Source organism: Polynucleobacter sp. HIN9 (genome assembly GCF_030297635.1).
Lineage (GTDB): Bacteria > Pseudomonadota > Gammaproteobacteria > Burkholderiales > Burkholderiaceae > Polynucleobacter.
In genome coordinates this window covers 400,737-456,389 of record NZ_AP028140.1, presented here as the reverse complement: position 1 = coordinate 456,389, position 55,653 = coordinate 400,737, and the positions used below count along the sequence as shown (strand labels likewise).

Genomic DNA, 55,653 nt, shown 5'->3' with positions numbered 1-55,653 from the left:
TAGCCATTAGGGGATACGTGGTGGCGCAAGTGGGCCTCACCGGTAGTGGACTCTACTGCGATTGCGGGTGCAGTCAAAAAGTCGTGTGCGCGATGCATGCCACGCTTTGAGGGGGATTTTTTATTTTGTTGGACGGCCATAATGAACTCCTAAGCAAGGCGCAATTCTAGCATAGAAAGTGGTAAAAACCCGCATTCGCCAGCAAAATGATGGCTATTTCTTGAGGTTTTTCAGTACCTTAAAGGGATTGGGCTTTTCCAAGTCAGCCCCGATTTGCCGCAATTGACACTGGCCGACCGGGTGTTTGGGGGCGTGAGGCAGTGCTAGCAAAATCTCATCTTCGATCGCTTCAAGCAAATTAAAGTGGGTTGAGGCGACCATTGCCTCCTCATCATCGCGATCCATGGGGAATTGATCTGCCTCTACTTCCGTTCTTAAAAAAACGTAGGTCTTTTGTATTTCCAACTCTAATGCCATGGGGTCTAAGCACCGTTGACAGGCAATCGCCATCCGCCCTCGAATCTTTACCTCCATGAACGGCCGGCCATCACGATGCAAACTAACAATTTGGCAATCAAATCCATCGCCTGGGCTCACAGAGGCTGATTCGGCTAAAAGTCTTGGAAAATCGGCAAACTGGATAAATCCCTCGCCTTGGTAAGAGACAGGCGCTAACATATCAACTCTTAGCAAAGAACTGGGGTTGATTTCTAAAGATTGAATTGGGTAAGGCGAGTTTTGTGTCATCCGATCGACGTTTTGCAATTCATTCAAACTATTGACATTATCAAACATCATTCAGTTACTCATTCATGCCGTCCGCCCCCACCCTGATTCTTGCCTCAAGCTCACCCTATCGACAGCAGCTGCTTGAACGACTTGGGATGCCATTTGTAGCGATTGCACCCAACCTAGATGAATCCCCCCTGCTCGGCGAGACTCCAAAAAATCTCACGCTTCGGTTAGCGCAAGCAAAAGCACAGGCGATCGCATCCTTGCACCGGAACGCGTGGGTGATTGGCTCCGATCAAAGCGCTGATTTAAATGGTCACATGATTGGCAAGCCAGGTTCGCACGCCGCCGCCTTAGCTCAACTCAAACAAATGCAAGGTCAGGCTGTTGTTTTTCATACATCGCTTTGCCTAATCGGTCAGAATTTTTGCAAAACAATCCATGTCCCAACCACGGTTCAATTTCGTAATCTACCCGAGCAGGTTCTGGATCAATACCTCCGCCTTGAGAAACCCTATGATTGCGCTGGTAGCGCTAAATCAGAAGGTATGGGAATTATTCTTCTCGAAAAAATTGAGAGCGAAGATCCAACCGCGCTGATTGGTTTACCGTTAATTGCCTTAACAAGCCTATTTCTTGAAGCGGGAATTTCTCTGCCTGCGACTCAAGACTCTCAATAGCATGCAAATTGGTAACTTATATTTGGTACCCAATACATTAGGTAGTGAAAACCGAGCTGCGCAACTCCATCACGTCATACCAGCCGAGAACCTTCGGCAAATTGCCAAGATCAAGTATTGGATTGTGGAAGACGCCAAAACAAGTCGTGCATTTTTAAATGCCGTTCATGAAATCGAACCACTGCATCATTCATTACAAGAGATGGTGATACAAGAGTGGCGCGGCCCGGACCGCAAACATGCCTTAAGTCTTAAACCGGAGGAATTGCTTACTCCCATTCAAGCGGGGCATGATGTGGGCCTCTTATCAGAAGCAGGTGTTCCGGGGGTTGCCGATCCTGGCGCAGAGATTGTCCAAGTCGCACATCAGTGGGGGGCCAAAGTGAAGCCCTTAGTCGGCCCCAGCTCGATCTTGCTTGGGCTGATGGCAAGCGGTCTTAATGGTCAGTTTTTTCAATTCAATGGATATCTTCCTGTCGAAGGTGCAGAGCGTTCAAAAAAACTCAAGGAGTTAGAGGGGGCCTCTAGGCAGCGCCGCGAGACCCAAATTTGGATTGAAACTCCCTATCGAAATACCGCAATGCTGCAAAGCTGCTTGAGCTCACTATCTCACCAAACGCGACTCTGTGTAGCAATCGATTTAACACTGAGTAGTGAGTGGGTGTGGACAGGGCCAATTGATTCTTGGCGCAAGCGCTATACCAAACCTGAAGCACTCTCCGATCTCATCAAAAATAAGCCTGCTATTTTTTTGATGCTGGCTTAGTTTTACCGCATCTCCGCGCTTCGCGATAAGGCCTTGCTAATCGCAGCACCGGTCTCTGCCCCAAAGCGCTTTGCGACACGCTCAGCAAAATTCTCTTTCAAGGTGTACTCCACCACATCAGGGGTTTTTAAAAGATCACGTGCGACAGAATCAACTGTGCCATAACCATCGACCAATCCCAACTGAACTGCCTGTTCGCCATTCCAGACGCGACCCGAAAAAATATCCGGATCATTCTTTAGGCGCTCGCCACGACCCTCTTTCACGACATTAATAAATTGCTGATGGATTTCATCAAGCATTTTTTTAACCATCTCAACTTGCTTGGGATTTTCTTTAGAGAAGGGGTCGAGCATGCCCTTATCCGACCCCGCTGTAATCAAGCGTCGCGAGATGCCCATCTTATCCATCAGCCCCGTAAATCCAAAGCCACCCATGACGACTCCAATCGAGCCAACAATACTGGCTTTATCCACCAAAATCTTGTCTCCAGCTACAGCCACATAGTATCCACCGGAAGCACAAACATCTTCGACCACGACATAAAAGGGTTTATCAGGATACAAGCCGCGTAAACGTTTAATCTCATCATTAATCATGCCGGCTTGCACGGGAGAGCCGCCTGGACTATTGATGCGGAGTACTACCCCGGCAGCCTCTTTGCTTTCAAATGCGGCGCTTAATGCCGAATTAATATCCAAAGCATTTGCAACCGAATTGGGTGAGATCTCACCCTCAATGCTAACGAGTGCGGTATGTTTGCCACTACCCCCGCCGCCGGGTAAACCAATGTCAAAGATTTGTGTGACTAGGCCCACCAACACAACCAAGGTCAAGATACGCAGAATAGCTCGCCAACGTCTTGCCTTGCGATTTTCTTTTAGGTTCTCAAGCAAGAGATGTTCGAGAGCGCTACGCTCCCACTGCGCATTGGAATTGGATGACTCGGGGTTTTGATTCATACACTTAGCTCGCTTTACTGAATTCGGCAGGATCTTGGAATGGTTGATGCAAATTCTGCATCAACCAGTTTCCCAAAGTCTCTACATTATCAAAGCAAGCCAAAGAATTTGCAGACCGCAAGGCATCGGCCGGATGGGCGCCATAAGTGACTGCGATCGCATCCACTCCAGCCGCTTGGGCCATCTGAAGATCGTGCGTCGTATCGCCAATCATCAGCATCTTGCGAACTGGAACTTGAAGACGATCCGATAAGTCCATCAACATACCCGGGTGGGGTTTGGCAAAGGACTCATCCGCAGTTCGTGTGTCATGAAATAGATGCTCTAACTGATGATGACGCAAGGATCGATCGAGCCCGCGCCTAGGCTTACCGGTTGCAACTCCCAACATAAAACCCTGAGTCTTTAAGCTCTCAAGCAAGTCTCGCATGCCCCCAAAAAGATGCAACTCATGATCCTTTGCTAAATAGTGATAGCGAAAACGATCAACGAGCGTTGGAAAATGCTTCGGGTCGATAGTCGGCACGACACGTCTTAGTGAATCATGAATACCCAAACCAATTACATAGCTCGCAATCGAGTCCCCGGGTACCGGGAAATCGAGGTCTCGGCAGGCTTGCTGAATGCACTGAACAATCGTTGGCGTGGAATCCATAATCGTGCCATCCCAGTCCCACACGATTAGCTCATAGCGACGTTCGTTTGTCTTCAATCGATCTCTTTCGGTTGTAGCGTTTTAGCCAAAAAACGACTGTCCCATTGTGCGAGAAAATCATGAAACCGTTTTGGCAGATCGGCTTCAATACGCATTTTCTCCAAAGTTTTAGGATGCGAAAAGACCGCAAGATGCGCATGGAGAAAAAGTTGCTTAACTTTCAACTCCTTATCTCCGGCTTCCAATCCATATTTATCATCTCCCAAGATTGGGTGCCCAATTTTTTGCAAATGCACCCGAATTTGATGCGTTCTCCCAGTTTTTAACTGTGCTTCAACTAATGTAAAACTCGCGCCATCTCGTTGAAAGAGCTCAGTAACCCGAATGTTGGTGTGACTTTCTTGTCCTTTTGGGTCCACCCGAACCCGACGCTCATCGTTCTCTAGCAAATATTTCAACAGAGGAAACTTTAGTTGCTTCGTGCCACTGATTGCATCCATTGCTCCATGGGCGATTAAACGATAACGCTTATCAGTTAAACCTTCCCGAATCTGCCGATGCATTTCCAGAAGCGCGCTGCGCTTCTTTGCCATGATCAGGATTCCCGAAGTATCTCGGTCTAAGCGATGGACCAGCTCCAAAAATGAATTCTCTGGCCTTGCCTTACGAAATAACTCGATAGCCCCTAACTGAACACCCGAACCTCCATGGACCGCCAGCCCAGAGGGTTTATCAATCACCAATAAATATTCATCCTCAAACAAAATGGGGATATCTGTTGCCAGGGTTTTAGCCTGTGCTTCCGAGATGACTTGATCCAATTTCTTAGGTTCAGCCAATCGGGTGGGGGGCAAGCGAACCACATCGCCCTCAACCAGACGAGAGCTTGGCAACGCCCTTTTTTTGTTAATCCGCACCTCGCCTGAGCGAATAATTCGGTAAATATGGCTTTTTGGAACCCCTTTAGCCCACCTTAATAAATAATTATCCAGTCGCTGACCGGCAAAATCCGGTCCCACGGTTTCCAAAACAGCTGCCAAAACCTTAGTTTTAGGGGCATCCTTGCTTGAAATACGTGGTTTTGAGGGGGGCTTTAGCGATTTATTCATTGGAATATTCCCATTGTCGACCGTTTTGTGTCCTATAATCAAGGCTCTAAGTCATTGATGACTAAGAATTTGAATTCCGGAGCTTGGAGTCGCCCATGAATAGACTCCCGGGGTTGCCCCTCTCCCGTTTTAATGAGGCGCAAGGGTTGGCGTGATATTTGCCGCGACCCCCGAAAGCAGATGACCGTTTTTAAAACGAGCGCCTACATTGAGAACTAAAGGACATCTCTGTGGCGAGCGTTCATGTGAGACCCAAGCCAATTTGATTGGTATTTTTCCTGTTTAGGAACTTTGTTTGTCTCACCCCAGTACTCTGGGGATTTTCCTCAGAGCATATTTGTCATCCACTTCGTGTCGCTCAAGTCCGCCTCCCATTTAGGAGAGTGTTATGAAGCGCATGTTATTCAATGCAACGCAACAGGAAGAGTTGCGGGTTGCCATCGTTGATGGTCAAAAACTAATCGATATCGATATTGAAACTGCCGGCCGCGAACAGCGCAAAGGCAATATTTATAAAGGGGTCATCACCCGTATTGAGCCGTCTTTAGAGGCCTGCTTCGTCAACTATGGCGAGGAGCGGCACGGTTTTTTACCTTTTAAGGAAGTTGCAAGAACCTACTTCAAGGATGGTATTGATGTCCGCAATGCGTCGATCAAGGATGCACTGAGAGAAGGTCAAGAAATCATTGTTCAGGTTGAAAAAGAAGAGCGCGGTCAAAAAGGCGCTGCCCTGACCTCCTTTATCTCCCTAGCAGGTCGCTATCTAGTATTAATGCCAAACAATCCGCGTGGAGGTGGTGTATCGCGCCGCATTGAAGGTGAGGATCGGCAAGAGTTACGCGAAGCCATGGCGCAACTTGAGGTACCCGACGGAATGAGCATCATTGCTAGAACGGCAGGAATCGGTCGGGATGCCACCGAGTTGCAGTGGGACCTTAATTACCTCATGCAATTATGGAAAGCCATTGATGAGGCAGCCAAAGCAAACTCAGCACCCTTACTCATTTACTTAGAGTCGAGTCTTGTGATTCGCGCCATTCGCGATTATTTCCAGCCCGATATTGGCGAGATTTTGATCGATACCGATGATATTTATGAGCAAGCCCAGGCATTTATGTCAGTGGTGATGCCGGATAACTTGCCTCGGGTGAAGCGTTATCAAGATGACGTCCCCCTCTTTTCGCGATTCCAAATTGAGCATCAAATTGAAACCGCCTATTCCAGAACCGTTCCCCTACCTTCTGGCGGCGCGATCGTCATCGATCACACGGAGGCCTTGGTATCGGTCGATGTGAACTCCGCACGCGCAACGCGTGGGTCGGATATTGAAGAGACGGCAACCCGAACCAATCTCGAGGCGGCCGATGAAATTGCACGGCAAATGCGCCTGCGTGATCTTGGCGGTCTAATCGTGATTGACTTCATCGACATGGAGTCCTCGAAGAGTCAGCGGGACGTTGAAAATCGTCTGCGCGATGCCTTGCGCCATGATCGCGCACGGGTGCAAATGGGCAAGATTTCAAAGTTTGGTTTGATGGAGCTCTCGCGTCAGCGTTTGCGCCCTGCTCTATCAGAAGGTAGTCACGTTACCTGCCCACGATGCAATGGAACCGGTCATATTCGTGATACCGAATCCTCTGCATTACAAGTCCTGAGAATTATTCAGGAAGAGGCCATGAAAGAGAATACGGCTGCAATCCACTGCCAGGTACCAGTAGAGGTGGTTGCATTCTTGCTCAATGAAAAGCGTGCTGAAGTGATCAAGATTGAGACGCGCTTTAAGGTGCATATTTTGATGATCCCGAATAAGCATCTGGAGACCCCTCATTACAAATTAGAACGTCTGCGTCATGATGACCCTCGCTTAGATGAGCAAAAACTGAGCTACGTCATGGTGGAAGAAGCCGCGCGCGAGCTTGAAACCGATGCAGTCATTGGTCGCAAAAACGACGAAGTGCGAGCTCGCCCTGAGGCCGCAGTGAAAGGGATTACCCCAAGTCAACCGGCACCTGTCGCATCACCGCGTCCGGTTCGGGATTCCAAACCAAGTTCCTCGACTCCAGAGTCAGGTGGTTTCCTCGGGTTTATCAAAAAACTATTTTCCTCAAGCGCTCCAACGGCAGCCCCAGAGACAAAACCAAATCTGCGCTCTGAAAATCGTGGCCGTAATGGTGATCGCAACCGCAATAGGGGTCGCAATCGCAATGAAAAAAATCAGCGTACCGATTCATCTGATCGCATGGAGAAAACTTCTGAGCCAACCGAAGCTGCAGCAAATCGCCCATCGCGTTCAGAAGGTCGTGGCCGTAACCGCAGTGAACGACAAAATACCCAAGAGAAGCTAGAAAGTGCTAATCCAGCACCGCAAGTGGTTGGTGCCACCGATGAGTCTGAAAGCGCTGGGGACGAACGCCGCCGTGGACGTAACCGTCGAGGTCGTGGCCGTAACCGTGGCGATCGAAATGAGCGCAACGAGACTGGTAACTCAGCAATCAATTCAGAATCCAATCCAGGCTTTCCGATGGGGCTAGGTGGTCGCTCGGCATCGGTGCCGCTGACTCGAATTGTGAGCACTTTCCGAGAGTCCACCGGAGGACGACGTCCGAATCAGCGTCGGGAGCGACGTGAGGAAGCAAGCCCAATCGTGACTGAACCGATGAATGTGCCCGCGATGAGTCTAGAAGTGGCTACTACAGCACCTCTACCTGAACTACCCAAAGTAGCATTCACACCCTTAGCTGAAGAACCATTAAAGGATGTCGTGCAAGGAGCGGGAATGGTTTGGGTGGGAACAGATCAATCGAAATTAGCAGAAGTTCAAACCCAGATTCAGGCAGAAATCCCGGCGCCCCGCGTTCCGCGAGTGCCTAAAGCGCCTGCAAGCCTCCCAATAGGCCCGATGGTGCTGGTCGAAACAGGTGGCCAAGAAAAAACCATCGATAAAACGATTTAGTCGTTTAAGGCCATAATGTGAATTATGGTGAAGCCCGTCATACCGATACGCAAAGAGACCCCCAGGGGTCCTTTGCCATTGATCCCAAACATACTCAGCGAGGCCCATAGTCGCACCCTTGATCGTCGACAGCGGCCATTACGTGATTTACGCATCTCGGTTACCGATCGTTGTAATTTTCGGTGCACCTACTGCATGCCCAAAGAGGTATTTAATCAAGACTATCCATATCTCGCACAATCCGAATTATTAAGTTTTGAAGAGATTCATCGCTTAGCCACGATTTTTGTTTCTCTTGGGGTTGAAAAAATTCGCTTAACTGGTGGTGAGCCCTTGCTTCGTAAAGATCTCGAAACCTTAATTTCTATGCTTGCCAAGCTTCGGACACCCAAGGATCAGGAATTAGACCTAACACTTACAACCAATGGCAGTCTATTGAGCAAAAAATCAACGCTCCTAAAAGAAGCAGGCTTGCAACGACTCACGGTCAGTCTGGATGCGCTCGATGATTCAGTCTTCAAGGCGATGAATGACGTCGACTATCCAGTCAGCGATGTGCTCAAAGGAATTGAGGCAGCACAAAAGGCGGGCTTCGAAGGCATCAAAGTCAATATGGTGGTTAAGAAAGGGGTGAACGACCACGAGATCCTACCAATGGCGAAGTATTTTCGTAATCGCGGCATCACCCTACGCTTTATTGAATTTATGGATGTTGGCTCTTCAAATGGCTGGAACCTAGATCAAGTTCTGCCATCTGCTGAAGTGATTGCCAAGATTTCTGAGCACTTCCCTCTTGAGCAAGTCGATCCCAATTACGCCGGCGAGGTCGCTCAACGCTGGCGGTATCAGGATGGAGCTGGCGAAATTGGTGTGATCTCCAGCGTGACCCAAGCGTTTTGTCATGAATGCTCCCGTGCCCGGCTATCCACAGATGGTCAACTGTTTTTATGTTTATTTGCTACCGAAGGATTTGATTTTAAAACTCTCATTCGATCTGGTCGTTCTGATCTTGAAATTGCAAACGCTGTTATGCAAACATGGTCAAATCGCGATGATCGCTACTCCGAGATCAGACACCTTCACACCAAGGATTTAGAACGCAAGCAAGGTAAAGTTGAAATGTCCTATATTGGTGGCTAGGACCTGCCGATGATTGCGCGTTCTGAAATTACCGGACTATTACTTGCTGGCGGTCGAGCGCAGCGCATGGGCGGTATCGATAAGGGCTTAGTGCGGTTTCAAGGCAAGCCTTTAATCGAACATGCCATTCATCGCCTTGCACCACAGGTCTCGAGTTTGCTAATTAACGCCAATCGTAATCAGGATATCTATTCACACTATGGTTACCCTATTGTGATTGATGAAAACCAGGATTTTGCTGGTCCCTTAGCGGGCTATCTAGCTGGCCTGAAGACTTGTAAAACACCGTATCTGGTGACTGCTCCCTGCGATTCTCCACTTTTTCCGACCGATTTAGTCGTAGTACTCGCTGATCAAATGGAAAAAGAAGATGCGAATATTGCCTATGCGTCAAGTCATGATTCTGAAGGGAAAATTTGGGCACAGCCAGTCTTTTGTCTAATGAAACGAGAAGTACTTCAGTCCTTAGAAGAGTTTTTGGCTAATGGACAACGCAAGATTGATCGCTGGTTTGCATCTCAAGATGCATGCACAGCTATATTTGCAAATGAATCTGCATTTGCCAATGCCAATACTCCGGAAGAGCTAGCTCAATTAGAAAAATTTACCAACTAAAGATATGGAAACCAATAAAGCAAATCAAGAGTTCCAATCGGATTTTTTGTCTGTAACGGATGCACGGCAAGCTATTGCTGACTTAATTAGATCAAGTTACGAATTGTCGGCAATGCATCTCAGAAAAGAGACCTTGCCCCTCCATCAATGCCTTGGTCGCATCTTGGCGGGCGATCTTTTATCCCCGATCAATGTTCCTTCCCATGATAACTCTGCCATGGATGGGTATGCGTTCAATAGCAGTGAACTATCTGATGATCGCCAAAATCTTGAATTAACTATTATTGGAACACTGCATGCTGGGCAAACTGAAATGCTTACCGTCAAGCCTGGGCAATGCATCAAGATCATGACGGGTGCCTTGATGCCCGCAACTTGCGACACGGTTGTCCCCCAGGAATTTACCATGACTCTTAGCAATGGTCTGGTGAGCTTTTCCAGTGACATCGTTCGTGCTGGCGAGAATCGTCGCTTACGGGGCGAAGATTTGCAGTCGGGCAAAGCAGCCATTTTGCAGGGCCGAATTTTGCGCCCTGCTGACCTAGGTCTTGCGGCATCCTTGGGCATTCATCAGCTTGAAGTCTATCAGCGGACCAAGGTGGCAATCCTCTCTTCTGGCAATGAGCTCTGCGATATCCATGAGTCTTTAGCACCTGGTAGGATTTTTGACAGCAATCGCTATAGTCTGCGCGCCTGCCTTGAGCGACTGGGTATGGAGGTGATTGATTGTGGGATCGTGCGAGATAACCCCGACGATCTTCGCAGGGCTTTCATTGCCGCAGCTCAAACGGCCGACGTCATCATCTCCTCAGGTGGAGTCTCGGTTGGGGAGGCGGATTTCACTAAGCAAATGATGGAGGAGTTGGGCGAGGTTGGATTTTGGAAAATTGCCATGCGCCCTGGTCGACCCATGGCATTCGGCAGCCTAAAGCCAAGTTCGAGCAAGCCTAGCCCAACCGTATTTTTTGGCTTACCCGGTAACCCCGTGGCGGTGATGGTGACCTTCTATCAATTTGTCCGCAATGCACTATTGCAACTAAATGGTGCCAAACGGGTTGAGATCCCTTTGATTCCAGTTCGATCTGCTGTGGGAATTCGAAAGAAATCCGGTCGTACAGAGTTTCAACGGGGGATTCTATTTCAGGATGGCCGGGGTCAATGGGCCGTTAAAACAACGGGTAGCCAAGGCGCTGGGATTTTGCGCTCCATGAGTGAAGCGAATTGCTTCATCATTCTTCACCATGATCAGGGAAATATTGCGCCTGGCGATTGGGTGGATGTAGAGATTTTTGATGGACTGCTTTAAGATGGCGGGATCATGAAATTTACTAAAAAAGAGATTGTGTTTTTAGATCCCATGCATACCGCCAAAACCTTGGTTTTGGTTTACTTATGCTTTTCGGTCCCCATCGTTTTATTGGCACTCTTTGTCGCCTTTATTCGAGATGGGTCGATTCCGGGTTTTACGGTGATTTCTGCCCTGGTCCTAAATGCGATTTTGGGCTTTGGTCTCTTATGGATCGCCTGTAAGGTCTATAACTGGGTTGCGGAAAAGTTTGGCGGCATTGAGCTTGCGCTCAAAGAACTCACCGAAGAGACCGACGATATTCAGCAATAAGGACTAACTGAATTAGGCTTGCCACAATTCGGCATTGATCAAACTCGGCGGACGTTTTCCCTCGAGAGCTGCGCTAAGGTTTTCAGCCGCTAACGCAATCATGGCACGTCGAGTTTTTTCAGTCGCACTGGCAATATGGGGCGCCAGTACCACATTACTTAACTTGAGCAACTCCGGATGAACTTTCGGTTCTCCCTCAAAAACATCAAGACCTGCGGCAAAGATTGTTTTTGCTTTTAATGCAGCCGCCAAAGCTGCATCATCCACAATACCACCACGGGCAATGTTAACTAGCGTAGCAGTCGGTTTCATTAGCGCAATTTCTTTGGCGCCGATTAGATGATGGCTCTCTGCAGAGTATGGCACCACCAAGATCACATGGTCAGCTTCGCGAAGTAGGGTTTCTTTATCAAGATATCGAGCACCACACGCTTTTTCATCCGCCTCGCTTAAGCGTTTACGGTTGTGATAAACCACTTTCATCCCAAAACCTAAGGCACGCTTAGCAATACCCTGCCCAATTCGACCCATACCAATAATACCCAAGGTGCTGTGGTGCAAATCCATGCCCAAGGGATTGTGCACGATAGACCATTTATCCCATTGGCCATTTCGGATCCAATGCTCGGATTCTGTGATCCGACGGGCAGTAGCCATTAGCAGCGCAAAGCCAAAATCAGCGGTTGTATCAGTCAATACATCCGGAGTATTTGTTGCCATGACTTTGGCTGCAGTCATCGCTGGTACATCAAAATTGTTATAGCCAACCGAAATATTGGCTACGATTTTCAGGCGCTTTGCATCGGCCAAGGCGCTTTGATCGATTCGCTCACTGCCAGTCACTAATGCCCCATCTACATTCGCTAAATGGTTACGCAATTCATCCGGGGCAAACACCTGATCAGCCTGGTTAGATATCACCTCATAACGATCCTGTAGTTTTACTAAATCATCTGGAAAAATGGCGCGGGCAACGAGGATTGTTGGTTTGGTTGTCATGGCTCTGTATGGGGTGTGATATCGGTGGAATCAAGACTTTACACCATTTGGGATAAAATCTAGTGATTGATTATTTTCGTGTTTTTGATGGTATTTATTCTTCAGAGCGAGCTATGACCTACGTTGTCACTGAATCCTGTATTCGTTGTAAATACACCGATTGCGTTGATGTATGCCCTGTTGACTGTTTTCGTGAGGGTCCGAACTTTTTAGCAATTGATCCGGATGAATGCATTGATTGTGCGGTATGCGTACCAGAGTGTCCTGTCAATGCGATTTACGCAGAAGATGATGTGCCAGGTGATCAGCAAAACTTTATTGCAATCAATCTTGAGCTTGCGAAGCAATGGCCTAGCATTACAAAATCCAAGGCGCCTCTCGCCGATGCGGATGATTGGAAAGATGTCAAAAGTAAGCTTGAGCATCTCGAGAAGTAATATCAAACTGCACTGACTTAATTTCGCATGCGCCAATTTCACGAACTCATGCACCATGTTCTAGAACATGGTGCTGAAAAATCGGATCGCACCGGAACTGGAACTTTATCGGTTTTTGGCTATCAGATGCGCTTTAACCTCGCAGAAGGCTTTCCACTGGTTACCACGAAAAAGCTTCACCTGAAATCCATCATTTATGAGCTTTTATGGTTTCTGAGTGGTAATACGAATAATCAATGGCTCAAAGAGCGTGGCGTATCCATTTGGGACGAGTGGGCCGCTCCCAATGGGGATCTTGGACCGGTTTATGGCTACCAATGGCGCTCCTGGCCCACACCCAATGGCGAGCACATCGATCAAATTAAAGAGGTTATTCATACAATTAAAACCAATCCGGATTCCCGCCGGATTATTGTCTCCGCTTGGAATGTTGCTGATATTCCCAAAATGGCCTTGGCGCCCTGTCACGCCTTCTTTCAGTTTTATGTCGCCAATGGAAAACTCTCGTGCCAACTCTATCAGCGTAGTGCCGATATTTTTCTGGGTGTACCTTTTAATATTGCCAGCTACGCATTGCTAACACATATGGTTGCAGAGCAATGTAATTTACAGCCTGGTGAGTTTATCTGGACCGGTGGAGATTGTCATTTGTACAGCAACCACCTGGAACAGGTGAAGCTTCAGCTATCACGCACGCCCTATCCATTGCCGAGCCTTAAGATTCATCGCAAACCTGAGTCGATCTTTGATTATCAGTTTGAAGACTTTGAAATCGTGGGCTATGAGTCCCATCCCCATATTAAAGCCCCGGTTGCGGTCTAAATAAATTGATAACAAAACCTGCTATATCGATGATCGTTGCTCGCTCACGCAACCATGTGATCGGCAAAGACAATCAAATGCCCTGGAAGATCTCGGCCGATTTGCAATTTTTTAAGAAAGTAACCATGGGTTACCCAATTATTATGGGGCGTAAGACCTGGGAATCGATTGGTAGACCCTTACCTGGAAGACGCAATATCGTGGTTAGTCGCAATTCTGACTATCAGGCAAATGGGGCTGAGCTTGTCTCGTCGCTTGAAGAGGCCTTGCAATCATTGCGCGAGTTTGAGCGAGTGTTTGTGATTGGTGGTCAACAATTATTTAATCAAGCTTTTCCATTAGCAGATCAGCTCTTCGTTACCGAGATTGAGCTGGAGGTCGAGGGCGATACCTTTTTTGAGATTCCCGATCCGCAGAATTGGCAAATTATGGAGCAGCTTGCGGCAAGCGAAGGTGATATTCAGTTTAGTTATGTGACCCTAAATCGAGTTCGTCACTAACTATTTACCACCAATCGTCATCGAACCGATCAAAATAGAGCCCGTTTCTTTGGTGCCACGAATAATGGTGTCGTCTGCCACTGCGGCAATATCCATCAACATCTCTTTGAGATTACCCGCAATCGTAATCTCTTCAACCGGATGCTGAATCTCTCCATTCTCTACCCAGTAACCAAATGCACCACGTGAGTAATCCCCGGTCACGTAATTCACGCCCTGACCCATAAGTTCTGTCACCAGCAGACCGGTACCCATTTCTTTGAGTAAACCAGGCAAACCTCCGGACGGGGTATTTTGACTGTGCAATTTCAAGTGATGAGCACCACCGGCATTGCCGGTGGTTTGCATTCCTAACTTACGAGCTGAATAACTGGATAAAAAATATCCTTGCAGCTCTCCCTTGGCAACGACTGAGCGCGCTTGGGTACGAACCCCCTCCTCATCAAAAGGAGCGCTACCGGTCTGTCGTTTTAAGTGCGGTAATTCAAATAAATCAAGATGACTTGGCATCACAGGTTTACCAAGACTGTCTATTAAAAAACTAGAGCGTCGGTAAAGTGCGGCCCCTGAAGTTGCTTGCACTAAAGATCCGATCAGCCCAACCGCAATGGGAGCCTCAAAAATGACTGGGCAACGACGCGTACTTAATGACTTCGCATTTAAACGAGAGAGAGCGCGTTGGGCCGCATATCGACCAATCAAGCTTGGTTTAGCAAGTTCGGTGGGTACCCGAGAGGTACTGTACCAATCATCGCGCTGCATCGAACTGGTCTTCCCCGTTGCATTCGCAATCGGAGCACATGAAATAAAGTGTCTTGAGTATGGATAACCGCCGATAAATCCGTTACTGGTCCCCAACATAAAGTGCGCTTGATGCGCAGATACCGAGGCTCCATCGCTATTAACAATGGCTCGATCGACCGCAAAAGCCGCTTTCTCTGCCTGCCGTGCAATTGCAATCGCTTTTTTACTGTCAATTTCCCATGGATGAAATAAATCCAAATCCAATGGGTAGTGCTCTAGCAGATCTGGGTCGGCCAATCCAGCGCAATCATCTTCTGCAGTGTGTTTAGCAATATGGAAAGCGGCTTGCACCGTGGTTCGTAATGACTCGGGTGAGAAGTCGCTGGTGCTGGCATTGCCTCGGCGCTGACCCAAATAAATACTAACCCCGACTTGCTTGTCAACACTCTGCTCAATCGTCTCTACCGCACCTTTGCGAACCGTGACGGATAAGCCATGGCCCTCTGAAATTTCAGCGGCGGCATCTGTGGCTCCAACTCGCTTGGCTTCTGCCAAAATAAAGTCAATAATGATTCTGAACTGATCTTGTGAATATGCAAACATCTTCTAATGATAGCTAGAATAGAACCATGAAGCAGCCAAGCCCCTTTGAACGCAGTTTTCCTAATGAAGCCAAAATTGGATTGGTCTCAATTTCAGATCGAGCCAGTCAGGGTATTTATGTCGACGAAGGCATTCCTAGCCTACGAAATTGGCTATCGCGCGTCATCACCACACCCCTTGTTTTCCATGAGCGCTTAATCCCCGATGAGATAGAACATATCTCCTCAACTTTAATTGAGCTCGCTGATGAAATGGGCTGCGATCTGGTCTTGACCACCGGCGGCACCGGCCCCGCACGTCGGGATGTCACCCCAGAGGCAACTCTAGAAGTGGGGACTCGCGAAATGCCGGGGTTTGGTGAACAAATGCGTCAAATTAGTTTGCATTTTGTACCCACCGCAATTTTGTCAAGGCAGGTGGCTGTTCTGCGAGAAATTGAAGGTCATAGCGCCCTGATTCTCAATCTTCCGGGCCAGCCTAAATCCATTCAAGAGACCTTGGAAGGCTTAAAGGACTCTGAGGGCAAAGTCTTAGTTCATGGGATTTTTGCAGCCATACCCTATTGCATTGAGCTCATGGGTGGGCCGATCATTGAAACCGATGAGGCCATTGTCAAAGCCTTTAGGCCCAAGAAAAAGAAGTAATTAATCGCTAGTTGGCGTGGGTAGCCGAAAGAAGTGCTCTCGGTAGTACTTTAGCTCCTCGATCGATTCCATAATATCGGCTAATGCCGTATGGGCCTGCTGCTTTTCAAAGCCCTTTACCAAATTGGGCTGCCAACGTTTTGACAATTCTTTAACGGTTGAAACATCAACATTTCGATAATGGAAATAGGCTTCAAGCTTAGGCATATACCGAGCCATAAAGCGTCGATCCTGGCAAATGGAGTTACCGCACATTGGCGCAGTATTCGCTTTTACATATTGCTTTAAAAAGGTGATGCACTGCTGCTCAACCTCCGACTCACTTAGCGAGGAAGCCTTCACTTTATCCACTAGACCCGACTTGCTGTGGGTTCCTTTGTTCCAAGCATCCATGCCATTTAGGACCTCGTCCGTTTGGTGAACAACCCATACCGGCGCTGTGGCTATTACGTTTAAGTGAGCATCGGTGATGATCATAGCGATTTCCAAGATTCGGTCGCTGTCGGGCTTTAGGCCGGACATTTCCATGTCGACCCAAATCAAAGGATCATTCCCGTTGGGGGTGTGCTTCATTTGTTCGCTCATCTCTATAATACTTTCATGACCTTTACATTGATCTTCATTGCCGCCCTACTGCTAAGCGTTGGTATGCGCCACTGGTTGGCCATGCGACAAATACGCCATGTCGCCCTCCACCGCGCTAGTGTACCGAATGAATTTGCTTCGCGAGTTTCTTTGGCTGATCATCAAAAAGCAGCTGATTACACGATTACTAAATTACGCTTAGGTCTTCTCGAAAATGCCTTTGGTGCATTTGTGTTGATCGGCTTTACTTTGCTGGGTGGCTTGGAGTGGCTTAATCAAACGCTCTTGAGCTTAGTGGGACCAGGCATTACCCAGCAAATCCTTCTTTTAGTTTCTCTGGCCTTCATTTCCGGTATATTAGATTTACCTTTTACCTGGAAAAAACAATTTGGGATTGAAGCAGCCTTTGGCTTTAATCGCATGACCCCGCGCCTCTTTTGGCTGGATACCTTCAAAGGAATTGCCTTGGCGGCTGCGCTTGGTTTACCGCTCTTATGGTTAGTTCTCGAGCTTATGGCCACTAGTGGCACTTATTGGTGGTTGTGGACATGGGTAGTTTGGACACTATTCAACGCCCTACTGCTATGGCTCTTTCCCACGGTAATCGCACCCTTATTTAACAAATTTAAGGCGCTCGAGGATGGCCCCCTAAAAACCCAAATCGAGCAACTCTTAAAACGCTGTGACTTTGCTAGTCAAGGTCTTTTTGTCATGGATGGGAGTAAACGAAGTGCCCATGGCAATGCTTATTTCACGGGTATCGGCAAAGCCAAGCGTATTGTCTTTTTTGACACCCTGATTGAAAAGTTAGAGCCCTTAGAGGTAGAAGCAGTTCTAGCGCATGAGCTGGGTCATTTCAAGCGTCAACATATCCGTAAGCGTTTACTGGTCTCATTTGCTCTCAGTTTTGTAATGCTAGCTATTTTGGGATGGATTAGTTCACAACCCTGGTTCTATTTCGGATTGGGGGTAACCCCCGATCTCAATGGTTACAACGGTGGTCTGGCTCTTGCCCTCTTTATGTTGGTAGCGCCTGTATTTGGATTCTTTTTTACGCCACTGGGAAGTCTTGCTTCGCGTAAACATGAATACGAAGCCGATCATTTTGCAGCCCAGAAGTCATCTGCAAGCGCCCTGATCTCTGCCTTGGTGAAGCTGTATCAAGACAATGCTTCCACCCTCACACCCGATCCAATCTATACGGCTTTCTATAGTTCTCACCCTCCCGCCCCATTGCGGATTGCGCATCTTCAGCGATTTGCATGAGTGATATTCGGTAATGGGCCCTTTTCGTGCCCTTCTAAGCGCTTCGTATGGCAGACATTACTTAGCGCAACGGATTGAGGCTGATGGATCCCATCACGGGCCATTCATTCATGTGAGTGCTCCTGGTAAACAACACCTTGGGGCAGTTGGCGATCGCTTGATTCTAGAGAGCACTTCGGCGGATCAGGCCCGTATTCTTGAGATTGAACCTCGCAAGAATTTACTCTATCGCTCAGATGCATTTAAGAGTAAAAGCATTGCTGCCAATGTTGATCAGATACTGATTGTTTTGGCAACCGCGCCCGCATTCTCGCCCGATCTTCTCGGACGCGCAGTGATTGCAGCTGAACTGAGTCAAATTGATCTTCATATCATTTTGAACAAATGCGACCTACACGATAAGCTTGAAGCGGCACGTGATCAGCTTGCCCCATACAAATCGATGGGTTACACAGTGCATGAAGTCTCTGCAAAATTGAATCCGCAATCGCTCGACGCACTTGCGCCACTCCTAAAGGGCAAAGTATCGGTTTTGGTCGGCCAATCCGGAATGGGTAAATCAACGCTTCTAAATGCCTGGATCCCCAATGCAGCAGCTGTCACTCAGGAATACTCGCAAAAACTGGATAGTGGCAAACACACCACTACAGCCTGCCGCTATTTTGATCTACCCGAATGGGGTCGCAATGCAAATGGTTTGGGAGCAATCATTGACTCACCAGGCTTTCAAGAATTTGGCCTTGCGCATGTATCAGAGAGTCAGTTACAACATGCGTTTCGGGAGTTCAAACCCTATTTGGGTCAGTGTCGCTTTCATAATTGCAAGCACGATAATGAACCTGATTGTGCAGTTCAAGCCGCCGTCTTGGCAGGAGTCATTGCGAGCGAGCGCTTAGCACTTTTTAAACAGCTGGTCTCAGACTCGAGAACAGCAGATATTCAGATCCAGGGGATTAGCCCAGCCAAAGAGCGATGGTCAACATTGCTAAAACCACCATACAAACGATAAGGGCCCGCCACACCAGACCGATTGCCGAGCGCATGGATCGCTCGCTAGGCTCATGACCGATTTCGTAAATCGGCGGCTCACCTGCTTCAGCTCTTGCCAATGCCTCATCGCTGGTTGGCTCCCGCAGAGGCTCTCCCAAGCGAACGCCTAGTGCTCCACTACCTGATGCTAAGAGAACAGCCGAGAGTGGATCTGCCCACTTACCGGTTAAGTTCCGCCAGGCATAAATCGCATCCTCAAAGTTGCCGACAATCGCAAAGCTGATTGCGCTGAGTCGGACAGGGACCCAATCCAATATGAAGAAGAAATGTTTAGCGGCCTCAGATAAATTAAGACCAAAGCTCTCCCAACGCTTACTCGCCTTATCTGCCAGTCGGTACAAAACGACTCCAGCTGGGCCAATGGGCATTAAGAACCAGAAAAATACCCCAAATACGTGGCGATGAGCCCCAATAATAGCTCGCTCGAGAGCAATCGCGATGATTTCGCTTTCAGATAGATGTGAGGTATCAAACTCATCACCCACCCACACTTGCAGTGCTTGCCGCGCAGCAGGTAGATCATGGTTTTGAATTGCCTCATGCACTTCGGTAAAGGAGTGGCTAAATTGCCTAAAACCGAAGAACAGATACACGATGATGATGTTCCACACAAATGCTAACAATGGGTTCACGATGTATGCAAATACATAGACTGCGAATACCAATACTGTTGGTAAGCCAAACCCAACTAAGCAGGCTAAGCGGGCGCCCACGGGTGTTGCACCCTGCTCGGATTTGCCACCAAACTCTTTAGCGACCCAATCGAGCCATGCGGCACTCATTCTCCGAATCCAATGCGATGCGGTAACGGGCCGGTATTGCTCGGCAATGAGAGCGAAAAGAATAGAGAAAAAGGTCATGCTTTTAATAAATGATATAGATTTCGTAACATTCCAGCAGTAGCGCCCCAAATAAATCGATCCGCATACGGAATGGCATAAAACCGTCGCGAGCCCTCATCACTATGCCACACCCGTACCTCGTGATTCGCTGGGTTCATCAGAAATGGTAGAGGAACCTCAAAAACATCCGCCACTTCAAATGGATCTGGTCGATATGCTCGAGGAGGCTCAACCAGAGCAACCACGGGGGTCACCCGATAACCAGAGACGGTCAAATACTCCGGCATGGTTCCAATCACATCAATATGATCGCTGGACAAGCCGATCTCTTCCTCACTTTCGCGCAATGCAGTGGAAATGATTGATTCATCGGCATGATCTTTTCGACCACCTGGAAAGCTAATTTGCCCGGCATGATCATGCAAATGATCGGTTCGCTGCGTTAAGAGAACATTTAAACCGTTTGGCTGCATCACAAGTGCTAACAAAATAGCGGCTTCTGTGATCAAGCCCTCTGCCTCGCGTTGCGCAATGATGTCACTGGCGATCACATGCCGATTTTCATCGGTAATTTCAGGAGTCCAGGCCGGTGGAGCAGCAAAATGCCTTCGTAGGGCCTTGGCATCAAACAGATGCTCAGCCACCTGCGCTTGATCCTCGCAGCGATGCGCAATTGGCACCCTTCGCGGATTAAAACTCGGTGGAGCAGCTAAGCTCTTTTTGATGGATGTGGATGAATGAACCATGCCATCATTTTAGGTGATTTAAATAAACAAAAAGGCGACCGAAGTCGCCTTGATTGCTGATATCAGATTAATTACTCAGCGCTTTGCTCAGCAACGACCTCTTTAGCACGGGCAGTGAGCTTCTCTTTGATACGCGCGGACTTACCGGAACGATCGCGCAAATAATACAACTTGGCACGACGCACATCACCGCGACGCTTCACCTCAATACTGGCAATCAATGGTGAGTAGGTTTGGAATGTACGCTCAACACCCTCACCCGATGAAATCTTACGAACAATGAAGCTGGAATTAAGACCGCGATTACGTTTGGCAATCACCACACCCTCAAATGCCTGAGCGCGTTTACGGTTACCCTCAACAACATTGACGCTGACAACAACGGTATCGCCAGGAGCAAAACTTGGAATCGTTTTGTTGGCAGTTAGGCGAGCAATTTCTTCTTGCTCAATCGTTTGAATCAAATTCATTTCAACTCCTTTGGCATCGTATTGACGTTAATCCCACACATAGGTGGACTCAATAGAGGATGCAGTTCAATTTTTGCCAAGCTTTTAGGATTTAAGCGTCTTTAAAAACGCTTCATCTTTCGGGCTTAGCAACCCATTTGCACGCGCTTTGATGATGAGATCTGGGCGGCGCTTGAACGTCAGCTCCAAAGACTTTTGCCGACGCCAATCCATTATTTTAGCGTGATGTCCGCCCAAAAGCACGTCTGGCACCGATTTATTTCCATAAACCTCTGGACGGGTGTAGTGGGGATGGTCCAAAAGGCCATTCATAAAGCTATCTTGTAGAGCAGAGTCTTCATCCCCTAAAGCCCCCGGAATTAAGCGGATTACGGCATCCATGAGGATCATAGCGGGCAACTCGCCCCCCGAAACCACAAAATCACCGATTGAGATCTCAAAATCCACTTTGTCATCAATAAAACGTTGATCAATAGCTTCATACCGACCACAAATTAGGGTTAATTGTCGATAATTGAGGATATCTGTCGCTAACTTTTGTGAAAATGGCTCTCCTTGGGGGCTCAATAAACAAACCGGCCCAGGATTAATTCCTCGACTGAGATGGGAGCGACCCACAGCCTCAAGACAAGAATCTAGGGGTCTCGCCATCATTACCATTCCCGGACCGCCCCCATAAGCCCGATCATCGACCGTTTTTCGAGAATCCTCAGAAAAATCTCTGATATTCCAGGTAGTTACGGAAGTTAGCCTTTGCTCACAGGCGCGGCCGGTCACCCCATATTGCGTGAGAGCAGCAAACATCTCTGGAAAGAGCGTCAACACATCAAAATCCATCTTGGTTGAATCCATGCTCATTCACTCCAGTTGGGCTGCCAATCCACTACAAGTTTGCCTAATGGAAGTTCTGCTGACCTCAGCTCAACTGATTTCACAATTGCAGGGACAAAAGGAATCAGCTCACTGCCAATCGTCATGACTGGATGAGCCCCAAACTCGGCCATATCCTCAATCATGCCCAGATGAACTCCTTGCTCGTTATAAACTTCGCAGCCAATCAAATCGACCCAGTAATAGGCATCTTGCTCAGGCACTGGAAATGCCTTTCTTGGTAGCAAAACCGTCTGACCCTTGAGGGCTAACGCAGCATCTCGATCACAAATACCATCCAAAAGCATCACCACAAAGCCAGAATGAATTTTTGCACTATGTACACGATAAACAACGGGGGATGCGGCTGAGTGAGGGCCCCTCAAATAAGCCTCCTTGCACGCCAAGAGGGAGATTGGGTCAGGGGAATAGGGACGGACTTTGATGTGGCCTTTTAGCCCCTGGGCATCGTATACGATACCCAAATCAATCAAATCAGAGGGGGGTTGATGACCGCTCACCACTCCCCCTTCAGTCATGGCCAAGATTAGGCCGCTGGGTGATCCTTGATCAAACGCTTTACGGTTGGCGAAATTTGCGCACCAACGCCAGACCAATAAGTTAAACGGTCTTGAGAAAGGCGCATTGCCTGCTCTTTTTCAGAAGCTTGGGGATTAAAGTAACCCAAACGCTCGATGAAGTTCGAGTCGCGACGATTGCGTTTGTCGGTAGCAACGATGCTAAAAAAAGGGCGCTTTTTAGAACCGCCGCGGGCAAGTCGAATGACGACCATAGGTATTTCCTTAAAATCAAATGATTACAAAATGGTTGACTGAATCGTCTTCGCTCAAAAGGGTTTTTGACCAACGAGTGCGACGATCGCAGAAAACCTCATATTCTAGACGAAATGCCCTAAAAACTCCATCACTTCACCAAAGATTATTGACTGTGACCAATAAATATACATATAAATCAGAGACTTATATAAAAAATCCCGGACTAGAGGTCTCACAGACTAAGAGAGGGCTAATGAGACTCATTAGTGCAACCCCAATTTTTTTGATTGCTTGCGCCAATATAGTGCCGCCGTGTCCCGGGAAAACGACCCCGCCCTACTCTGAACTGGTTGGCACTCAATGGGAACTAAATCGCTGGAATATGCCACCAAACAGTATGGGTGAGGTTCGCCTTCGCTCGATGCCCAGTGATGGTGGGCCAAAAATTAGTTTGCAATTTAGTCAGGGTCGCATGAGTGGTTATAGCGGCTGCAATCGCTTCACTGCACAAATTATCGAGGATCCTCGAGGTTTTGAGATCAACCAGATCGCCACTACTCGTATAGCCTGCGCTTCCAATCGAGAGGATATTGAACGCGATTTCTTATATTTGCTGCGGGATTACCGAAGCATTGCACGCGATGGTAATTATTTACTTATCATTGGACCCAATCGCGAAGTATTGGGCTTTAATTTAATTCAACGAACTAATCCATGAGCACCCCATTTCGGTCCAAATTAACATTCTCTGCACTGGGGCTATTTCTTCCTGGAACTGGATTGAATTGCTTTTATTTGCTCGGTATCAAAAGTTTTTGGGGATGGATCCAGCTTGCATCCCTAATCGCGGGCATTCTGGGTTTTATGCTCTTAAACACAAGTCCAGAATCTTCTGCGGCAGCCTGGGTGTTAATTATTCTTGGGTTTATTGCCTTGGAAGCAAGTTGGTTAAGTACGATTGTTTTTGGATTGCGTCCCGATGAGAAATGGGATGCGCAATTTAATGCTTCCTTTCAAGGCAAACAAAAAACGGAATCGGGTTGGCCTGTCGTAATTTGCGTAATCCTCTCGTTGGTGATTGGCGCAGGGGTCATGATGAGCTTTCTGGCTATTGGCTTTGAACAATTCTTCATCTACCAAATTGAAGAGGCCAAAAAGCTCAGTCAATAAGTTGAGCTTAGATCGAGGCAGTTAACTCGGGTACCAGAGTAAACAAATCACCTACGAGTCCGTAGTCGGCGACCCCAAAGATCGGTGCATCTGGATCTTTGTTAATCGCCACAATGACTTTAGAGTCTTTCATGCCAGCAAGATGCTGGATTGCCCCAGAGATCCCCACTGCAATATAAAGCTGAGGGGCTACAATTTTTCCAGTTTGACCTACTTGATAATCATTGGGCACATAACCAGCATCCACGGCAGCACGCGAAGCTCCCAAGGCAGCGCCAAGCTTATCGGCTAGGGGCTCAATCAACTCTTGGTATTTCTCGGCAGAGCCAAGCCCACGACCCCCAGAAACAATAATTTTTGCGGCAGCCAGCTCAGGGCGGTCTGATTTGGTTAACTCGCGACCTACAAATTGACTGGCAGTATATGGCTCTACTGGAGAGATTGATTCGATTGAGCATGATCCGCCAGTTCCCGCAGGATCAAAATTCGTGGTTCGTACGGTAATCACTTTTTTAGGGTCAATCGTTTGAACCGTTGCAATTGCATTACCCGCATAAATGGGACGCTCAAATTGATCGGCGGACACAACCTTAGTGATATCGGAGAGCTGGGCAACGTCCAACTTGGCCGCAACCCGGGGCATCACACTTTTACCGTGTGCCGTCGCAGGTGCTAAAAAATAGTCATAGTTTGGGGCTAGGGCAAGAATTTGCTCCGCAACTGCCTCCGGCAACTGATTCGCAAAATGCGGTGCATTGGCATAAAGAATCTTTCCAACCCCCTCAATCTTGCTGGCTTCCTGGACTATCGCATCCACGTCATGGCCCACTACCAAAATATCGACCGTATTGGCGCACTGCTTCGCAGCACTTACCGCATGATGCGTGGCCATTTTTAATGATTGCTGATCGTGCTCAGCGAGAACCAGTGCAGCCATTACAGTACCTTTGCTTCGTTTTTTAATTTATCAATCAAAGTTGCTACATCCGGCACTTTGATACCTGCTGAGCGCTTTGGTGGCTCCTCGACCCGAATGGTTTTCAACCGTGGGGTAATATCAATTCCTAGATCATCGGGTTTTACGATATCCAACTGCTTTTTCTTAGCTTTCATAATGTTGGGTAGAGTGACGTAACGCGGCTCATTTAAGCGTAGATCGGTCGTAATCACAGCAGGCAAAGAAACTGCGACGGTCTCAAGGCCGCCATCTACCTCACGTGTAACCGATGCCTGCCCATTACTAATTGTTACCTTAGAAGCAAATGTTGCCTGGGGCAGATTGAGCAAGGCGGCTAACATTTGGCCGGTTTGATTACTATCATCATCAATCGCCTGCTTACCCATAATGATGAGCTGAGGCTGCTCTTTGGAATAGATTGCCTGAAGTAATTTAGCAACTGCTAAAGGCTGTAATTCGATATCGGTCTCGCATAAGATGGCACGATCTGCACCGATCGCCAAGGCAGTTCTTAAGGTCTCTTGGCATGCTTGGGGGCCTGCTGAAAAAGCAATAATTTCTGTAACAAGGCCTGCCTCTTTGAGTCGAACCGCCTCCTCAACAGCAATTTCATCAAAGGGATTCATGCTCATTTTGACATTCGCAATGTCTACCCCCGATTGATCCGATTTGACCCGGACCTTCACGTTGTAATCGACCACTCGCTTGACTGCGACCAAAACCTTCATGAAAGAGGACCTTTTTACGTATCTAAACCTCCATTTTATCGTGATTCAGATTAAATCTCGGCCAAGGTTTTTAGATGGGCAGCAACGCTTCGGCCTAACGCCGACAGGTTATATCCGCCTTCAAGGCAACTCACAATCTTGCCATCGCAATAGCGATTGGCGACCTCCATTAATTGCTTGGTCATCCATACATAATCATCCTCAACCAAGCCCATTTGGCCTAAATCATCCTCACGATGAGCGTCAAAACCCGCCGAAATGATAATGAGCTGGGGTTTGAATTCATCAAGTCGTGGAATCCAGGTTTTACTAATCATGTCGCGGACGATCTTGCCATTAGTGGTTGCCGGCAGGGGCACATTGACCATATTTTCCCCGCCATCTAAACCACTGTAGGGGTAAAAGGGGTGTTGAAAAAAACTGCACATGAGTACATGTGGATCATTGATAAATGCAGCCTCTGTGCCATTACCGTGATGGACATCAAAATCAATCACGGCGACACGTTCTAGGTCATACTTTTCGATGGCATAACGCGCGGCAATTGCCACATTATTAAATACGCAAAACCCCATCGAGCGATGAGGCTCAGCATGATGTCCCGGAGGCCGAATCGCACAAAATGCATTATTGACCTCACCTTGCATCACGGCATCCACTGCTGCTATTGCTGCGCCGGCTGCACGCAAGGAGACTGTTAACGTTGCTGGGTTCATGATGGTATCGCCATCAATCATCGAGTAGCCACTACTCGGAGCCTTACTCTTCACAAACGCCAAATGATCTTCGCTATGCACTCGTGTGATATCAGCATCCGATGCAAGTGGGGGATCAATCCGCTTTAAATGCGTATCCAGACGACTCTGGATAAGCTGGTCCTCAATTGCGGCAATTCGCTCAGGACACTCTGGATGATGGCGACCCATCTCGTGTTTCATAAAATCAGGATGGCTGATGTAGGCTGTGCTCATATTTGTCTCTCATTGAATAACAACTAACTATACTTAATGTGAATTTATATTAAAAATACTTTTATTATTATCTTAGCGCGATCTTGAACTTTCTACCGTTTTTCTCCAGCCTGGTACTAGCGGTTCTGTTAGGCGCCTGTGCATCGCCCACTCCACCAAGCACAGCATCCAATCCTCAATCCAAAAAACCCGAAGTAGAGGTTCATGCTGATAAGGCTACTGTATCTAGTGCTAAACGAAATCCATCTTCACTCAAGGAGCTTCTTGATCAGATCTCACGGCAGCAAAACATTCCTTTGGCATTTCTGGATAGTGGCTTTAAAGATGTTCAACATCTATCCCAAGTCAAAAAATTAGTTGCTCCCCCGCCTGTTAGCTTTCAAAAAAACTGGCGGGTATATCGTTCGCGCTTTGTGGAACCAGTCCGTATTCGAGCTGGCCTTGCCTTTATCGAGCAAAATCGTGCTGCCCTAGAAGCTGCCGAATCGGAATCTGGCGTTCCCCATCAAGTGATTGCGGCGATTATTGGGGTTGAGACGATTTATGGTCGTCAAATGGGAAACTTCCGGGTCAAGGATGTACTGAGCACCCTTGCTTTTGACTATCCAGGGGCGCCCAATCAAGCAGCGCGTGAGCTTCTTTTTCAGAATCAACTGAAAGACCTCATTATTTTGTGCTGGCAAGAGGCCAAAAATCGGCAAGATGCGTTTAATCGTTGCCTCAATCAAAGCAGCTCCTATGCAGGTGCCGTTGGACTTCCCCAGTTTATGCCTGGGAGTATTTTGCAATTTGCCACCGATGGGGATGGGGATGGCGTAATTGATCTTCGCAATAGTCGACGTGATGCAATCTTTAGCGTCGCCAACTTTCTCAAAGTTCATGGCTGGCAACCTGGAATGCCCATCTACTTTCCTGTCATTCAAAATGAGCAAACTCGGGCAAAAATTATTGAGCTAGCCGATGGCCAGCCGATTGCCAAAATTACAGTTGCAGAGTTAATTCAGCTCGGTATTTTGGAGCCCAGCAACGGCGACCTGCTGCAAGGCGGGGTTGAACCGGGTAGCAAAGCTTTGATTGTTGATTTGCCATCTCCTGGAGTCAATCAAGAGCCCGAGATTCTGTATGTTGTTGGACTCCAAAACTTCCTCAGTATCGTGAACTACAACCGTAGTTACTTTTATGCTCAAAGTGTTGCTGAATTTGCGCAGGCGCTAGGGTATCAAAACAAAAGTGTGTTTACACGTGACCAAATCGAGAAACCGGGGCCTACGCCCGCTAGTAAAAATCGATCCACGACAACTAAAACGGCAAAAAAAGATAGTAAATTGAAAAAATCGAGCAAGCCACCAAAACCTAGTAACTAGGCTGGAAATACACCTGTCGATAAATAGCGATCGCCCCGATCGCACACAATGAATACAATCGTGGCGTTCTCAACCGTTTGAGCAACGCGAAGTGCAATCACTAAAGCGCCTGCAGCAGACACGCCACAAAAGATACCTTCTTCCTTAGCCATACGACGGGCCATTTCCTCCGCTTCCGCCTGACTAACATACTCAATTCGATCAACACGTTCAGCTTGGTAGATTTTGGGCAAGTAGGCAGGTGCCCATTTCCGAATTCCAGGAATCTGCGAGCCCTCTTCAGGCTGCCCACCAATAATTTGGATCTCTGGATTCATGGACTTTAGATATGTTGATACGCCAGTAATCGTTCCCGTAGTCCCCATCGCAGAAACAAAATGGGTAATCTGACCATGCGTATCACGCCAAATCTCAGGCCCAGTGGTCTCGATGTGAGCCCGCGGATTATCTGGGTTTGCAAATTGATCTAACAGTTTGCCGCGACCCTCTTTTTGCAATTGCTCTGCGTAATCACGAGCCAACTCCATCCCGCCCGAACTAGAGGTCAAAATAAGTTCCGCACCATACGCCGCCATGCTCTGTCGACGCTCAAGGCTTTGGTTTTCGGGCATGACCAAAATAATTTTGTAGCCCAACATAGCCCCAACCATCGCAATTGCAATACCAGTGTTGCCACTGGTAGCCTCAATTAGAGTATCGCCAGGTTTAATCTCACCACGCAACTCAGCGTGCTTAATCATGGAGAGCGCGGGTCGGTCTTTGACCGACCCGGCTGGATTATTACCTTCCAACTTACCTAAAATCACATTACCGCGGCGCTCATTCTCCACACCAGGAATACGCTGTAAGCGAACCAAGGGGGTATTACCAATGGTTTGAGAAATCGTTGGATAGAGTGCCGCAGATGGATTGAATTGGGTCATAGAGTTATTTTAGCGATAACTTCACCCAAAACTGCTGATTTCAGTAGCGGTGACGCGAACCTGTCGACCGCTCACCCTCCGCCGTAGACGCTTTAGTTTGATACTTGGAGTTCTTTTTTGTGGAACGCGCCTCTGAGCGTGGGCCACTTTTTGTCTCACGGTATCCACTTTGACCCTCGATTTTCAAACCATTCTCCATTAATTTACTCACCGAACGCTCGCCAATACCGCGAACCCGTGATTGCAGATCATAGGAGTCATAAAACGCACCGCCCTTTTCTCGCTCAGCAATAATTGCCTTCGCTTTTGATGGCCCAAGCCCACGAATACCCTCTAACTCGGTCTGACTGGCCGTATTGACATTGACTGGAGCAGCATTTGCAAGAGTTATGCCAAGAGGAAGTGTCAGTGCTAATGCCATCATGCCAATCATCGATCCTTTAGATACAGCGTTAGCAGATGTGTGAAACAGAGTCGATAAACCCATAATTTCTCCTTTGAGGTTGATGAATAAACCATGACGAATATGTCATGGCCTTCTTCAACGCCCAATGGTTGATTGGGTTGACGAAAAAAATAGTCTAGAGGGGATTGGCTAAAAAATCAGAATTTGCTGATAACCAGGCAATGTATTGACTGACACCATGCTCAACATCCAAGAAGCTATCGGTATAGCCTGCCGCCCTTAATTGAGTTAAATCGGCTTGTGTGAAGCACTGATATTTGCCCCGCAAGTCATCAGGAAATGGAATGTATTGAATGAAACCTTGTTGTACTAAATCTGCCAATGCTAACGCTGGTTGATTGGCCAGTTTACGCATGGTATTTACAGTTGCTAGTGCGACATCATTAAAAGGTTGAGCGCGCCCTGTGCCAAGGTTAAAAATGCCACTCTTTTCTGGATGATCCAAGAAAAATAGGTTCACTTTTACAACATCTTCAACCGATACAAAATCCCGTGATTGCTGACCGGGTGCATAGCCGCCATATTCACCAAATAATTTGACCGTTTGATTTTTTTTGAACTGATGGTAATGATGGAATGCGACTGAGGCCATCCTCCCTTTATGGGACTCACGTGGACCATATACATTGAAATACCGAAAGCCAACCACCTGAGCGGTCGGAGCATTCTCAGCCATGCGTGCACGCATATATTGGTCAAACAGAAACTTTGAGTAGCCATAAATGTTCAAAGGCTTCTCATGCTGACGATCCTCTACAAACGTATCAGATCCCCCATAGGTTGCAGCCGATGATGCATAAAGAAATGGCACCTTTTGGTCGGTGCAAATCTCATAGAGATTGATAGAGTATTGATAGTTATTGTTCATCATGAAAACCCCATCGGTCTCCATCGTGTCTGAACAGGCACCCTCATGAAATACTGCCTTTACCTTACCAAACCAGCCCTCATGAAAGCCTTCTAAAAAATCATTCTTATCGATGTAATCGGCAATATCCAAATCGGCTAGATTGCGATATTTATCTGCAGGTCGCAAATCATCGACTGCAATAATATTTTTTTCACCACGGGCATTTAAGGCACGAACAATATTCGCCCCCACAAATCCGGCGGCACCAGTCACGATATAGGTCACTGTAGCTCCTCTGCACAAACGGTTGCTGTTCCCAGTTTACCGACTACGATTCCTCCAGCGCGATTGGCTAGGGCCATCGCACGCTCCAGCGGCCATTTGGCTGCCAAGGCTACAGCTAAAGTAGCAATGACGGTATCGCCAGCGCCTGATACATCAAATACCTCGCGGGCCTGCGCACGTACATGACTTGCGCCCGCTGATGTAAATAATGTCATGCCTTCCTCAGAGCGAGTTAATAGCAAAGCCTCAACCTGAAGCTGCTCTCGCAAGGCTTGCGCTTTTTGGGTGAGCTCCGCTTCGCTCGACCATGCGCCAACCACTTGCCGCAATTCGCTTCGATTGGGCGTCAATACAGTAGCCCCCTGGTACTTCGCATATGCATCACCCTTTGGGTCGACCAGAACGATCTTATTTTTGGCTTTTGCTAGAGCAATCATGCTTGCTACTTGCTCAAGTGCACCCTTGCCATAGTCGGACAAGATAACAACATCGGCTTCGGGCAATAATGCCTCGAACTGCTTGAGCTTTTGAGCGAGCGAGCCTGGACTCGGAGTTTCCTCAAAGTCCAAACGAATCAGTTGCTGCTGCCGAGCAATCACTCTTAACTTAACCGTGGTGGGTACTTTTGGATCAGCTTGTAAGTAGCTTTGTACACCACTATCTTGCAATAAGGCTTCTACACGTTTGCCAGCCTCATCCACTCCAATCACCCCTAGAAGGCTGGTTTGCGCTCCTAAAGCCGAGGCGTTGCGGGCTACGTTAGCTGCACCCCCTAAACGCTCATCAATCTTACCAACCTGCACCACAGGAACTGGGGCCTCAGGCGAGATACGACTAGTGTCACCAAACCAATAGCGATCGAGCATGACATCACCCACCACCAAAAGGCGTGCTTTGCTAAATTGTGTACGGTCAGCTTTCTCAGTCATCGCTCTAAATTTAATTCAAATGTTAATTATGCCGACCAATTCCGTAATACTCAAAACCGAGGTCGGTCATGGACTGAGGTTCATACAAATTACGCCCATCAAAAATGATCGGGTTCTTCATCGCCTGTTTTAGATGATCAAAATCAGGGCTACGGAACGCCTTCCACTCGGTCACAATGATTAATGCACTGGCCCCTACTAAGGCATCCTCAGGAGTTTTTACTAGGGAAATTTTTTGAAGCTGATCTGGTTTTCCTTGAAAATCGATCTCAAAGGCGTGTTGTGCCTCAGGCATTGCAACTGGATCATGAGCCATCACCTCTGCACCACGCTTGACTAACTCAGAAATAATATAGCGACTAGGAGCCTCACGCATATCATCCGTGTTGGGTTTGAATGCCAAACCCCATACTGCAAATCGATGCTTAGAGAGGTCATCACCAAAACGTTTGGTGATCTTCTTGATCAAGATTGTTTTTTGGCTCTGATTGACTGCCTCGACGGCCTCTAAGATTTTTAGGTCACGCCCATGCTGTAAAGCTGTTTTGGTCAAGGCTGATACATCCTTTGGAAAGCAAGAGCCACCATAGCCTGTTCCTGCGTATAAAAATCCATAACCAATCCGTGAGTCGGAACCAATCCCCTGGCGAACGGCCTCAATATCAGCGCCAACCGCATCGGCTAAATTGGCAAGCTCATTCATAAACGAGATGCGCGTTGCTAGCATTGCATTGGCAGCATATTTTGTAAGCTCGGCACTCTTTACATCCATGTAATAGGTGCGCTCATGATGACGATTAAATGGTGCATAGAGTTTGCGCATCAGTTCTTTGGCACGCAGTCCTGCGGCATCCTGATTGGTGCCAATCACAATGCGATCGGGGCGCATAAAATCCTCAACCGCAGCACCCTCCTTCAAAAACTCAGGATTGGAGACCACTGAGCACCATGTGAGATCCAAATTGCGCTTTTTTAATTCCTCGGTGATGGCTTCAGTCACTTTATCTGCAGTACCAACTGGCACCGTTGACTTATCAACGATGACCTTGGGACCGTTCATATGTTTGCCAATATTGCGTGCTGCCGCAATCACATACTGCAAATCGGCCGAGCCATCTTCATCTGGCGGGGTACCCACGGCAATAAACTGAATTTCACCATGCTGAACAGCCGCTGCCACATCGGTCGAAAATTGAATGCGTCCAGCCGCGCGATTACGGGCGATCATCTCTTGCAACCCCGGTTCGTAAATTGGAACTCCGCCCGAGTTTAAGATATCGATCTTTTTCTGATCGAGATCTAAACAGAAAACCGTATTACCGAGTTCGGCTAAACATGCCCCGGTAACTAATCCCACATATCCACTTCCAACAATAGTGACTTTCAATCTTTATTCCTCATTCAAAGTACTTACTAGATCATTTGAGTGATTGATTACATCGACGGGCCGCTCGGAACAGCGCCCTCAGTCCGTCGGGGTGAGTATGCCTCCCAATGATTACAACCAGGGCACTGCCAATAAAAACGCCTTGCCCGAAATCCGCAATTGCCACAGGTATAACGCGCTAAAGCAGTTGTCCGCTGCTTGAGTAACCCAAGGGTAGACTTAAGATCGGCTACCCGTGTCTCGGGACCCGTCACTTCTGCCAAGGCTAAACGCGTCTCCGCCAGTTTTGATAAAGCACTGAGTGTCGGAGAATGCTGCATGACATCAACTAACATGGCTTCGGCCGCCTGAGCCCCCCGAATTTGCATCATATGCTTATGCACGATGTCCAAGAGCTCCCCAATGGCTTGGGTTTTGAGAAGAACGAGTAATTGATCTAAACCAAGATCGACTTGGTTGACAGCATGATGTGCAGCCATCCACCGATCGGCTACTAAATGCATATAAGCGGGATTCTCTTTCGCCACAATTGCCCAGACATCAATCGCCTGTTGGGGGCGCTCATTGGCCAAGTAGTAATCACCCTGCAAGATTAAGGCTCTGGCATGGTTTGGAATTGCCGATAGGGCGTGATGGATGGCCCCATCTGCCTCAGGAAAATCAGCGCGTCTTAGCGCTTCTTGGGCAATCTCGCAATAAAACTGCGCAATCTCTAATTGATGGCTTTTATCCTGCAAGCCCTGAAGTTCATTAGCAGCAATAATGGCTTTTTTCCAGTCCTTCTCAATTTGATACATCTCGAGAAGACTTTCTTTGGCGGGTACGGCATATTTGCCAGCACCGACTTGATTGAGAGATGCCTCAGCTCGGTCTAATAGACCGGCACGCAAGAAATCGCGGCCTAACTCATATGCGGCATGATCTCGATCGCGCGGTTTCAAGTCTTCACGGTTGGCCAGATGCTGATGAACGCGAATCGCGCGCTCGGTCTCACCGCGACGGCGAAACAAATTACCCAATGAAAAATGCAGATCAACCGTTTCTGGATCCAATTGAGCAACCTTGACCAAGGTTTCAATCGCCTGATCTGGCTGCTCATTGAGTAATAAGTTTAAGCCCTTGAAAGTTGAGCGTTGCTGTTTAAGTCGTTCACGCTCTTCCTGCCTTGCCTCTAAGCGTAAATCCCAGCGAGAAGCTAGCCAACCCAAACCAAAAAATATGGGGATTAGGAGTAACCAACCAGTTTCAATTTGAATCATTTCAGTGGCAAATGAATAGACGTACTATTTTTAGATCCCTAAGAGATCTGCCACCACAGGATTAGGCACCCGAGCTACCCGAGTCAGAAGTAATTTTTTGATCAAGTGGCTTGTAATCAACGCGTTCACGGAGCTCTTTACCCGGCTTGAAATGCGGAACGCGCTTTTCTGGGATAAGAACCTTCTCACCAGATTTGGGATTGCGTCCAGTCCGAGCGGGACGATGATGCAAAACAAAGCTGCCCACACCACGTAACTCAATACGCTTGCCTTCAGCTAAGGCTTGGGTCATGGTGTCTAGCAAGGTTTTTACTGCTAGCTCAACATCCCGAGGCAGGAGTTGCGGGAACTGCTCCGCAAGACTCTCAACCAGCTCAGAACGGGTTATCGCTTGGTGCTCTTGATCTGACATAGTCTAATTAGCCCGCCACCCAAAGGGTGGCGGAATCACCTTAGCTTTGATTATCCATTTTCGCCTTCAACAGGGCGCCAAGATTGGTTGTGCCAGAGCCAGCATCACCCTGTAACTTATTCATGGCATCTTGTTGATCAGCGCTATCTTTTGCCTTGATCGATAAATTAATCGAACGTGATTTACGATCAATATTAATGATCATGGCAGTGACAGAATCACCCTCTTTCAGAGCATTGCGCGCATCTTCAACGCGATCGGTTGAGATTTCTGAGGCGCGCAGATAACCTTCGACCTCATCAGCGAGGGCAATCACAGCACCTTTAGCATCAACACTCTTCACGGTACCGGTGACCATGCTACCTTTATCACTGGTCGATGTGAAGTTGTTAAAGGGGTCGCCTGACATTTGCTTGATGCCAAGAGAGATACGCTCCTTCTCAACATCAATTGCCAAAACAACAGCTTCCAATTCATCGCCTTTCTTGAAGGCCTTAACAGCCTCTTCGCCAGGCTCATTCCAAGATAGGTCAGACAGATGAACTAAGCCATCAATTCCGCCAGGCAAGCCAATGAAGACACCAAAGTCCGTGATGGACTTAATTGCGCCTTTGATCTTGTCACCCTTTTGATGGCTACGTGAGAACTCTTCCCATGGGTTTGCTTTGCATTGCTTAATACCCAAGCTAATACGACGCTTATCTTCATCAATGTCCAGAACCATCACTTCTACTTCGGTTCCCAAAGCAACTGCTTTACTTGGAGCCACATTCTTATTGGTCCAATCCATTTCAGATACGTGAACCAAGCCCTCAATGCCGCTCTCGATTTCAACGAATGCACCATAATCGGTCAGATTGGTGACCTTACCAAATAGGCGTGTATTGGGTGGGTAACGACGAGCAATACCAACCCAAGGATCATCGCCCAACTGCTTAATGCCTAATGAAACGCGGTTTTTCTCTTGATCAAACTTCAGAATCTTAGCGGTTACCTCTTGGCCCACAGTCAGCATTTCGCTGGGGTGACGCACACGACGCCAAGCCAAGTCAGTAATGTGGAGAAGACCATCAATACCGCCAAGATCAACGAATGCACCGTAATCGGTAATGTTCTTAATGGTGCCCTGAACAACGCTACCCTCTTGGAGGTTAGACATCATCTTCGCGCGCTCTTCACCTTGGCTGGCCTCAACCACGGCACGACGCGAAAGAACAACGTTATTACGCTTACGATCTAGCTTAATGACCTTAAACTCCATGGTCTTGCCTTCATAAGGGCTGGTATCTTTAATTGGACGGGTATCGACGAGCGATCCAGGTAAAAAGGCACGAATGCCATTTACCATGACGGTCAAGCCGCCCTTCACCTTACCAGTCACTGTACCGGTAACGATCTCAGCCCCTTCAAGAGCTTTCTCGAGGTTCATCCAAGACGCAAGGCGTTTTGCTTTATCGCGTGACAAAATCGTATCGCCATAGCCATTTTCTAAGGCGTCAATTGCGACAGATACGAAATCACCAGGGTTGACTTCGAGCTCGCCCTGGTCATTTTGGAATTCTTCAACAGGTATGAATGCTTCGGACTTTAGGCCGGCATTCACAACCACAAAATTATGATCAATACGAACGACTTCGGCCGAAATAACCTGGCCGGTTTTCATATTGGAACGGGTTAGGGATTCTTCAAATAGTGCTGCAAAAGATTCAGACATGAGGTTCACTTTGTGCCGCCAATTACTGACGGGTTAGGTTAATAAAACTCAAGCTAGCGGTTTTTACCGTAGGTGCTAACTTAAGCGCCAAACTTCAACTTCTACTTTCACTTCTAATTTCTATTTACTTCTTGGTACCAAGACAGTACCCGCTCAACTGCCTGATCAATCGATAAGTTCGAGGTATCGAGCAAATGCGCCCCTTCAACTTGTTTTAGAGGCGCGGTTGCTCGTTGAATGTCTCGAGCGTCTCGTTCCTGCAAATCTTGCAAAAGGACATCCATTCTAGCAGAAATTCCCTTAGCGATCAATTGCTTATATCGACGCTCCGCCCGAGCCTGCACACTGGCCGTTAAAAATACCTTCAAAACAGCGTCTGTAAAGATCCGGCTAGCCATATCCCGACCATCCGCCACCAAGCCTGGAGCCCTCCGAAACCCCCTTTGGAGAGCCAAAAGGGCATCTCTCACCTCTGAATAAACCGCAATTTGGGACGCCAAAACCCCAATTGATTCGTCTCGAATCGCCTCTGTGACATCCTCACCATCCAAGAAAATGAGTCCATTTTTAAACTCAATCTGTATAGTGAGGGCAAGCCCACCCAAGGCGCGGCAATCGGAAGGTGAAATACCCTTTTGCTGGCTAGCAAGCGCTACTAGACGATACAGGGCGCCGCTATCTAAATAATGGAACCCAAGACGGTTGGCAACTTGCATGGCCACGGTACCTTTACCTGAGGCAGTAGGTCCATCAATTGCGATAACCGGGGGAAGACTCAACCCAACACTCCTTTATAGGAAATTAATACGTGATTCGTGCTAACTCTGAAAAGTAATTCGGAAAGGTTTTAGCAACGCATAAAGGATCATTAATTAAGATTGGCTTTGGACCAAATGCTGCTAGAGAAAAACACATCGCCATCCGATGATCATCATAGGTATCGATTCCCTGCGGTGGAGTCTGCCATTGCTCATCAGTTAATGGATGAATCTCAATAAAATCCTCGCCCTCATGAACCACTGCCCCTAATTTACGCAACTCGGTTGCCATGGCCGCAATTCGGTCTGTTTCTTTGACCCGCCAGCTGGCGATCTTCTCTAAGCGAGTTTTTCCTTGAGCAAATAATGCCATCATAGCGAGAGTCATCGCTGCGTCTGGGATTGTGGTGCAGTCAATCGTAATCCCTCGCAATCTTCCATCGACATGAATAACGCCGCTGGTCTCAAGAAAATCATCGCCACGTAGCACTCTTGCTCCCATTTGTTCGATGGCATCTGCGAAGGCAATATCCCCCTGAATACTATTTTTACCAACCCCAAGAACGCGCACTGGACCACGGCCTAGAACGCCGGCAGCCAAAAAATAAGATGCGGAGGATGCGTCGCCCTCGACCCAGAGTGTTTGAGGGCTTTTGTATACGGCCCCAGCTTGAGTGGGCGCAATCACAAACTGATTGGGCGTTGGGTTGCTTACCTCAACCCCAAACCGGGCCATCAATTGAATTGTGATGTTGATGTACGGTCTAGAAATTAATTCACCGATCACTTCGATCTGAATTGGTTTACGGGCTACGAGAGGCAGTCCCATCAATAAAGCCGTTAGAAATTGGCTGGAGACATCGCCCCTAACCCGAATCACCTCTGGCAAGACAAGCTTGCCTGCATGGATTTGAATCGGTGGATAACCAACCGCTTGCTCATAATTGATTTGTGCACCAATTTGCGAGAGTCCGTCAACTAAATCACCAATCGGTCGCTCGTGCATCCGCGGTACTCCAGAGAGTCGATACTCACCCTCTTGCATGACTAATGCTGCAGTGAGCGGCCTAATGGCAGTTCCGGCATTTCCCATGAATAAGTCAGCGCGCTTGACCGGGAAAACGCCAGCACAACCTGTCACTTCGCAATCATAACCACGATCCTCAGCCTTTACACCCAATTGACGCAAGGCATTACGCATCACCTGGGTATCATCGGCATCAAGGAGTTGTTTAAGTATGGTCGTACCGCTTGCTAATGCAGCAAGCAACAACGCCCGATTTGAAATACTTTTTGATCCAGGCAGGGTCATCTGCCCCTTGGCACCTTGGAAAGGTCCAATCTGTAATGACTCGCTCGCCATTACGACTCTTCCCATCGTTTGCGAGCTTCACTGGCTTTCAGAAAAACCTTCTCAAGTGCTTGCGAATCCTCCTTGGCAATCAGGTCACGAAGAGCATTTGTAATCACGAGATACTGGTCTAGCTCTTTCAAAATCGCTGATTTATTAGCAAGGCAAATATCGCGCCACATCTCAGGGCTCGAAGCAGCAATCCGCGTGAAATCCCGAAATCCAGCCCCAGCGTGGCCAAGCTTTTGCTCAGCATCTTCGGAGTTCAGCACGCTCGTCATTAATGCGTATGACAGCAAATGAGGCAAATGCGAAACCGCTGCGTAGATTGCATCATGCTGAATCGCTGATATCCGTTTAATGCGCGACCCCAATGCCTGCCAAAAACTCTCAACCAGAGCCACATCTGCTGCCGAGTTCTCTTGCAACTGACAAATAATGGTTTGTTTTCCCTGAAATAAATCGGCCTTCGCTGCCACCACACCATGCTGCGCACCACCTGCAATGGGATGGGCCGGAACAAATTGACAGGCCTTCTTACCCAAAACCTCTTTAGCCGCCGCAATCAGATCACTTTTAGTACTACCGGCGTCAGTAATCAATGTGTGCGGATTGAGATGTGGCTCAATCGTTTGAAAACATGCGCGCATTTGCGCAACAGGCACGCACAAAATAATCCACTGGGCTTTTTTACTTGCGCCCACAAGATCATCGATGCGATCAATCGCCCCTAATTTTTTGGCCTCTTCAAGATTGCTTTCACTTCGACCGACGCCGATCACTTCGGTAACGACCCCCGCCTTTTTGAGCGCTAAGCCGATCGATCCACCAATCAAACCAACGCCAACAATGGCGACTGTTCCAAACTGATTTTGGCTCATGCAGTACCCTGTGGCTTACTTAAAATGGCGCCAAGCGCTTGAATGCAAATAGTATTCTCTTCTGGTAAACCAATCGAGATTCTGAGCCACTGAGGTAGCCCATAATTACCAACGGGTCGTACAATCACACCCCTCTTTAATAGCTCACGGTTGACGCGTGCACCCGCTTCGTCATCATCGCCCACCCTCACTAAAACAAAATTTCCAGATGAGGGCAGATAGGTTAAGCCCATTTGCTCAAATGCCTGTATCAATTGTTGATAACCGGCTCGATTTAGTTCATAGCCTTGCTGTAAAAATGCTTCGTCACCTAGAGCTGCAATAGCAGCGGCTTGCGCCAAACTATTCACATTAAATGGCTGTCGAATCCGGTTTAATAAATCAGTTAAATGGGGTTGCGCGATACCATATCCAATACGTAACCCTGCTAATCCGTAGGCTTTTGAAAAGCTGCGTGAGACTACTAAATTAGGATATTTTTTTACCCAAGCAATCGCGTCGTAGCGCTGCTCTGGGGCAAGGTACTCGTTATATGCCTCATCTAACACCACCACGACATGCGCAGGCATCTCAGATATAAATGCTTCAATCGCTTTTGGCTGCAAGTAACTACCGGTTGGATTATTTGGGTTCGCTACAAATACCAACTTGGCAATCTCCCCGAGTGATCGAATGGTCTGCAGCATGGCCGGCAGATCATGCCCGTAACTTGCATCAGCAGCAACCTCCACTGCTTTTGCGCCAATCGCTTGCGTTGCCAAAGGGTAAACTGCAAACGCGTGTTTAGAAAATACGACGGCATCGCCAGCGTGCGCTACCGCTCTAGCGGTAAGCTCCAAAACATCATTGCTACCATTTCCCAAGGTAATCCAGTCTTCTGGAACCCCCAGACGCTTGGATAAGATGCGTTTAAGCTCAAAACCATTGGAATCTGGATAGCGGCCCAAATCATTGGCAGCCCGCAACATCGCTTCCTTAGCCGATGTTGGCATACCCAAAGGATTTTCATTGGAGGCCAACTTCACGATCGTACTTTCGTCTAAACCAAACTCCCGCGCCACTTCGCTAATGGGTCTACCACCAACATAGGGTGCAATTTCATGCACATGATCTAAGCCAATTTTTTTGGTCATGAATGAAAGTCTTAATTTTTAGCGCGCGGATAGGAGCCCAGGTTTTTATAAAAGGCAGCAATCGTTTTTAACTCAGCAATTGCCGTGGCTACTTTGCCATTACTCGCATGCCCATCAATATCGATATAAAAATGGTATTCCCAAGACCCCTTGCGGGCTGGTCGTGATTCAAACCGCGTCATGGACACTCCATGTTTTGCTAATGGCCCTAACAAGTGATGAACGGCTCCAGGTTGATTGGCGACCGACAGCACCAAAGATGTCTGATCATGACCGCATGGTTGACATGCATATTGGCCGATCACGACAAACCGCGTACGATTGTTTGGATCATCTTGAATCTGCGCTGAAACAATTTGCAAACCATAAGCCAATTGAGCCGGCTCACCAGCAATCGCGGCAATACTTGGATCATGACTGGCCATCCGTGCAGCCTCGGCATTACTACTAACAGCCTGCCGATGCAATTGAGGCGCATGCATGCTTAACCATTGTTGGCATTGAGCCAAGGCCTGAGCATGAGCGCAAACTGTTTTTACACCATCCAAACTTCCAAGCTTGGTTAAGAGGTGATGCCGAATGGGCAAGACTACCTCACCACTAATTTGCAATGGACTTTCTAGCAATAAATCCAAGGTACGCGAAACAGCGCCTTCACTGGAGTTCTCAACAGGCACCACCCCAAAAGTAGCGACCCCTTTTTCAACCGCCTTAAACACCTCATCCAAACTCGCGCATGGCAAGCCGTCAATCGACTGCCCAAAAAATTCATGCGCCGCCTGTTCCGAGAAGGTACCGGTTGGACCCAAATAAGCGATAGTTTGCTTGGATTCAAGTGCACGACATGCTGACATGATCTCGCGCCAGATCGCAGCAAGACCATCTGGCAGCAACGGGCCAGGATTCTTTTGTAAAACATTCTGGATTACCTGGCTCTCTCGCTCAGGACGAAAAATAGGGGCTGATGACTCATTTTTAATATGGCCAACCGCTTGGGCCGCCTTTGCGCGCTTCGATAAAAGCTCCAAAAGCTCTTGATCGATCGCATCAATCTGGGCACGTAGCGGAGCTAAGCGCTGATCATCATTTGACATTAGGCACGCCTTTCGAACTCACGCATGAACTCCACCAAGGTCTCAACGCCAGCAATTGGCATGGCATTGTAAATACTAGCGCGCATCCCTCCTGCGGCCTTATGACCTCGGAGGGCTGCCAAACCTGCAGCACTGGATTGCTCCAAAAACTCTGCATTTAAACCTTCGTCTTTCAGAAAAAATGTGACGTTTGTTCTCGAGCGACACATTGGATCCACGCGATTTTCATACAAGGAGCTTCCATCAATCAACTCATAGAGCATGTTTGATTTCAATTGACTGCGGCGCTCCATCTCTTCTACCCCACCTTGCCGCTTGATCCACTCAAATACTAAGCCCGAAACATAAATTGGGAAAGTGGGTGGAGTATTGAACATCGATTGATTAGCCGCCTCCTTGGCCCAATCCCAGATTGAGGGGGTAATAGACATCGCATGCCCCATCAAGTCCTTGCGCACAATCACAATGGTGACCCCCGCGGGACCAATATTCTTCTGTGCGCCAGCGAAAAGTACGCCACACTCGCTCACATTCATCGCTTTTGAAAGAATATTGCTCGAGATATCAGCAACCAATGGGGTCTTGCCAAGCTTTGGAAACCCAGAGAATTCAACGCCGCCAATCGTCTCATTAGCGCAGATATGCACATAGGCCGCATCTTCGGACAAAGTCCATGTTCTTTGATCTGGAATCGACCGAAACCCCTGCGCCTGGGAACTCGCAGCGATGTGAGCTTCCCCATATTTTTGCGCTTCCTTGACTGATTTCTCAGACCAAATCCCGGTCACCACAAAATCTGCCTTGGGTTTCTTGGCTAAGGGCATCAGGTTCATCGGAATCGCCGCATTTTGACCAATTCCCCCACCTTGCAAGAGCAAGATTTCGTAATCGTTTGGAATGCGCATAAGCTCGCGAAGATCGGCTAAGGTTTTTTCATAGACCGCCATAAACTCTTTGCTGCGGTGACTGATTTCCATCACACTGGTACCGAGGCCCTGCCAATTCAACAGTTCATCGCGTGCTTGCTCCAAAACCTCTTCAGGTAAGGTTGCTGGGCCCGCTGCGAAGTTATAAATGCGGCGGTCAAAACTCATCATGAAGTCCGGTTAGTCGAAGCTTTGCTTAGGCATCAGGCGCTGTGTCGGATTCGCTGTTACCTTGCTCATCGCCTACGTCGTCGCCCTCCTCATCCGAATCACTCTCTGCGATGCGCTGCAATCCAGATAAATGGGTTCCCTCATCGACGTTAATTAGAGTGACACCCTGTGTGGCACGACCCATCTCCCGAATCTCAGATACCCGCGTACGAACGAGTACTCCACCAGTAGTAATCAACATAATTTGGTCTTCTGGGGAAACCAGAGCAGCCGCAACTACCTTACCATTCCGCTCGCTGGTCTGAATCGCAATCATGCCCTTCGTGCCGCGCCCATGCCGGGTGTACTCGGCAATCGGGGTGCGCTTACCGTAACCATTTGCGGTCGCAGTTAACACACTATTTGGTGCTGCGGCATCTTCAACTGCTTCCACTGACCCCTCTGCAACTTCGGCAGGAGCAACTAGCATCGCAATCACTTCTTGCCCATCCGACAAATTCATGCCGCGGACACCACGCGCGGTACGACCCATGGGTCGTACGTCATTCTCATCAAAACGAACGGCTTTGCCTGCATCTGAGAACAACATCACATCATGCTTACCGTCTGTAATGGCTGCTCCAACCAAAAAGTCGCCTTCATCCAAGTCAACCGCAATGATTCCGGCCTTACGAGGATTCGAAAAATCCGATAAACGGGTTTTCTTCACGGTGCCTCGGCGAGTTGCCATAAATACATAGTGATCCTCTTGATAGCCCTGAATTGGCAGAATCACTGTGATCTTTTCGCCCTCTACCAGTGGGAACATGTTGACAATTGGCTTACCGCGCGAAGTCCGACTTCCTTGGGGAACCTCCCAAACTTTTAACCAATACATCCGACCTCGGTCAGAGAAACACAAAATCGTATCGTGGGTATTGGCGACAAACAGAGTATCGATCCAGTCCTCATCTTTAGTAGCCGCAGCTTGCTTACCTCGACCCCCACGCTTTTGCGCCCGGTATTCGCTTAAGGGCTGACTCTTCATGTATCCAGCGTGCGAAAGTGTGACCACCATATCGGTTGGAGTAATTAGATCTTCAGTAAACAGCTCTGTGGCGTTCATTTCAATATAAGAACGACGACCCGAGTCGCTACCTTCTGAACCAAACTCTGCCTTCACCTCAAGTAACTCAGTTTCAATGACTTTGGTGACGCGCTCAGGCTTTGCGAGCAGATCCAATAAATCAGCAATCTGATCCATCACCTCTTTGTACTCATTCACGATCTTGTCTTGTTCAAGACCAGTTAAACGCTGCAAGCGCATTTGCAGAATTTCTTGGGCTTGATCATCCGACAAGCGATATAGTCCGCTATCTTGCATGCCATATTCTGGCAAGAGGCCCTCGGGCCGGAAGGCATTGCGACCACCGGGAGCCTCGCCCTCAGCGCGGGCCAGCATCTCACGCACTAACGAAGAGTCCCAGGCCTGTGCCATTAGCTCCTGTTTGGCAACTACTGGATTAGCGGCTGCCTTGATGATGGCAATGAATCGATCGATATTGGCAAGGGCAACCGCTAAACCCTCAAGCACATGACCCCGTTCGCGGGCTTTGCGTAACTCGAAAATGGTGCGCCGGGTAATCACCTCACGGCGATGCGCCAAGAAATACTCGAGCATTTGCTTGAGGTTAAGGAGCCTTGGCTGATTGTCGACCAAGGCGACCATATTCATACCGAAGTTATCTTGAAGCTGAGTACTCTTGTATAAATTATTGAGAACGACTTCGGGCACTTCACCGCGCTTGAGTTCAATCACGACTCGCATTCCCGACTTGTCAGACTCATCGCGCAAATCCGAGATGCCCTCAATTTTTTTCTCATTGACCAACTCGGCAATGCGCTCAAGTAGGTTTTTCTTGTTCACCTGATAAGGTAACTCGTCCACAATAATGGCTTGACGCTGACCCTTGTCCATGTCCTCAAAATGGGTCTTGGCGCGCATCACAACTCGGCCACGCCCAGTACGATACCCCTCACGAACTCCCTGAACGCCATAAATAATTCCGGCGGTTGGGAAATCAGGCGCTGGAATAATCTCAATGAGCTCATCGATCGTGCAATCCGGCTGATGCAAGACATGCAGACAGGCCTTGATCACCTCATCCAAATTATGGGGGGGAATATTGGTGGCCATCCCCACCGCAATACCAGAGGAGCCGTTAATGAGTAGATTGGGAACTTTTGCGGGCAGGATGAGAGGTTCTTTTTCGCTGCCATCATAGTTAGGGCCAAAATCAACGGTTTCTTTGTCCAGATCCGCTAATAGCTCATGGGCGATCTTACGAAGACGAATTTCGGTATAACGCATCGCCGCGGCATTATCGCCATCGACCGATCCGAAGTTACCCTGACCATCGACCAACATATAGCGCAACGAGAAATCCTGGGCCATGCGGACAATCGTGTCATAAACCGCCGTGTCGCCATGGGGATGGTATTTACCGATCACGTCACCCACGATACGGGCCGATTTCTTAAAAGCCCGGTTCCAGTCGTTGTTTAATTCATACATGGCGTACAAAACCCGGCGGTGTACGGGTTTTAACCCATCCCGTACGTCTGGCAAGGCTCGGCCGACGATTACGCTCATGGCATAGTCCAAATAGGACCGCCGCATTTCGTCTTCTAGGGATATGGGGAGAGTTTCTTTAGCGGCTTGTTCCATCTCGAAATAATATCATTTCACAGGCCCATAACCTGTGCTAATATTCTGATAGTTGGTAACTATTTATGTTGTAGCGCTTTGGGCTTTTTTGGGCTTTTAGGCGATTCGGTTGCATTAATTTATTAAATGTTTTTTGAGGATAAAAAATGAACAAAACCCTAAAACTGATGCTTGCTGCAGTGATTACGATTTCTGCCGGTTCAGTCATGGCCCAGCCAAAGAATGTTGATAACTGGGTAAACTCCACCGGCACTCCATGGAGAAACGGTGACGGTACACTCTGCTGGCGTGACGCTAGTTGGACCCCAGCAACCGCCGCTCCAAATTGCGACGGCTGGCTCGCTCCTAAGCCTGCTGCTGCTGCGAAACCAGCTCCAAGCAAAGTGACCCAAAAGAAAATCACTCTACAAGCCGATACTTTGTTTGACTTTGATAAGTCGACTCTCAAGGCGGAAGGTGTTGCAACCCTGAACAAACTCGCTCAAGACATCAAAAAGATGAAGCTTGAGGTGGTCATCGTTGTTGGTTACACGGACAGTGTTGGTACTGATGCTTATAACATTGCCCTCGGTCAGCGTCGTGCCAATGCTGTCAAAGCGTTTTTGACTAATGCTGGAGAGGTTGATCCAACCCGCGTTTACACCGAAAGTAAAGGTAAAGCTGATCCAGTCGCTAGCAATGCAACTGCTGAAGGCCGCGCCAAGAACCGTCGTGCTGTAATCGAAGTAGTTGGTACACAAGCTGTTAAGTAATTTAGTCCACTGGACACTAAAAGCCCGGCTTGCCGGGCTTTTTTATTGCTTTTTTTGTATAGTCTTACTTATTCCTTTAAATGGTATTTTCAATGAGCAATGTTGACCAAGGTGAGATTGATAAATTTAGCGCCCTAGCGCATCGCTGGTGGGATCCGACCAGTGAATTCAAACCTTTGCATGCAATCAACCCCTTGCGACTAGGTTGGATTAAATCGATCACTAATTTAGATGGTAAACGAGTACTCGACGTCGGGTGTGGCGGCGGCATTCTGGCTGAGTCGCTCTCCAAGTCAGGGGCAACAGTAACTGGTATTGATTTATCGACCAAAGCGCTCAAGGTCGCTGAATTGCACCAATTAGAGAGCGGTACTACCGTGCGATATCGCTCGATTTCAGCGGAGGATTTAGCAAAAGAAGAGCCCCATTCATATGACGTGGTCACCTGCATGGAAATGCTTGAGCATGTACCTGATCCAGCCTCCGTGGTGCAAGCTTGTGCAAATCTCTGTAAACCTGGTGGGCATCTCTTCTTTTCCACCCTCAATCGCAATCCAAAATCCTACCTCTTTGCGATCATTGGCGCAGAGTATATTTTGCAACTCCTGCCCAAAGGCACTCATCAGTATGAGAAATTTATCAAGCCATCTGAACTGGCACAATTTACTCGGACTGTCGGCCTAGAGGTATTGCAACTCAAGGGTATGACCTATAACCCCATCACACAAATTTATCGCTTGGGTAGCGATACGGATGTGAATTACATGATGGCAACCCGCAAGCCTCAATAATGGGCACGCCAGTATTTGAGGGGGTCTTTTTTGATCTCGATGGCACGCTCGCGGATACCGCACCAGATTTAGTTGCAGCAGCCAATCGTCTGCTAATTGCCAATCAGCGTACGCCCATGGCCTATGAGGTCCTCCGACCCATGGCATCTGCTGGAGCGCGGGGACTAATCCAGAAAAGTTTTGGGATTGATCCCGATCATCCTGAGTTTATTTCCCTGCGCGATCGCTTCTTAAACTTTTACGAAGAAGCGCTCTTGGTTCACAGTAAGCTGTATGAGGGCATGGAAGCGCTTTTACAAGAACTTGATGAGCAAAAGATTCCTTGGGGTATTGTCACCAATAAACAACAACGATTCACCAAACCGCTCACGGAGCAAATGGGCTTACTAAAAAGAGCCCATTGCGTGGTCTCAGGCGATACCACACCCCACTCCAAGCCCCATCCAGAACCGATTTTGTACGCCGCTCGCTTGGCTAAGGTCGATCCCAAGAGAGCCATTTACATTGGTGATGATATTCGTGACATTTTGTCTGGTAAGGCTGCTGGGATGCAGACAGCAGCCGCTCTCTATGGCTATTGTGGGTGCGAAGAGCCGCCGCACGCCTGGGGTGCAGACTACCTGATTCATCGCCCACAGGATCTGCGCCAAATTCTGTTTGCCAATTAGGTGTGCAAATTACTCCACAAAGACTTAAAATAGTGGTCTCAGTGTGAAAATAATTCGGGGTCGACATGGTTTCGACGTGGATTACAAAGCATCAAGGGCATACCGAGGACCCGTTATCTCGTAAATCAATGGGAATGCAATAACTGCTAACGACGAACGTTACGCACTAGCCGCTTGATTGCGGCTGCCCCTGAACTGATTCTCTCTTGGGTCAGGTAGCGCAAGCTACGTCAGGGTCATATACAAGAGATAAGATCAGCCCGCGTCACGAGAGTTGATACGAAAACTGAGTGAATCGCTAATGCAAAGCGTGTCGATTCGCGTTGCCTTAGTTAAATTAAATAATTAGACTAAGTATGTAGAACTTGTTGTAGCGTGTTTGCGGACGCGGGTTCGATTCCCGCCGACTCCACCAATTTAAGGTTGGAACTGTTTAAAACAGCTGCCAACTTAAGGTGTTTGTAGAACACTCTCCATCTGCATGGAGAGCTTTTCGTAGTGGCTGAAAGCCAATTTCGTTGGGACGATGTGCTTTTTGCGAGCATCGGCTTTATCAATTGACAACTTGATATAACCCATCGCCTGCAAATTTTTGATCCGTCCATGAAGTGTTGCCTGAGAGCCAAGCTCATGGGCAGTTAATAAGTCTCCAACCAAGATCGTTTGTTGGCGATCCCAGGCCAACATCACCCGATTTAATAACTGCTCCTCAATGGAATCTAATTTTTTTCCGGGATTGATCCGATCCAAAGTATCCAAACAGTTGAGAAAACGTAAATACGATAGAGAGCGGTGTGACATGAATTTAATTAGAATTGGTGAATAACATGCAAATGTGAACCATATACCAAACAAACTCGAATCGCAATAATCGTTGTCAATTTTTCATGAGCCAAGCAAATTATTCAAAGGAATCAATCCTTTCTGCAAAGACAATCATTGCTTGCGCTCTCGTTTATAGCCTTCTTTTTTATGCCAATGATTGGCTTACCTCATTTTTAGAGGTGGCTCCTGGTGTCAACTGGATTTACCTTCCCGCAGGACTCAGGCTATTTTTAGTTCTTATTTTTGGTTTGTCTGGAGCACTTGGGATTGCGATTGCCTCGACCTTAATCACTTTTGGTCGCGATCTTGGTGATGACATGATTGGCATTCTTGGCATCGGCCTTATTTCAGGATTTAGTCCCTATTTAGCCCGCCTAATCGTGATTCATAATCTCAAAATTAATCCGGATTTGAGCAACCTCAATATACAGATAATCGCTATTAGCGTTTTGGTCTTTGCTCTTTTGAGTACCGGATTACATCAAGTGTGGTTTGTAATAGTGGGCATCCCGAGTGGCAGTCTCTCCAATGCGATTGCGATGCTCATTGGCGATATTTTAGGAGCCCTGTTATTTATTTCCATCTGTAAATTTGGAATTGATCTTTATAAGAAATTTGTTAAGGGAGAATCGCTCCCTTAAACGATTGCTCCATTTCCATGCGAATTTTGTAAGCATCGGTGGTTTTATCGATTAGTACATCATCCCAACAAAGACTTTGTCCTTTTTTCACCGGTCTGATGACTTTAATCTGATGCGCTAAGCCTAAAGGTAATCCGCCCATGGTATGTGATTTCTTGGCGGGTAGTAATTTCCCCCAAACGGTATACCCACCCTCACCATCTAATCGATCACCCGGATTTAGGTCGCGCTTGGCGGTTGCGATGACATCGGCATTCCAACAATAGGGCACCCCGGTTGCTTCTTTACGGAGAGCAACGCTGGCTACCGACAAACCAACCTCTAGTCCGATTAAATGCCAGCGCTTATACAGCGTGAAATACCGTCCACTTGGATCGGTATGGGCTTTGTACTCTTCAAAGCAATTCTTGATGTAATCAGTCTCTGCTTCAACCGTGACCCAAACCCCCATGCGAATGTCATAGGGTATTTTTCGGCCATCCTTTTCTAAAGAAGAGATCACTTCGACCATCCCTTTACGTTCTAAATGGCCACCCTCTGAAATCGGTCGTGTTACGACAGGAATATCTTCAACACTGGCTGGAGGGTATAAAAGACCGTTACTTGGTACAGCTAATCCCGTCGCATTGGCGACTGCAGTGGATTCGATTGCAGGTTTTGAACCATCCAAAAAACTATTAAACATTTTGGGATTGAGACCACCCCGTTTTGCCTGTTCAGGAGTTAAACCGTAGTAATTCCAGACCGTTTCTGGGGTTGAATCCGCATAGTGCGGCAACCACTGATGACCTCTACCAGCAGCCACGACTGGGAAGCCACAGGTGCGAGCCCAATCTACCAGATCACAGATTAAGGCCGGCTGATCGCCAAAAGCAAGGGAGTAAATGACGTTCGCATCTCTCGCTTTTTTGGCTAACAAGGGTCCACAAAAGGCATCTGCCTCCACAGTGACATTCACAACGTGTTTACCCTCTGAAAATGCCCGTAAACAATGCTCAACTGCTGCGATTGGATTACCTGTGCATTCCACAACAACGTCAACTGCTGGATGCCGCACAATCGCTTGCCAATCATCGGAAACATAGCACGTACGCTCACGAAGCGCCGAATCAATTGATGAAGCCTCTAATTGAGTTGCGTCCCAGCCAACGTTACATAAATTCTGTTTAGCAAGCGCGGGCATCAAATCCGCCACTGCAACCAATTGCACCCCAGAGGTTCTAGGAATTTGGGCCAGATACATCGAACCAAATTTACCGGCACCAATTAGTCCAATCCGAATCGGTTTTTGCTCAGCCTCACGTTGTAAAAGTTGTTGATAAAGACTCATGGCTTGCTCTTAGGGAGTAGTTAGTCGATTCTGTTGATAATCTGCAATTGCTTGCATAATCTCTTCTTGGGTATTCATGACAAAAGGGCCATGCTGAACAATCGGCTCATGGAGTGGTTTTGCAGCAAGCCAAATGGCTTTAGCCCCCTGAGCGCCAGATTGCATCGTCACTTGATCGCCCTCACCCAAAACGAGCGCCGCCTGACGTGGTACTCGCTCCACTTGACCACCAAGGGCTAAATCACCTTCGTAGACATAGAGAAAGCTACGGTGCGAGACTGGTATTGGATGACTAAACATCTCATGACCCAAGAGGTGAATATCAAAAAATAAAGGTTCGGTACTTAATCCATGAATCGGGCCCTGAATCGCAGTGCCATCGGGCGACTGGCACTCCCCAGCAATCACCTTAACTAATCCACCTTTCGGTAAATGAACTCTTGGAATGGATATATCTTGAATATCTTGATAACCTGCTGGTTTCATTTTTTCGCGAGCGGGCAAATTAATCCAAAGCTGAAACCCGCGCATCGCACCACTTTCTTGCTGGGGCATTTCTGAATGAATTATTCCGCGACCGGCCGTCATCCATTGCACGCCACCACTTTTTAAGTGGCCACGATTACCCAAGTGATCCTCATGCAACATGTGACCCTCGAGCATATAGGTCACGGTTTCAAAACCGCGATGTGGATGGGGTGGAAATCCAGCAACATAATCATTTGGATCGTTGGATGAAAACTCATCGAGCATCAAAAATGGATCTAGGCGCTGCCGATCTTGACCGCCCAAACTGCGACGTAAGCGAACGCCCGCCCCATCAGAGGTTGCAACACTTGGAATCACCTGAATAATTTGACGATCCATTACTTAAGCCTTGGGAGCCTGATCTTCGGGATGAATATCTAAAGCAATCAGAAAGCGTGACACCATGTTGTACGCTGCAATCACCGTTACCAACTCAACTAATGCAGTATTGCCTAAGGCTTCTTGCAGGCGCTTCATCAATGCAGGATCAACCTGAATGGCTCGGGTCATTTGTAAGGTTAGTTCGAGAGCGTCTCGCTCTAATGAGCTAAAGGAGCTAGGGTCAAAGTTGTTACCTCCCAAATACCGCATTGCATCGACTTGGGCTTGTGTGCCTCCTGCTTTCAGAAAAGGTGGGGCATGATGGAAGAACTCATACTCGGCACCATTGAGAACTGCAACACCACACATTCCCAGTTCACGTAACTTGGGATCGAGTGAGAGTTGCTGGCGCACATTACCAATAAAATGATTCCAGCCGCGGGCTACTGGCTCACTATGCAACAGCATCCGATCCAGATTAATCAGCTGGCCACCGCGACGTTTGCGGATCTCGGCAACCAGATCTGCGGGCTCCGCTAAATCTAGGGGTTGGTAGGGAATTAAACGATCGTTTTTCATTAAATGATGGGGTTGGTATCAGTGCTATAAGTGTACCGATAAACTTGGTCGATAATACAGGCATGAATCATGAGCGTCCGGGCTCAAACGCCCTTTCCATCCTCAATATTGCTGGCTATCAGTTTGTCCGTCTAGGCGAGCTTGATCAACTAAAAGAATCACTCTATCAAGTTGCCTCAGAGCTTCACCTCAAAGGAACAATTCTGCTATCAGAAGAAGGGATTAATTTATTTCTGGCTGGTCTCGAGACCAACATTCAGAGTTTTCTGGCCTTTTTACGAGATGATCCACGACTGGCATCGTTTCAAACAAAGGACAGTTGGTCAGCAACGCAACCATTTCGTAAGCTTTTAGTTAAGATCAAAAAAGAAATTATTCGCATGAATCATCCGACGATCGCCCCGGAAAAAGGTCGGGCGAAGTTTATCTCTCCGCAGAAATTAAAAGAATGGCTTGATCGGGGCCAAGATGATCTGGGGCGCCCTGTAGTGATGATTGATACGCGCAATGGATTTGAGGTGGAATACGGAACATTCAAGAATGCATTGCATTTCAACATCAATAAATTCAGTGAATTTCCTCAGGCGATTGAGGCGCATCTCCCGGAACTAAGTGATAAGACTTTGGTCAGCTTTTGTACAGGCGGGATCCGCTGTGAAAAATCAGGGCTATATTTGCGAGAACGCGGTCTTGAGCATAGCTATCAATTAGACGGTGGGATCTTGCAATATTTTGAAGATATTGGTGGCGATCACTATGTGGGTGATTGCTTCGTCTTTGATGAACGCGAAACTCTAGAGCCCAGCCTTGCTGCTAAGCCCCAGGGCAGACTCAAGCCCAAGAAAAATCAAGCTTAGTTAAACCTAGTCGGACTTACCGACTAAATTGAAATGCTCAACGGCAGGCGCTTGGGTAAAAAATGGGCCCACAATGCTGCGCCATTCGGTAAACGCTGGGGATCCCCGAAAATCAACCATATGGTTCTCAAGGGTGTCCCAATAGATCATCAGTAGGTAACGATTGGGTGACTCAATGCTGTGATTGACTTTAAAGCCCCGAAAGCCCTTAGCAGGAGCGATGGTGGTGCGCACTCCCCGTAAAATTGCCTCATTAAATTCAGCTTGCTTACTTTCATCGATACGAATATCAACCACTTCTAGAATCATTTTGTTTCCTCAAGATCACGGTTAAACATCAATTATCATCGATTTATTCATTGATTCTGCGAATTTCTATGCATACCAAACCGATTATTGCTGTCTTAGGAGACTACGAGCGCTGCTTGCAAGACTATGCGGATTGGTCACCAATTCAAGCGCACTCTAAACTGCGATTTTTTCATGAACCTCTCTCCGGGGAATCGCTCTATGAAGCTGTTCATGATGCAGATGCGATTGCTTTGGTCCGTGATCGGTCTCCCTTTGACGCATCACTCATTAAGCGCTTACCTAAGCTCAAATTATTTGTTTTTACTGGAACACGCAATGCTTTACTTGATCACATCGCCCTCCTCCATCAAGGGGTAACGGTCGCTTGTACACGCGGCGGACCATCCAAAGAAACCACCACTGAGCTAACTTGGGCCCTCATTCTGGCTACCAGTAAGCGGGTGGTCGATCAGTCTCAGATGATGAGTGACGGGCAATGGCGTAATGCCCATTCCGTATTACCCATGCTCCACGGGCAACGTCTTGGGATTATTGGACTAGGCGGCATCGGTAGCTTAGTCGCCAAAGTAGGCGCTGCATTTGGAATGGAATTGGTTTGCTGGAGTCCGAATATGACCCATGAACGCGCCAATGCCGCTGGGTGCGAGTTCTTGCCACTAGAAACCCTTCTTCAAACCTCAAAAATTGTGAGTTTGCATTTGGTTGCCAGCGAGCGCACCAAAGGCCTCATTCATCGGGATCGCTTAGCGATGATGCGAGCAGACTCTATCTTGGTAAATACCTCGCGCTCAAGCCTGATTGTGACCAATGATCTGATCGCGGCTCTCAAATCCGGTAGACCAGGTCAGGCTGCCCTCGATGTCTTTGATCAAGAACCACTTCCAAAAGACTCTGAACTGCATCGCATCCCAAATTTACTAATGACCCCCCATTTAGGCTTTGTGGCTGAGCCTATTTTTCAGGGTTTTGCCCAAGGTCTTGTTAATACGCTTAATGCCTGGCTCAATGGCAAGCCTGTACCGATGCCCTACCCTGCCAATTCATAAGCCATGCGGCACAGCCCAGCTCATTTATTCATTACTTTCACATTCATTGGTTTATCTGGCTTTGGTGGCGTTCTGCCGTGGGCCAGGCGAACCTTGGTGGAGCAAAAACAATGGCTCAGCTCTCAAGAGTTCAATGCGCTCTTGGGAGTCTGTCAGTTAGTTCCTGGTCCTAATATTGTTAACCTTGCGGTGTGTGTAGGCGAGCGTTTTGGGGGCGTACGAGGAGCATTCGCCGCTGTTGGTGGGTTGATGCTGGCTCCCATGACCGTTGTGATTTTGCTGGCCTTACTCTACGACCATTACGGAGAGTTTGAGCGGGTGCAAGGTATTTTGCGAGGCATCTCTTCCGTGGGGGTTGGCTTAATCGCTGCTACAGGATTTAAGATGCTCAAAGATGAATTGAGTTACCCACCAATGCTAATGGTGATTTTGATTAGCATCGTGATCGCTACGATCTATCAGTTAGCGCTTGGCTGGGTCGTTGCCATCACCTTGCCGCTTGCGCTATTGGTTGCTTGGAGAAAAGCGCGATGATGATCGGCCTCTTAGGACTGTTTATCAAACTGTCGTTGTTCTCATTAATTGCATTTGGCGGGGTCAACGCTCTCCTCCCAACCTTGTATGACATTTCGGTCAACCAAGAGGGTTGGATCGATCCTCAAACCTTCATTCATTACTTTGCGATTGCGCAAGCGGCACCAGGGCCTAATCTATTAACCGTTACCTTAATTGGTTGGAATGCCTTTGGCTTAGCGGGCGCCCTCTTAGCAACTTTAGCCGTTTGCTGGCCATCGTGTATTTTGATTTTTTATCTACAGCGGGTGATCGCAAAACTGCAACATTTGCAGTGGAAAAAAACCATTGAGTACTCAGCAAGCGCCCTTGCAGTTGGCTTAGTGCTTTCATCTGCCTGGCAAATTGCCATTCGCATTAATGGCAATTGGGCAGCCTATGCATTAACCATCTTTAGCATTCTGTTTGTCTTGCTCAGTAAGCGTCATCCTCTCTATCTAATTGGACTCGGTGCAATCCTGGGATTTTTTGGTTTTATTTGAGAGCATGGACAGTCCAAATCCCTAGAAAAGTTAGTAATAAGGATCCGCAGACATGCATGAGGGCGAGGCCTAAAGCGAGCATCAATTGATCTCGCTGCATCAACTGCACAACCTCTGCCGAGAAGCTTGAGAACGTAGTCAGCCCACCCAAGAACCCGGTGATGATAAAAAGTCGCCATTGTGGAGAAATCGTTGGTTGATCCATGTAATACGCCAAAGCAATACCTACTAGATAGGCGCCAAGGAGATTAGCGATTAAGGTTCCTGCGGGGATCGTAGAAGAAAATGATTCGGCAAGAACATTAAACCAGGCGCGTAAGAGCGCCCCAAGGCCGGCTCCAAAAAAGATGGCGGCAATGGATACAGAAGTAGTAGACATTCCCATAACTGGGATTATGAGGGATTAGAAACTGGGACGATAGCCCAGATAGGTTTGCTGGCGTTCGCGCTTAGTTAACACCAGTTGCCATAGTTGCCCTTGGCCAGAGCGGAAAAATCCAGCGCAACAGCACAGGTAATAGCGCCACATCCGATAAAAACGCTTGGAATACTGGGTTTGTAACTGCGGCCAAGCGCGCTCAAAATTACTTAACCATGCCATCAGCGTTTTGTCGTAGTCGTGTCCAAAGTTATGCAAATCCTCGACCAAAAACCGGCGCTCTAATGCTTGCGATAACTCCACTAAAGATGGTAAATGCCCATTCGGAAAGATATAGCGATCAATCCAAGCATCCGTTTTTTTAACCGTTGCGTAACTGCCGATGGTGTGCAAGAGAAAAATTCCTTGATCACTTAACAAGCGATGAGCGATATCAAAGTACTCTGCATAATTTTTTTGCCCAACGTGCTCAAACATCCCAACTGAAACGATCTTATCGAACGATCCCGTAAGATCTCGATAATCAATTAAACGAATTTCAACTGGAA

At 47.9% G+C, this 55,653-nt stretch carries 62 protein-coding genes, 1 other RNA gene and 1 pseudogene (2 of these 64 running past the window's edge); 25 read left to right on the top strand and 39 right to left on the bottom strand.

Going from position 1 to position 55,653, the window contains the following annotated elements:
* Together rpmF and QUE62_RS02375 are read right to left on the bottom strand one after the other, a co-directional pair.
* Positions 1–140, bottom strand: partial view of a 50S ribosomal protein L32 gene (rpmF, locus tag QUE62_RS02380; RefSeq protein ID WP_108507995.1) — the 5' portion only. The gene continues 40 nt to the left of window position 1, outside the view; only the first 140 of its 180 coding nucleotides appear in the window; its start codon is at positions 138–140; the stop codon falls past the left edge of the window.
* 73 nt (positions 141–213) lie between these two features.
* The gene (locus tag QUE62_RS02375) at positions 214–798 is read right to left on the bottom strand and encodes a YceD family protein (protein WP_286262061.1); all 585 of its coding nucleotides are present in this window, start codon (positions 796–798) and stop codon (positions 214–216) included.
* A gap of 14 nt (positions 799–812) precedes the next feature.
* Between QUE62_RS02375 and QUE62_RS02370 the strand changes: the two genes are divergently transcribed.
* Both QUE62_RS02370 and QUE62_RS02365 read left to right on the top strand, forming a co-directional pair.
* Positions 813–1,412, top strand: a complete 600-nt coding sequence (locus QUE62_RS02370; protein WP_286262059.1) for a Maf family nucleotide pyrophosphatase — start codon at positions 813–815, stop codon at positions 1,410–1,412.
* A 1-nt stretch (position 1,413) separates the two neighbouring features.
* Complete coding sequence (locus tag QUE62_RS02365; protein ID WP_286224231.1) at positions 1,414–2,178, top strand: SAM-dependent methyltransferase; 765 nt, start codon at positions 1,414–1,416, stop codon at positions 2,176–2,178.
* A gap of 2 nt (positions 2,179–2,180) precedes the next feature.
* Here QUE62_RS02365 and QUE62_RS02360 read toward each other — a convergent pair whose 3' ends face one another.
* Genes QUE62_RS02360 through QUE62_RS02350 form a run of 3 tightly spaced genes read right to left on the bottom strand, consistent with a single transcriptional unit; the run spans position 2,181 to position 4,904 of the window.
* Complete coding sequence (locus QUE62_RS02360; RefSeq protein WP_286262057.1) at positions 2,181–3,140, bottom strand: S49 family peptidase; 960 nt, start codon at positions 3,138–3,140, stop codon at positions 2,181–2,183.
* 4 nt (positions 3,141–3,144) lie between these two features.
* Positions 3,145–3,852 (bottom strand): HAD-IA family hydrolase, encoded by a 708-nt coding sequence (locus QUE62_RS02355; protein WP_286224227.1) that lies wholly within the window; start codon positions 3,850–3,852, stop codon positions 3,145–3,147.
* On the bottom strand, positions 3,849–4,904 hold the full coding sequence (locus QUE62_RS02350) for an RluA family pseudouridine synthase (protein ID WP_286262056.1): 1,056 nt from the start codon (positions 4,902–4,904) through the stop codon (positions 3,849–3,851). The genes QUE62_RS02355 and QUE62_RS02350 overlap by 4 nt, the downstream gene beginning before the upstream one ends.
* Positions 4,905–5,292: 388 nt before the next feature.
* On the opposite strand from QUE62_RS02350, the gene QUE62_RS02345 reads away from it, so the two are divergent.
* From QUE62_RS02345 to QUE62_RS02325, 5 genes are read left to right on the top strand one after another with little or no spacing between them, the layout of a single operon-like run.
* Positions 5,293–7,857, top strand: a complete 2,565-nt coding sequence (locus tag QUE62_RS02345; protein WP_286262054.1) for an Rne/Rng family ribonuclease — start codon at positions 5,293–5,295, stop codon at positions 7,855–7,857.
* Positions 7,858–7,881: 24 nt separating this feature from the next.
* Entirely contained in the window at positions 7,882–8,997 is a 1,116-nt protein-coding gene (moaA, locus tag QUE62_RS02340) for a GTP 3',8-cyclase MoaA (protein WP_286262052.1), read from the top strand.
* A gap of 9 nt (positions 8,998–9,006) precedes the next feature.
* On the top strand, positions 9,007–9,612 hold the full coding sequence (gene mobA / locus QUE62_RS02335) for a molybdenum cofactor guanylyltransferase MobA (protein WP_286262050.1): 606 nt from the start codon (positions 9,007–9,009) through the stop codon (positions 9,610–9,612).
* 4 nt (positions 9,613–9,616) lie between these two features.
* The gene (moeA, locus tag QUE62_RS02330; protein ID WP_286262048.1) at positions 9,617–10,918 is read left to right on the top strand and encodes a molybdopterin molybdotransferase MoeA; all 1,302 of its coding nucleotides are present in this window, start codon (positions 9,617–9,619) and stop codon (positions 10,916–10,918) included.
* Between the two features lie 12 nt (positions 10,919–10,930).
* The gene (locus QUE62_RS02325) at positions 10,931–11,230 is read left to right on the top strand and encodes a hypothetical protein (RefSeq protein ID WP_108507984.1); all 300 of its coding nucleotides are present in this window, start codon (positions 10,931–10,933) and stop codon (positions 11,228–11,230) included.
* Positions 11,231–11,242: 12 nt separating this feature from the next.
* Here the strand turns inward: QUE62_RS02325 and QUE62_RS02320 are convergent, their stop codons facing one another.
* Positions 11,243–12,229, bottom strand: coding sequence for a 2-hydroxyacid dehydrogenase (locus QUE62_RS02320; RefSeq protein ID WP_286262046.1), 987 nt, complete (start codon positions 12,227–12,229; stop codon positions 11,243–11,245).
* Positions 12,230–12,342: 113 nt separating this feature from the next.
* On the opposite strand from QUE62_RS02320, the gene fdxA reads away from it, so the two are divergent.
* From fdxA to QUE62_RS02305, 3 genes are read left to right on the top strand one after another with little or no spacing between them, the layout of a single operon-like run.
* On the top strand, positions 12,343–12,666 hold the full coding sequence (gene fdxA / locus QUE62_RS02315; protein ID WP_108509308.1) for a ferredoxin FdxA: 324 nt from the start codon (positions 12,343–12,345) through the stop codon (positions 12,664–12,666).
* A 27-nt stretch (positions 12,667–12,693) separates the two neighbouring features.
* A complete protein-coding gene (locus tag QUE62_RS02310; protein WP_286262044.1) occupies positions 12,694–13,488 on the top strand; it encodes a thymidylate synthase in 795 nt (264 codons plus the stop codon).
* A gap of 29 nt (positions 13,489–13,517) precedes the next feature.
* Positions 13,518–13,988: a dihydrofolate reductase gene (locus QUE62_RS02305; RefSeq protein WP_286262042.1), complete on the top strand. Its 471-nt coding sequence runs from the start codon at positions 13,518–13,520 to the stop codon at positions 13,986–13,988.
* Here QUE62_RS02305 and pmbA read toward each other — a convergent pair whose 3' ends face one another.
* On the bottom strand, positions 13,989–15,335 hold the full coding sequence (pmbA, locus tag QUE62_RS02300; protein ID WP_286262040.1) for a metalloprotease PmbA: 1,347 nt from the start codon (positions 15,333–15,335) through the stop codon (positions 13,989–13,991).
* A 26-nt stretch (positions 15,336–15,361) separates the two neighbouring features.
* Between pmbA and mog the strand changes: the two genes are divergently transcribed.
* Positions 15,362–15,979: a molybdopterin adenylyltransferase gene (gene mog / locus QUE62_RS02295; RefSeq protein WP_286224208.1), complete on the top strand. Its 618-nt coding sequence runs from the start codon at positions 15,362–15,364 to the stop codon at positions 15,977–15,979.
* Here the strand turns inward: mog and orn are convergent, their stop codons facing one another.
* A complete protein-coding gene (orn, locus tag QUE62_RS02290) occupies positions 15,980–16,564 on the bottom strand; it encodes an oligoribonuclease (protein ID WP_458574828.1) in 585 nt (194 codons plus the stop codon).
* A 15-nt stretch (positions 16,565–16,579) separates the two neighbouring features.
* On the opposite strand from orn, the gene QUE62_RS02285 reads away from it, so the two are divergent.
* Together QUE62_RS02285 and rsgA are read left to right on the top strand one after the other, a co-directional pair.
* The gene (locus QUE62_RS02285) at positions 16,580–17,830 is read left to right on the top strand and encodes a M48 family metallopeptidase (RefSeq protein ID WP_286262036.1); all 1,251 of its coding nucleotides are present in this window, start codon (positions 16,580–16,582) and stop codon (positions 17,828–17,830) included.
* A gap of 13 nt (positions 17,831–17,843) precedes the next feature.
* Complete coding sequence (gene rsgA / locus QUE62_RS02280) at positions 17,844–18,839, top strand: ribosome small subunit-dependent GTPase A (protein ID WP_286262034.1); 996 nt, start codon at positions 17,844–17,846, stop codon at positions 18,837–18,839.
* Here the strand turns inward: rsgA and QUE62_RS02275 are convergent.
* The 6 genes from QUE62_RS02275 to rpsP all read right to left on the bottom strand — a co-directional run bounded on the left by QUE62_RS02275 (position 18,784) and on the right by rpsP (position 22,601).
* Positions 18,784–19,740, bottom strand: a complete 957-nt coding sequence (locus QUE62_RS02275; RefSeq protein ID WP_286262032.1) for a CobD/CbiB family protein — start codon at positions 19,738–19,740, stop codon at positions 18,784–18,786. The two genes, rsgA and QUE62_RS02275, sit on opposite strands and share 56 nt — an antisense overlap.
* On the bottom strand, positions 19,737–20,468 hold the full coding sequence (locus QUE62_RS02270; protein ID WP_286262030.1) for a CoA pyrophosphatase: 732 nt from the start codon (positions 20,466–20,468) through the stop codon (positions 19,737–19,739). The genes QUE62_RS02275 and QUE62_RS02270 overlap by 4 nt, the downstream gene beginning before the upstream one ends.
* 71 nt (positions 20,469–20,539) lie before the next feature.
* Positions 20,540–20,938 (bottom strand): 50S ribosomal protein L19, encoded by a 399-nt coding sequence (gene rplS / locus QUE62_RS02265; RefSeq protein ID WP_286224199.1) that lies wholly within the window; start codon positions 20,936–20,938, stop codon positions 20,540–20,542.
* 84 nt (positions 20,939–21,022) lie between these two features.
* Positions 21,023–21,775 (bottom strand): tRNA (guanosine(37)-N1)-methyltransferase TrmD, encoded by a 753-nt coding sequence (trmD, locus tag QUE62_RS02260; protein ID WP_286262538.1) that lies wholly within the window; start codon positions 21,773–21,775, stop codon positions 21,023–21,025.
* Between the two features lie 17 nt (positions 21,776–21,792).
* Complete coding sequence (gene rimM / locus QUE62_RS02255; protein ID WP_286262028.1) at positions 21,793–22,347, bottom strand: ribosome maturation factor RimM; 555 nt, start codon at positions 22,345–22,347, stop codon at positions 21,793–21,795.
* A gap of 8 nt (positions 22,348–22,355) precedes the next feature.
* Positions 22,356–22,601: a 30S ribosomal protein S16 gene (gene rpsP / locus QUE62_RS02250; protein WP_108507972.1), complete on the bottom strand. Its 246-nt coding sequence runs from the start codon at positions 22,599–22,601 to the stop codon at positions 22,356–22,358.
* 236 nt (positions 22,602–22,837) lie between these two features.
* On the opposite strand from rpsP, the gene QUE62_RS02245 reads away from it, so the two are divergent.
* Positions 22,838–23,302: an META domain-containing protein gene (locus QUE62_RS02245; RefSeq protein WP_286262026.1), complete on the top strand. Its 465-nt coding sequence runs from the start codon at positions 22,838–22,840 to the stop codon at positions 23,300–23,302.
* The gene (locus QUE62_RS02240; RefSeq protein WP_286224197.1) at positions 23,299–23,754 is read left to right on the top strand and encodes a hypothetical protein; all 456 of its coding nucleotides are present in this window, start codon (positions 23,299–23,301) and stop codon (positions 23,752–23,754) included. The genes QUE62_RS02245 and QUE62_RS02240 overlap by 4 nt, the downstream gene beginning before the upstream one ends.
* A gap of 7 nt (positions 23,755–23,761) precedes the next feature.
* Here the strand turns inward: QUE62_RS02240 and QUE62_RS02235 are convergent, their stop codons facing one another.
* Genes QUE62_RS02235 through QUE62_RS02225 form a run of 3 tightly spaced genes read right to left on the bottom strand, consistent with a single transcriptional unit; the run spans position 23,762 to position 26,411 of the window.
* On the bottom strand, positions 23,762–24,691 hold the full coding sequence (locus QUE62_RS02235) for an electron transfer flavoprotein subunit alpha/FixB family protein (protein WP_286224196.1): 930 nt from the start codon (positions 24,689–24,691) through the stop codon (positions 23,762–23,764).
* On the bottom strand, positions 24,691–25,440 hold the full coding sequence (locus QUE62_RS02230; RefSeq protein WP_286262023.1) for an electron transfer flavoprotein subunit beta/FixA family protein: 750 nt from the start codon (positions 25,438–25,440) through the stop codon (positions 24,691–24,693). Before QUE62_RS02230 ends, QUE62_RS02235 begins: the two co-directional genes overlap by 1 nt.
* 50 nt (positions 25,441–25,490) lie before the next feature.
* A complete protein-coding gene (locus QUE62_RS02225; RefSeq protein WP_286224194.1) occupies positions 25,491–26,411 on the bottom strand; it encodes a histone deacetylase family protein in 921 nt (306 codons plus the stop codon).
* Between the two features lie 83 nt (positions 26,412–26,494).
* On the opposite strand from QUE62_RS02225, the gene QUE62_RS02220 reads away from it, so the two are divergent.
* Entirely contained in the window at positions 26,495–27,775 is a 1,281-nt protein-coding gene (locus tag QUE62_RS02220) for a lytic murein transglycosylase (RefSeq protein WP_286262021.1), read from the top strand.
* Here QUE62_RS02220 and cysM read toward each other — a convergent pair.
* The 15 genes and pseudogenes from cysM to gyrA all read right to left on the bottom strand — a co-directional run bounded on the left by cysM (position 27,772) and on the right by gyrA (position 45,021).
* Entirely contained in the window at positions 27,772–28,698 is a 927-nt protein-coding gene (gene cysM / locus QUE62_RS02215) for a cysteine synthase CysM (protein ID WP_286224192.1), read from the bottom strand. The genes QUE62_RS02220 and cysM overlap by 4 nt on opposite strands.
* A gap of 40 nt (positions 28,699–28,738) precedes the next feature.
* Positions 28,739–29,185, bottom strand: a complete 447-nt coding sequence (locus tag QUE62_RS02210) for a ComEA family DNA-binding protein (RefSeq protein ID WP_286262018.1) — start codon at positions 29,183–29,185, stop codon at positions 28,739–28,741.
* A gap of 94 nt (positions 29,186–29,279) precedes the next feature.
* Positions 29,280–30,299, bottom strand: a complete 1,020-nt coding sequence (gene rfaD, locus QUE62_RS02205; RefSeq protein ID WP_286262016.1) for an ADP-glyceromanno-heptose 6-epimerase — start codon at positions 30,297–30,299, stop codon at positions 29,280–29,282.
* Positions 30,296–31,228, bottom strand: a complete 933-nt coding sequence (rfaE1, locus tag QUE62_RS02200; protein ID WP_286262014.1) for a D-glycero-beta-D-manno-heptose-7-phosphate kinase — start codon at positions 31,226–31,228, stop codon at positions 30,296–30,298. Before rfaE1 ends, rfaD begins: the two co-directional genes overlap by 4 nt.
* Positions 31,229–31,250: 22 nt before the next feature.
* Positions 31,251–32,615, bottom strand: a complete 1,365-nt coding sequence (locus tag QUE62_RS02195) for a UDP-glucose dehydrogenase family protein (RefSeq protein ID WP_286262012.1) — start codon at positions 32,613–32,615, stop codon at positions 31,251–31,253.
* A 47-nt stretch (positions 32,616–32,662) separates the two neighbouring features.
* Positions 32,663–33,874, bottom strand: a complete 1,212-nt coding sequence (gene lapB / locus QUE62_RS02190; protein WP_286224187.1) for a lipopolysaccharide assembly protein LapB — start codon at positions 33,872–33,874, stop codon at positions 32,663–32,665.
* 76 nt (positions 33,875–33,950) lie between these two features.
* A pseudogene (locus QUE62_RS02185) lies at positions 33,951–34,286 on the bottom strand (integration host factor subunit beta); the annotation flags it as partial.
* A gap of 40 nt (positions 34,287–34,326) precedes the next feature.
* Positions 34,327–36,000: a 30S ribosomal protein S1 gene (gene rpsA, locus QUE62_RS02180; protein ID WP_108507959.1), complete on the bottom strand. Its 1,674-nt coding sequence runs from the start codon at positions 35,998–36,000 to the stop codon at positions 34,327–34,329.
* Between the two features lie 113 nt (positions 36,001–36,113).
* Positions 36,114–36,779: a (d)CMP kinase gene (gene cmk, locus QUE62_RS02175; RefSeq protein ID WP_286262010.1), complete on the bottom strand. Its 666-nt coding sequence runs from the start codon at positions 36,777–36,779 to the stop codon at positions 36,114–36,116.
* Between the two features lie 22 nt (positions 36,780–36,801).
* Positions 36,802–38,121, bottom strand: a complete 1,320-nt coding sequence (gene aroA / locus QUE62_RS02170; protein ID WP_286262007.1) for a 3-phosphoshikimate 1-carboxyvinyltransferase — start codon at positions 38,119–38,121, stop codon at positions 36,802–36,804.
* Positions 38,121–38,990: a prephenate dehydrogenase gene (locus QUE62_RS02165; protein ID WP_286262006.1), complete on the bottom strand. Its 870-nt coding sequence runs from the start codon at positions 38,988–38,990 to the stop codon at positions 38,121–38,123. The genes aroA and QUE62_RS02165 overlap by 1 nt, the downstream gene beginning before the upstream one ends.
* A complete protein-coding gene (gene hisC, locus QUE62_RS02160; RefSeq protein ID WP_286262004.1) occupies positions 38,987–40,123 on the bottom strand; it encodes a histidinol-phosphate transaminase in 1,137 nt (378 codons plus the stop codon). Before hisC ends, QUE62_RS02165 begins: the two co-directional genes overlap by 4 nt.
* Before the next feature lie 11 nt (positions 40,124–40,134).
* Positions 40,135–41,217 carry a prephenate dehydratase gene (gene pheA, locus QUE62_RS02155; protein WP_286262002.1) on the bottom strand — a complete coding sequence of 361 codons (1,083 nt, stop codon included), beginning with the start codon at positions 41,215–41,217 and terminating at the stop codon, positions 40,135–40,137.
* Positions 41,217–42,311 (bottom strand): 3-phosphoserine/phosphohydroxythreonine transaminase, encoded by a 1,095-nt coding sequence (serC, locus tag QUE62_RS02150; protein ID WP_286262536.1) that lies wholly within the window; start codon positions 42,309–42,311, stop codon positions 41,217–41,219. The genes pheA and serC overlap by 1 nt, the downstream gene beginning before the upstream one ends.
* Positions 42,312–42,339: 28 nt before the next feature.
* The gene (gene gyrA, locus QUE62_RS02145) at positions 42,340–45,021 is read right to left on the bottom strand and encodes a DNA gyrase subunit A (RefSeq protein WP_286261999.1); all 2,682 of its coding nucleotides are present in this window, start codon (positions 45,019–45,021) and stop codon (positions 42,340–42,342) included.
* 146 nt (positions 45,022–45,167) lie between these two features.
* On the opposite strand from gyrA, the gene ompA reads away from it, so the two are divergent.
* The 4 genes from ompA (at position 45,168) to ssrA (ending at position 47,647) form a co-directional block, all read left to right on the top strand.
* Positions 45,168–45,773, top strand: coding sequence for an outer membrane protein OmpA (gene ompA / locus QUE62_RS02140; protein WP_286261997.1), 606 nt, complete (start codon positions 45,168–45,170; stop codon positions 45,771–45,773).
* 92 nt (positions 45,774–45,865) lie between these two features.
* Positions 45,866–46,564 carry a bifunctional 2-polyprenyl-6-hydroxyphenol methylase/3-demethylubiquinol 3-O-methyltransferase UbiG gene (gene ubiG, locus QUE62_RS02135; protein ID WP_286261995.1) on the top strand — a complete coding sequence of 233 codons (699 nt, stop codon included), beginning with the start codon at positions 45,866–45,868 and terminating at the stop codon, positions 46,562–46,564.
* On the top strand, positions 46,564–47,232 hold the full coding sequence (locus tag QUE62_RS02130) for an HAD family hydrolase (RefSeq protein WP_286261990.1): 669 nt from the start codon (positions 46,564–46,566) through the stop codon (positions 47,230–47,232). The genes ubiG and QUE62_RS02130 overlap by 1 nt, the downstream gene beginning before the upstream one ends.
* A gap of 56 nt (positions 47,233–47,288) precedes the next feature.
* Positions 47,289–47,647, top strand: a transfer-messenger RNA (tmRNA) gene (ssrA, locus tag QUE62_RS02125).
* A gap of 35 nt (positions 47,648–47,682) precedes the next feature.
* Here ssrA and QUE62_RS02120 read toward each other — a convergent pair.
* Positions 47,683–48,033 carry a hypothetical protein gene (locus tag QUE62_RS02120; RefSeq protein ID WP_286224175.1) on the bottom strand — a complete coding sequence of 117 codons (351 nt, stop codon included), beginning with the start codon at positions 48,031–48,033 and terminating at the stop codon, positions 47,683–47,685.
* Positions 48,034–48,119: 86 nt separating this feature from the next.
* Here QUE62_RS02120 and QUE62_RS02115 point away from each other — a divergent pair, with 86 nt between their 5' ends.
* A complete protein-coding gene (locus QUE62_RS02115) occupies positions 48,120–48,698 on the top strand; it encodes a hypothetical protein (protein ID WP_286261988.1) in 579 nt (192 codons plus the stop codon).
* Here the strand turns inward: QUE62_RS02115 and QUE62_RS02110 are convergent.
* From QUE62_RS02110 to QUE62_RS02100, 3 genes are read right to left on the bottom strand one after another with little or no spacing between them, the layout of a single operon-like run.
* On the bottom strand, positions 48,676–50,028 hold the full coding sequence (locus QUE62_RS02110; protein ID WP_286224172.1) for an NAD(P)H-dependent oxidoreductase: 1,353 nt from the start codon (positions 50,026–50,028) through the stop codon (positions 48,676–48,678). The genes QUE62_RS02115 and QUE62_RS02110 overlap by 23 nt on opposite strands.
* Before the next feature lie 9 nt (positions 50,029–50,037).
* Positions 50,038–50,895 (bottom strand): pirin family protein, encoded by an 858-nt coding sequence (locus QUE62_RS02105; protein ID WP_286261986.1) that lies wholly within the window; start codon positions 50,893–50,895, stop codon positions 50,038–50,040.
* Between the two features lie 3 nt (positions 50,896–50,898).
* The gene (locus QUE62_RS02100) at positions 50,899–51,456 is read right to left on the bottom strand and encodes a carboxymuconolactone decarboxylase family protein (RefSeq protein ID WP_286224170.1); all 558 of its coding nucleotides are present in this window, start codon (positions 51,454–51,456) and stop codon (positions 50,899–50,901) included.
* Between the two features lie 62 nt (positions 51,457–51,518).
* Here QUE62_RS02100 and QUE62_RS02095 point away from each other — a divergent pair, with 62 nt between their 5' ends.
* The gene (locus QUE62_RS02095; protein WP_286225740.1) at positions 51,519–52,313 is read left to right on the top strand and encodes a sulfurtransferase; all 795 of its coding nucleotides are present in this window, start codon (positions 51,519–51,521) and stop codon (positions 52,311–52,313) included.
* Positions 52,314–52,319: 6 nt separating this feature from the next.
* On the opposite strand, the gene QUE62_RS02090 is transcribed toward QUE62_RS02095, so the two are convergent.
* Positions 52,320–52,622 carry an antibiotic biosynthesis monooxygenase family protein gene (locus tag QUE62_RS02090; RefSeq protein ID WP_108507945.1) on the bottom strand — a complete coding sequence of 101 codons (303 nt, stop codon included), beginning with the start codon at positions 52,620–52,622 and terminating at the stop codon, positions 52,320–52,322.
* Between the two features lie 68 nt (positions 52,623–52,690).
* On the opposite strand from QUE62_RS02090, the gene QUE62_RS02085 reads away from it, so the two are divergent.
* From QUE62_RS02085 to QUE62_RS02075, 3 genes are read left to right on the top strand one after another with little or no spacing between them, the layout of a single operon-like run.
* Positions 52,691–53,671, top strand: a complete 981-nt coding sequence (locus QUE62_RS02085) for a D-2-hydroxyacid dehydrogenase family protein (protein ID WP_286261983.1) — start codon at positions 52,691–52,693, stop codon at positions 53,669–53,671.
* A 3-nt stretch (positions 53,672–53,674) separates the two neighbouring features.
* Positions 53,675–54,205 (top strand): chromate transporter, encoded by a 531-nt coding sequence (locus tag QUE62_RS02080; protein ID WP_286224165.1) that lies wholly within the window; start codon positions 53,675–53,677, stop codon positions 54,203–54,205.
* Positions 54,202–54,726: a chromate transporter gene (locus QUE62_RS02075; RefSeq protein WP_286224164.1), complete on the top strand. Its 525-nt coding sequence runs from the start codon at positions 54,202–54,204 to the stop codon at positions 54,724–54,726. The genes QUE62_RS02080 and QUE62_RS02075 overlap by 4 nt, the downstream gene beginning before the upstream one ends.
* On the opposite strand, the gene crcB is transcribed toward QUE62_RS02075, so the two are convergent.
* The gene (gene crcB, locus QUE62_RS02070; protein WP_286224162.1) at positions 54,719–55,105 is read right to left on the bottom strand and encodes a fluoride efflux transporter CrcB; all 387 of its coding nucleotides are present in this window, start codon (positions 55,103–55,105) and stop codon (positions 54,719–54,721) included. The genes QUE62_RS02075 and crcB overlap by 8 nt on opposite strands.
* A 24-nt stretch (positions 55,106–55,129) precedes the next feature.
* Positions 55,130–55,653: the 3' end of a cyclopropane fatty acyl phospholipid synthase gene (cfa, locus tag QUE62_RS02065; RefSeq protein WP_286261981.1), read on the bottom strand. The gene runs 646 nt beyond the window's last position; 524 of the gene's 1,170 nt are visible here — the last part of the coding sequence; its start codon lies off the right edge, out of view; it ends in the stop codon at positions 55,130–55,132.

Excerpts from the sequence above, each read along its gene's own strand:
- QUE62_RS02245 (WP_286262026.1), top strand. The coding sequence starts at position 22,838 with ATGAGACTCATTAGTGCAACCCCAATTTTTTTGATTGCTTGCGCCAAT.
- rpsA (WP_108507959.1), bottom strand. The coding sequence starts at position 36,000 with ATGTCTGAATCTTTTGCAGCACTATTTGAAGAATCCCTAACCCGTTCC.
- QUE62_RS02115 (WP_286261988.1), top strand. The coding sequence starts at position 48,120 with ATGAGCCAAGCAAATTATTCAAAGGAATCAATCCTTTCTGCAAAGACA.
- QUE62_RS02270 (WP_286262030.1), bottom strand. The coding sequence starts at position 20,468 with ATGGTTCATTCATCCACATCCATCAAAAAGAGCTTAGCTGCTCCACCG.
- ubiG (WP_286261995.1), top strand. The coding sequence starts at position 45,866 with ATGAGCAATGTTGACCAAGGTGAGATTGATAAATTTAGCGCCCTAGCG.
- QUE62_RS02130 (WP_286261990.1), top strand. The coding sequence starts at position 46,564 with ATGGGCACGCCAGTATTTGAGGGGGTCTTTTTTGATCTCGATGGCACG.
- cysM (WP_286224192.1), bottom strand. The coding sequence starts at position 28,698 with ATGACCCAATTCAATCCATCTGCGGCACTCTATCCAACGATTTCTCAA.
- QUE62_RS02235 (WP_286224196.1), bottom strand. The coding sequence starts at position 24,691 with ATGGCTGCACTGGTTCTCGCTGAGCACGATCAGCAATCATTAAAAATG.
- rsgA (WP_286262034.1), top strand. The coding sequence starts at position 17,844 with ATGGGCCCTTTTCGTGCCCTTCTAAGCGCTTCGTATGGCAGACATTAC.
- QUE62_RS02360 (WP_286262057.1), bottom strand. The coding sequence starts at position 3,140 with ATGAATCAAAACCCCGAGTCATCCAATTCCAATGCGCAGTGGGAGCGT.
- hisC (WP_286262004.1), bottom strand. The coding sequence starts at position 40,123 with ATGACCAAAAAAATTGGCTTAGATCATGTGCATGAAATTGCACCCTAT.
- QUE62_RS02240 (WP_286224197.1), top strand. The coding sequence starts at position 23,299 with ATGAGCACCCCATTTCGGTCCAAATTAACATTCTCTGCACTGGGGCTA.
- rfaE1 (WP_286262014.1), bottom strand. The coding sequence starts at position 31,228 with ATGACTGAGAAAGCTGACCGTACACAATTTAGCAAAGCACGCCTTTTG.
- QUE62_RS02225 (WP_286224194.1), bottom strand. The coding sequence starts at position 26,411 with ATGAGCACAGCCTACATCAGCCATCCTGATTTTATGAAACACGAGATG.
- crcB (WP_286224162.1), bottom strand. The coding sequence starts at position 55,105 with ATGTCTACTACTTCTGTATCCATTGCCGCCATCTTTTTTGGAGCCGGC.
- QUE62_RS02095 (WP_286225740.1), top strand. The coding sequence starts at position 51,519 with ATGAATCATGAGCGTCCGGGCTCAAACGCCCTTTCCATCCTCAATATT.
- mog (WP_286224208.1), top strand. The coding sequence starts at position 15,362 with ATGAAGCAGCCAAGCCCCTTTGAACGCAGTTTTCCTAATGAAGCCAAA.
- aroA (WP_286262007.1), bottom strand. The coding sequence starts at position 38,121 with ATGGCGAGCGAGTCATTACAGATTGGACCTTTCCAAGGTGCCAAGGGG.
- QUE62_RS02350 (WP_286262056.1), bottom strand. The coding sequence starts at position 4,904 with ATGAATAAATCGCTAAAGCCCCCCTCAAAACCACGTATTTCAAGCAAG.
- moaA (WP_286262052.1), top strand. The coding sequence starts at position 7,882 with ATGGTGAAGCCCGTCATACCGATACGCAAAGAGACCCCCAGGGGTCCT.
- QUE62_RS02320 (WP_286262046.1), bottom strand. The coding sequence starts at position 12,229 with ATGACAACCAAACCAACAATCCTCGTTGCCCGCGCCATTTTTCCAGAT.
- QUE62_RS02080 (WP_286224165.1), top strand. The coding sequence starts at position 53,675 with ATGCGGCACAGCCCAGCTCATTTATTCATTACTTTCACATTCATTGGT.
- moeA (WP_286262048.1), top strand. The coding sequence starts at position 9,617 with ATGGAAACCAATAAAGCAAATCAAGAGTTCCAATCGGATTTTTTGTCT.
- rplS (WP_286224199.1), bottom strand. The coding sequence starts at position 20,938 with ATGAATTTGATTCAAACGATTGAGCAAGAAGAAATTGCTCGCCTAACT.
- QUE62_RS02075 (WP_286224164.1), top strand. The coding sequence starts at position 54,202 with ATGATGATCGGCCTCTTAGGACTGTTTATCAAACTGTCGTTGTTCTCA.
- QUE62_RS02085 (WP_286261983.1), top strand. The coding sequence starts at position 52,691 with ATGCATACCAAACCGATTATTGCTGTCTTAGGAGACTACGAGCGCTGC.
- serC (WP_286262536.1), bottom strand. The coding sequence starts at position 42,311 with ATGAGTTTTGACCGCCGCATTTATAACTTCGCAGCGGGCCCAGCAACC.
- QUE62_RS02365 (WP_286224231.1), top strand. The coding sequence starts at position 1,414 with ATGCAAATTGGTAACTTATATTTGGTACCCAATACATTAGGTAGTGAA.
- pmbA (WP_286262040.1), bottom strand. The coding sequence starts at position 15,335 with ATGTTTGCATATTCACAAGATCAGTTCAGAATCATTATTGACTTTATT.
- rpsP (WP_108507972.1), bottom strand. The coding sequence starts at position 22,601 with ATGGTCGTCATTCGACTTGCCCGCGGCGGTTCTAAAAAGCGCCCTTTT.
- QUE62_RS02120 (WP_286224175.1), bottom strand. The coding sequence starts at position 48,033 with ATGTCACACCGCTCTCTATCGTATTTACGTTTTCTCAACTGTTTGGAT.
- rimM (WP_286262028.1), bottom strand. The coding sequence starts at position 22,347 with ATGACTGAAGGGGGAGTGGTGAGCGGTCATCAACCCCCCTCTGATTTG.
- QUE62_RS02275 (WP_286262032.1), bottom strand. The coding sequence starts at position 19,740 with ATGACCTTTTTCTCTATTCTTTTCGCTCTCATTGCCGAGCAATACCGG.
- QUE62_RS02110 (WP_286224172.1), bottom strand. The coding sequence starts at position 50,028 with ATGAGTCTTTATCAACAACTTTTACAACGTGAGGCTGAGCAAAAACCG.
- QUE62_RS02325 (WP_108507984.1), top strand. The coding sequence starts at position 10,931 with ATGAAATTTACTAAAAAAGAGATTGTGTTTTTAGATCCCATGCATACC.
- trmD (WP_286262538.1), bottom strand. The coding sequence starts at position 21,775 with ATGGATTTTGATGTGTTGACGCTCTTTCCAGAGATGTTTGCTGCTCTC.
- QUE62_RS02370 (WP_286262059.1), top strand. The coding sequence starts at position 813 with ATGCCGTCCGCCCCCACCCTGATTCTTGCCTCAAGCTCACCCTATCGA.
- QUE62_RS02310 (WP_286262044.1), top strand. The coding sequence starts at position 12,694 with ATGCGCCAATTTCACGAACTCATGCACCATGTTCTAGAACATGGTGCT.
- QUE62_RS02345 (WP_286262054.1), top strand. The coding sequence starts at position 5,293 with ATGAAGCGCATGTTATTCAATGCAACGCAACAGGAAGAGTTGCGGGTT.
- ompA (WP_286261997.1), top strand. The coding sequence starts at position 45,168 with ATGAACAAAACCCTAAAACTGATGCTTGCTGCAGTGATTACGATTTCT.
- mobA (WP_286262050.1), top strand. The coding sequence starts at position 9,007 with ATGATTGCGCGTTCTGAAATTACCGGACTATTACTTGCTGGCGGTCGA.
- orn (WP_458574828.1), bottom strand. The coding sequence starts at position 16,564 with ATGAGCGAACAAATGAAGCACACCCCCAACGGGAATGATCCTTTGATT.
- fdxA (WP_108509308.1), top strand. The coding sequence starts at position 12,343 with ATGACCTACGTTGTCACTGAATCCTGTATTCGTTGTAAATACACCGAT.
- QUE62_RS02100 (WP_286224170.1), bottom strand. The coding sequence starts at position 51,456 with ATGAAAAACGATCGTTTAATTCCCTACCAACCCCTAGATTTAGCGGAG.
- QUE62_RS02165 (WP_286262006.1), bottom strand. The coding sequence starts at position 38,990 with ATGAGCCAAAATCAGTTTGGAACAGTCGCCATTGTTGGCGTTGGTTTG.
- lapB (WP_286224187.1), bottom strand. The coding sequence starts at position 33,874 with ATGATTCAAATTGAAACTGGTTGGTTACTCCTAATCCCCATATTTTTT.
- QUE62_RS02105 (WP_286261986.1), bottom strand. The coding sequence starts at position 50,895 with ATGGATCGTCAAATTATTCAGGTGATTCCAAGTGTTGCAACCTCTGAT.
- pheA (WP_286262002.1), bottom strand. The coding sequence starts at position 41,217 with ATGTCAAATGATGATCAGCGCTTAGCTCCGCTACGTGCCCAGATTGAT.
- QUE62_RS02285 (WP_286262036.1), top strand. The coding sequence starts at position 16,580 with ATGACCTTTACATTGATCTTCATTGCCGCCCTACTGCTAAGCGTTGGT.
- QUE62_RS02090 (WP_108507945.1), bottom strand. The coding sequence starts at position 52,622 with ATGATTCTAGAAGTGGTTGATATTCGTATCGATGAAAGTAAGCAAGCT.
- QUE62_RS02305 (WP_286262042.1), top strand. The coding sequence starts at position 13,518 with ATGATCGTTGCTCGCTCACGCAACCATGTGATCGGCAAAGACAATCAA.
- QUE62_RS02375 (WP_286262061.1), bottom strand. The coding sequence starts at position 798 with ATGATGTTTGATAATGTCAATAGTTTGAATGAATTGCAAAACGTCGAT.
- QUE62_RS02230 (WP_286262023.1), bottom strand. The coding sequence starts at position 25,440 with ATGAAGGTTTTGGTCGCAGTCAAGCGAGTGGTCGATTACAACGTGAAG.
- QUE62_RS02210 (WP_286262018.1), bottom strand. The coding sequence starts at position 29,185 with ATGGGTTTATCGACTCTGTTTCACACATCTGCTAACGCTGTATCTAAA.
- gyrA (WP_286261999.1), bottom strand. The coding sequence starts at position 45,021 with ATGGAACAAGCCGCTAAAGAAACTCTCCCCATATCCCTAGAAGACGAA.